Genomic DNA, 55,063 nt, shown 5'->3' on the forward strand with positions numbered 1-55,063 from the left:
ACGCCACCAAGGCCGAGATGAAGAAGGTCCTCGCGGAGATCCAGGACGGCACCTTCGCCAAGAACTGGATGGCCGAGTACCACAACGGTCTGCCCGAGTACAACGAGTACAAGAAGGCCGACAGCGACCACCTCCTGGAGACCACCGGCCGCGAGCTGCGCAAGCTCATGAGCTGGGTCGACGACGACGACGCGTAGCCGCGAGACGGCCGACGGACGTCCGGCCCCCGGTGCGCGAAGGCGCCCGCGGGGACCGGACGCCGCGCTGTTCGGAAGCCAGGGACTCCGCAGCGCCCGAGACCGAACGGCGGCAAGAACACGACCTGTTGCGGATAGCGTAGGAGGAACTCCGGGTGTTCCCGGAGCATCGTGCGGCGACCGTCGCCGAGTACGACGGGTCCCCCGCCGGGCTGCGCGTGGTCGAGACCGAGTACGACGGCGTCGAGGCGGCCAGGAGCTTCGAGCCGTCCGACCGGTCGGCGGAAGCGACTGCGAATGTGCGGCATCGGCGCGATCGGTGCCCGAGGAACAAGGAGAGTCCCGATGGACCGGCACATCGTGTTCGACGGACTGCACAACTTCCGTGATCTGGGCGGCTACCGTGCGGCCGACGGCAGGACCGTCGCCTGGCAGACGCTGTACCGGGCCGACTCGCTCGGCAAGCTGCGGGGGGCCGACTGGGAGCGGTTCCTGGCGCTCGGCGTGCGGACCGTCATCGACCTGCGCTACCCCTGGGAGATCGAGGCCAAGGGCCGCGTGCCGGAGCCGGAGCGGTTCCACTACGTCAACCTGAGCATCGAGCACCAGCCGTACGACCAGGCGGAGATCGACCCCGATACCGACCCGTGGCGCTACCTCGCGGACCGGTTCGCCGAGGTCACCGAGGACGGGGCCGAGGAGATCCGGCAGGTCCTCGAACAGATCGCCGGGGCCCCGGGGCCCGTCGTCTTCCACTGCACATCGGGCAAGGACCGTACCGGGCTGATCGGGGCGTTCGTCCTCACCCTGCTCGGGGTGGACCGGAGGGACGTCCTCGCGGACTTCGCCCTGACGGAGCTGGCCACGGCGCGCCTGCTCGCGGACTGGCACACCGCCAACCCCGACCGGATCATGAAGTGGCCCGGCTACGGACGCGCCCCCGAGACGATCATGGAGCTGGTCCTGACCGACCTCGAATCCCGCTACGGGTCCGTGCACGGCTATCTCAAGGACCGGGTCGAGCTCACCGACGACACGGTCGACAGGCTGCGGTCCAGACTCCTCACCGGCGAGGACGCCTGACGCGTGCCCGGGCGGCGGACGGATCCGTGGGTCGCGGCGTGCCCGCGCCGGATAGCCTGGGCCAATGCTCACCGAAGTCACAGCGACCCGCTATGTCACGCCCCTGCGGGAGGGCGGATCGCTCCCCGGGATCGTCGAGGCCGATGATCTCGGCACCTATGTCATGAAATTCACCGGCGCCGGGCAGGGGCGCAAGACGCTGGTCGCGGAGGTCATCTGCGGGCAGCTCGGCCGCAGGCTCGGGCTGCGGGTCCCCGACCTCGTGCAGATCCAGCTCGATCCGGTCATCGGGCTCGCCGAGCCGGACCAGGAGGTGCAGGAGCTCCTCAAGGCCAGCGGCGGGCTCAATCTCGGGATGGACTTCCTGCCCGGCTCGATCGGCTTCGACTCGCTCGCCTACCAGGTGGACCCGGAGGAGGCCGGACGGGTCGTCTGGTTCGACGCGCTGATCAACAACGTCGACCGGTCCTGGCGCAATCCGAACATGCTGATCTGGCACGGCGACCTGTGGCTCATCGACCACGGCGCCACCATGATCTGGCACCACAACTGGCCCGGCGCCCAGACGTCCGCCGCCAAGCCGTACAACGCCTCCGACCACGCGCTCGCCCCGTTCGCGCCCGACATCGCGGCGGCCGCCGCCGAGCTCGCCCCGCTGGTCACCGAGGAACTGCTCACCGAGGTCGCGGCGGACGTCCCCGACGAGTGGCTGGTGGACGAGCCGGGCTTCGACACCACCGACGAGCTGCGCCGTGCCTACGTCGCGGCACTGCTGCCGCGTGCCGCGACCATCCATGAGCGGATCACGATGGAGGGCCCCACCGCGCCCAAGCCGTCCCAGGCCCCCGGCTGGCTCACCGAGCACCTCACCCCCTGGCCGCACCCCACCAAGAAGAACGACAAGGACGGCCGGCCGTGAGCGAGCGCGATGTCTTCGAGTACGCGTTGCTGCGCGTGGTCCCGCGGGTGCAGCGGGGCGAGTTCTTCAACGCGGGCGTGGTGGTCTACTGCCGCGCACGCGGCTTCGTGGCCGCCCGCACCCATCTCGACGAGACCAAGCTGAAGGTCCTTGACCCGAGCGCCGACGTGGTCGGCGTACGGGCCGCCCTGCACGCCGTCGAGGGAGTGTGCCGCGGTGGTACGGACGCGGGCCAGGCGGGCGGTGACGACGCCGGCCGCCGCTTCCGCTGGCTGATCGCGCCGCGCTCCACCGTCGTCCAGCCGAGCCCCGTGCACAGCGGCCTCACGGCCGACCCGGCGGCCGAGGTCGAGCGGCTGCTCGAACTGCTGGTGCGCTGATCCCCGGGGCCCGCGGCGCCGCCGGCGACCGTCGTGGGAGCGGCGCCGCGGGGTGTGACATGCGCCCCGGCGGCCGTGGGCCGTTGACACCGGGTGCCAGGGCTTCTAGCGTCTCGTCTGCTGAAGGTACTAAGCGGTCGCTCAGCTATCGGGAAGGTTCCGCGCACCGGGTTCCGTGCCGGGGCCGCCCCGACGTCCGCCGAGCGGCGATCCAAGGGCGAGGAGAACCAAGCATGTCCACCACCGAGCAGCGCGTCGCCGTCGTGACCGGAGCGGCGCGGGGCATTGGCGCCGCCACCGCGGTACGCCTGGCGGCCGAGGGCCGAGCCGTCGCCGTTCTCGACCTCGACGAGGCGGCCTGCAAGGACACCGTCGAGAAGATCACCGCCGCCGGGGGCACCGCGCTCGCGGTCGGCTGCGATGTGTCGGACAGCGCCCAGGTGGAAGCCGCGGTCGCGCGGATCGCCGCCGAGCTCGGCGCCCCGACGATCCTCGTCAACAACGCGGGCGTGCTCCGCGACAACCTGCTCTTCAAGATGAGCGAGTCCGACTGGGACACCGTGATGAACGTACACCTCAAGGGCGCGTTCCTGATGGCCAAGGCCGTCCAGAAGCACATGGTGGACGCCAGGTTCGGCCGGATCGTCTCGCTCTCCTCCTCCTCGGCGCTCGGCAACCGCGGCCAGGCCAACTACTCCGCGGTCAAGGCCGGCCTGCAGGGCTTCACCAAGACCCTCGCCAAGGAACTCGGCAAGTTCGGCATCACCGCCAACGCCGTCGCCCCCGGCTTCATCGTCACCGAGATGACCGCGCAGACCGCCGCCCGGGTCGGCATGGGCTTCGAGGAGTTCCAGGCCGCGGCCGCCACCCAGATCCCGGTGCAGCGCGTCGGCCACCCCGAGGACATCGCCAACGCCATCGCCTTCTTCACGGGCGACGAGGCCGGCTTCGTCTCCGGACAGGTCATGTACGTCGCAGGCGGACCGCTCAACTGACCCGAAGGGCTGGGGACATCATGACTGAGCAGGACAGCGGGAAGGTCGCGCTCGTCACGGGCGCGAGCCGGGGCATCGGCTACGGCATCGCCGAGGCACTGGTGGCTCGCGGGGACCGGGTCTGCATCACCGGGCGCGGCGAGGACGCGCTCAAGGAGGCCGTGGAGCGGCTGGGCTCCGACCGGGTGATCGGCGTGGCGGGCAGGGCCCACGACGAGGCGCACCGGGCGGTGGCCGTGGAGCGCACCATGGAGGCGTTCGGACGGGTCGACTTCCTGGTCAACAACGCCGGTACCAATCCGGTCTTCGGGCCCATGGCGGAACTCGACCTCAACGTCGCCCGCAAGGTCTTCGAGACGAATGTGCTCTCGGCGCTCGGCTTCGCCCAACTGACCTGGAAGGCCTGGCAGAAGGAGAACGGCGGGGCGATCGTCAACATCGCCTCGGTCGCCGCCGTCTCCGCCTCGCCCTTCATCGGCGCGTACGGCATGAGCAAGGCCGCGATGGTCAATCTGACCCTTCAGCTGGCGCACGAGTTCGCGCCGGTCGTCCGGGTCAACGCGATCGCTCCGGCGGTCGTGAAGACGAAGTTCGCCCAGGCGCTGTACGAGGGCCGTGAGGAGGAGGCCGCTGCGGCGTATCCGCTCGGCCGGCTGGGAGTTCCCGAGGACATCGGCGGCGCCGCCGCGTTCCTCACCTCGAACCAGGCGGACTGGATCACCGGGCAGACCCTGGTGGTCGACGGCGGAATCTTCCTGAATGCGGGCGTGGGCTGAGACAGCCTGTGCGGATTTGGTCCCGATTGACTCAAGTGCCCTGTCGGGCCTGCGGATTGACCCGACGGGGCACTGCGGTATGGTCTGCCGACCCATGGCTGATCGAGGAGCGTTCACGTGTTCTACCGGGCCAGTCTGCAGGCCGCTGCAGTCCTTGCTTCCCTTTCTCTGCTGGCAGGCTGCGGACTTCTCTCCGACAGCGGATCGGAAGTCGAGCAGAAGATAGTCGTCGGTACGACCAGCGAACCCTCCAGCCTCGATCCGGCGGCGGCGTGGGACAACTCCTGGGAGCTGATGCGGAATGTCTTCCAGACCCTGGTGAGCTTCCCCACCGGCAGTACGACCCCCGAGCCGGATGCGGCGGAATGGTGCAAGTTCACCGACACCACCAGCACTTCCTACCGGTGCAAGCTCCGCGAGGGCCTGAAATTCTCCAACGGTGACAAGCTCGACGCCGATGCGGTGAAGTACTCGATCGACCGGATCTCGGAGATCAAGTTCAAGGGCGGCCCGGTGGGCATGCTCGGCTCGCTCGACCGCGTCGAGACCAAGGGGGACGACATGGTCGTCTTCCACCTCACCAAGCCGGATGCCACGTTCCCCTTCATTCTCGCCACGCCCGCGATGTCGCTGGTGGCGCCCAGCGCGTATTCCCGGCACAAGATACGCAACGACGGGAAGATCACCGGATCCGGTCCGTATCTCCTTGACTCGTACAAGCCGGGAAACCGGGCCGAACTGGTGAAGAACCCGGACTACAAGGGATTCGCCAACCGCAAGAACGACGCCGTGACCATCCGGTACTTCAAGGAGTCCGCCCCCGTGGTCGCGGCACTGCGGAAGAACCGGATCGACGCGATCTACCGCGGCCTCACCGCCGAGGAGGTCGTCAGCCTGGAGGGGAACCAGGACAAGGACAGCAATCTGCAGATCGTCGAGACGGTCGGCGCGGACATCCGCTTCCTGGTCTTCAACCCCGAGGACCCGGCGGCGGGGAACGTGGCCGTTCGGCGGGCCATCGCCCAGCTCGTGGACCGTGACGCCCTCGTGGCCAAGGTCTACCAGGGCACGGCCGAGCCGCTGTACTCCATGGTCCCCAAGGGCATCGCCGGGCACACCACCAGCTTCTTCGACGCCTATGGGGACCCGGACCGGGGCAAGGCGAAGCAGATCCTTGCCAAGGCGGGCATCACCAAGCCGGTCGAGCTGACGTTCTGGTTCACCACCGACCGGTACGGCTCCTCCACCGCCCCCGAGTTCGACGAGCTGAAGCGGCAGCTGGAGAGTTCCGGGCTGTTCAGGATCACACTGAAGAGCAAGCCCTGGAAGACCTTCCAGGAGGGCTTCACCAAGGGCGAGTACCCCGTCTTCGGCCGCGGCTGGTTCCCGGACTTCCCGGACCCGGACAACTTCATCGCCCCGTTCGTCGGCAAGGAGAGCATCACGGGGATGCCGTACCTGAAGGACGAGATCACCAAGGAGCTGCTGCCGCAGACCCGCAAGGAGAGCGACCGGGGCGCGGTCAGCAAGCAGTTCGAACGGGCCCAGAAGATCCTGGTCGACGACGTGCGGGTGCTGCCCCTGTGGCAGGGCAAGCTGTACGTCGCCTCGGGCGAGGACATCGGCGGCGGCGAGCGCGCCCTGGACCCGCAGACGGTCATGCAGATGTGGGAGCTGTACCGCAAGGCCAGCTGGTAGGCCGGGACGGGGCTGGCAGGGCGCGTTGTCAGTGGGCCCCGGTAGGTTCTCGGGTGAAAAGCTGATTGCTTACCGGAGGTTGTTGAAGTGACCGACACCGACCTGCTGCCCGAGTCCTGGCGCGGCGTCCTCGGCGAAGAGCTGCAGAAGCCGTACTTCAAGGAGCTCACCGAGTTCGTCGAGGAGGAGCGGGCCAAGGGGCCGGTCTATCCCCCGCGCGACCAGGTCTTCGCCGCCCTGGACGCCACGCCCTACGACAAGGTGAAGGTCCTCGTCCTCGGCCAGGACCCGTACCACGGAGAGGGCCAGGGGCACGGGCTGTGCTTCTCCGTGCGGCCGGGCGTGAAGACGCCGCCGTCCCTGCGGAACATCTACAAGGAGATGAAGGAGGAGCTCGGCCTGCCGGTCCCGGACAACGGCTATCTGATGCCGTGGGCCGAGCAGGGCGTCCTCCTGCTCAACGCCGTGCTGACGGTGCGCGCGGGCGAGGCCAACTCGCACAAGGGCAAGGGCTGGGAGAAGTTCACCGACGCCGTGATCCGCGTCGTCGCCTCGCGGCCCGACCCGGCGGTCTTCGTCCTCTGGGGCAATTACGCCCAGAAGAAGCTTCCGCTGATCGACGAGGAGCGCCATGTGGTGGTGAAGGGCGCGCACCCGTCGCCGCTGTCGGCCAAGAAGTTCTTCGGTTCCAGCCCGTTCCGGCAGATCAACGCGGCGGTGGCCGCGCAGGGGCACGAGGCCATCGACTGGCGCATCCCCGACCTGGGCTGACGGGCGGTTTCGCCCCGGCCGGCGGCGGGCTTCCGGCGGCCGGCCGGGGACGCCTGCCCGTGCCTCAGCGGGATTGGCCCCCGCTGCGGCTAGCGTCGAACGCGGAACAGGGGGACGAGCGCGCAGGGAGGCAGCGGTGACGGAGCAGCGGGAGGCGTCGACGGACGCCGTCATGACCAGGATCGGCCAGGCGGTCATGCTGCTGCACGGCGGCGACCGGGAAGAGGCCCGCAATCGTTTCGGCGAGCTCTGGTCGGAGATCGGCGAGCACGGCGACGCCCTGCACCGGTGCACCCTCGCCCACTACATGGCCGACACCCAGGACGATCCGGGTGACGAACTGGCCTGGGACCTGCGGGCGTTGACCGCGGCCAACGGGCTGACCGACGAGCGGGCGACGCAGCACCCCGACGCGCCGGCGGTGCGGGCCTTCTACCCCTCGCTGCATCTCAACCTCGCGGCGGACTACGTGAAGCTCCGCCGCCCCGACGCGGCGCGCTTCCATCTGAGCCGGGCCCGTGCCGCCTCCGGCGTGCTCGCGGACGACGGGTCGGACGACGGGTACGGGGGAGGGGTGCGCGCGGCGATCACGCGGCTGGAGCTACGGCTGCGCGAGCTGTGAGAGTGGCCCGTCCGCGGTGGACGGGCCACTGCTCCTCCGGTCCGTTCCGGGCTCAGCGGCCGTAGGTGTCGTCGCAGATCCGGGACTGCGGGCTGCCCGCGGGCCAGTGCCCGTAGCCCCGCCCCAGCGCGCAGACGCCCGTCCCGGCGGCCGGGGCCGGCGGGGCCGGGGCGGGTGCGGTCACGGCGGGCGGGGCACGGTGCGGGCGGGGCCGCGTGCCCCCCGGGCGCCGCTGCTGCGGGGCGCGGGGCGCTGCGCGGCGGGTGTCCGGCGGCGGCGCGGCGTTCACGGGGCGGGGCTCGGGGGCGGACGGCTCGGGGGCCGGCGCTGCTCCCAGGGAGTCGTGGACGGGAGGCAGTACGGCCTGCGGTGACAGGTCCTGGGCGGGACCGCTGGTCCCGGGCCGGGGCGGAACATCCGCTCGCGGCTGAACGGACACACAGCCGGACAGCGCCGTGACGGCCACGCCGACCAGGAGACTCACGGTGATTCTGGTTCGTTGCACCTGATCACTCTGGGGTGCGTACACGGCTCCGGTGCACCGGGCAGCCGGGATTGGCCCGCACGGGTGACGCCGGTCAGCGCGGCCCCGCCCACTCGGGCCCCAGCATCCCGCGCAGGAGTTCGGCGAAGCCGGCCCGCAGCTCCTCCTCGCTCGGGACGGAGCGGCTGTACGACCCCGCGGCGCACGAGAACATCAGCCCCTCGCACCAGGCCACCAGGGACAGGGCGTGCCGTTCGGGATCGGCCGATCCTGCGGCCGTCATCAGCGCGATCAGCGGCTCGCGGAACTGCCGGCCCGTCGCGTCGAAGAACTCCCGCAGTTCCGGGCGCCGGGTGGCCTCCAGCGCGAGCTCGTAGCGGCAGACGAGCAGCTCGGCGTGGCGGGTGAGATAGCGGTGCAGCGCCAGGGCGAGACCGGCGACCAGCGCCTGCGCCCCGCCGGCGGGATCGCCGTCCGGCGCGGCGCCGGGGACCGGGAGTTCACCGGGGGCGAGCACCCGTGTCTCACGTTCGGCCAGCCGCCGTACCGCCACCTCCAGAAGGGACTGCCGGGTGCGCGCGTAGTTGGACGTCGAGCCCTGGGGGAGCCCGGCGCGCTCGTCCACCGCGCGGTGGGTGAGCCCGCGCATCCCGCGTTCGGCGAGGAGCGCGAGGGCGGTGTCGGCGATGAGATCGGCCCGGGAGGTGCCGGCGGTGCGTGTGGCCATGGGGCCAATCTACCTTCGGAACTACATCCGTAGTACGGTGAAGTTGTCACTACGGATGTAGTGCCGGGCTCCGTGCTTCCGGAGTCCGTGGATTCGTGGATCGTGGATGAAGGAGTCGAGGAGTCATGGACAAACCCCATGCCGTCGTCATCGGCAGCGGAATCGGCGGCCTCACCGCGGCGGTGGCCCTGCACGGCCGCGGCTGGCGGGTCAGCGTTCTCGAGCGCGCGGCCTCCCTGGAACCCGTCGGGGCCGGCATCGCCCTCGCCCCCAACTCCCAGCGAGCCCTGGATGTGATCGGCATGGGCGACGAGATCAGGGACCTCGCCGCCTGGCAGGGCGAGGGCGGCATGCGCGTCCCCGACGGCCGCTGGCTCTCCCGTACGGACAGTGCCGCCGCGGCCGAGCGGTTCGGCGGAAACATCGTCCTGCTGCACCGGGCCACCCTCGTCGAGCGGCTCGTGGCCCGGCTGCCCGGGGGCACCGTCCGGACCGGCACCGCCGCGCGGCTGCTGGACCCGGGGACGGCCGGCGGTGCGCCCGCCGTGGTCGGGACGGCGGCCGGGAGCATCGAGGCCGATGTCGTCGTCGGCGCCGACGGCATCAACTCGGCCGTGCGAAGCGGACTCTTCCCGGACCACCCCGGCCCCTCGTACGCCGGTTTCACCACCTGGCGCATCGTCGTCCCCGACATCGATCGGCCGTTCGCCCCGCACGAGACCTGGGGGCGTGGCGCCCTCTGGGGCACCCAGCCGCTCAAGGACGGCCGGATCTATGCCTACGGGGCCGCGGTCGCCCCCGCCGGGGCCCACGCCGCCGACGACGAGAAGGCGGAACTGCTGCGCAGGTTCGGCAGCTGGCACGACCCGATCCCCTCGGTCATCGCCACCGCCGATCCCGGCCAGGTACTCCGCAACGACGTCCACCAGCTGCTCGAACCCCTGCCGTCCTACCACCGGGGCCGCACCGTACTCGTCGGCGACTCCGCGCACGCGATGGCGCCGAGCCTCGGCCAGGGCGGCAACCAGGCCGTCGAGGACGCGATCGTGCTCGCCCACCATCTGGGGCCGGGCGGTGACCTCGGCGCCGGGCTGGCGGCGTACACCGCCGACCGGCTGCCCCGCGCATCGGCCATCGTCCGCAAGGCCGCCCGTACTTCGCGTCTGATGTGCCTGACCAGCGCTCCCGCCGTCGCGATGCGTGACGCGCTGATGTCCGCCGTCTCGCGCTTCGGGCCCGACCTGGTCCTGCGCACCTTCGACGGGATAGCGGACTGGCAGCCACCGCGGCACACGTATGCTGCCCCTCGCCAGGTGAACACCGCGACGGCGGGCACCGAACAGTGAGAGGGAGGCCCCTGTGAAGGTCGGCTGCATCGGGCTCGGCGACATCGCGCGGAAGGCGTATCTGCCGGTTCTGACCGCCCTGCCAGGGGTCGAGCTGCATCTGCAGACCCGTACGCCCGCCACCCTGGCCGCGGTTGCCGAGGCCCATCGGATTCCGGCCGGGCAGTGTCACACCGACCTCGGATCGCTGATCGCCCAGGGGCTGGACGCCGCGTTCGTCCACGCCCCGACGCCCGTGCATCCACAGATCGTGGCCCGGCTGCTGGAGGCGGGCGTCGCCACCTACGTGGACAAGCCGCTGGCCTATGAACTCGCCGATTCCCAGCGGCTGGTGACCCTCGCCGAGGAGCACGCGACGAGCCTCGCCGTCGGCTTCAACCGCAGGGTCGCACCCGGTTACGCCCAGTGCGCCGAGCACCCGCGCGAACTGATCCTCATGCAGAAGAACCGGGTGGGGATGCCGGAGGATCCCCGCACCATGGTGCTCGACGACTTCATCCATGTCGTCGACACCCTCCGCTTCCTGGCACCGGGGCCGGTCGAGCACACCGTCGTGCAGGCCAGGATCCACGACGGCCTGATGCACCATGTGGTGCTGCAGCTGTCCGGTGACGGATTCACCGCCATCGGCATGATGAACCGGCTCAGCGGCTCGACCGAGGAGCGGCTTGAGGTCTCCGGCCAGGACTCCAAGCGCGAGGTCGTCAACCTCGCCGAGGTGATCGACCACAAGGGACAGCCGAGCGTACGGCGGCGCGGCGACTGGGTGTCGGTGGCCCGTCAGCGCGGCATCGAGCAGGCCGTGCTGTCGTTCCTGGACGCCGTACGCGCCGGAAAGGTGCTGAACGCCGGGGACGCCCTGCGGACGCACGAACTCTGCGAACGCATCCTGCGCGACCTGGACTGCGCGTAAGGACGCTCGCCAGGAGGCGTGTCCTCGGGGCGTGTCCGCCTCGGCGGCCCCGCCGGACCCGGCAGGGCCGCCGAGCCTCCGGATGCGTCCGGCCGCGCGCCGATGCAGGCTGGGGTGATGGACCACCGGCCCGTGGAGGTGACCTCGTGAGACCTCACGACGAGCCCAAGGGCTGGGCAGCGCTCCAGCCGCCGCCGGGTTACTACTCGGCCGACGGGCGGCCGCCCGACGAGATGCAGCGCGTCCTGATCCTCGACTGGGCGGTCAACCAGCGGATCGTCGGCGGCTGGCGAGTGGAATCGCGCTCCGGCACGCAGGTCGTCATGGTCCGGGGAAACCCGTTGAACCATGTGCTGCACGCCCTTCTGACGGTGTTCACCTGTTTCCTCTGGGGCGCCGTATGGCTGGTGCTGGCCGTGACCAACAAGGTCGAGCGGGTCTCGCTCACCGTCGACGCCCAGGGCCATATCGTCTCGGTGAACGGCCCCGGATAGGCCTGGCGCACGCCGACTCGGGAGCCGCACGGCTCATGGCCCGGGGCGGGCGACCGGCTCCGTGGTCGCGGCAGCCCCACCCGACCCCCCGGCGGGCCCGACGCGGTCGCGCTTCGTGACCGACCGGACCGCTTCGGAGGCGCAGAAGAGGGCCAGTACCGCCGCCGCCCCCTGAAGCGGCCAGTCACCCAGCCGCACATAGAGCGTGGTGCCCGTCGCCAGCGGTACGTCGTACACGGCGGCCCCGCTCGTGTCCGTACCGAGCGGAGCACCGACCCGCGTGCCCCGGGGCCCGTACGCCGTACTGACGCCGGTGAGCGTGGCATGGACCATCGGGCGGCCGTTCTCGGCGGCTCGCAGTGCCCCGAGCGAGGCATGCTGCAAGGGCGCCCAGCTGTGCTGGAACGAGGAGGTGGAGGACTGGGCGACCAGGATCTGCGCACCGTCCCGGGTGAGCCGGCGGCTCATGTCGGGGAACGCGGTTTCGAAACAGATCAGCGGCCCGATGCGCAGCCCCTTCCCGCCGTCGGCCCCGGGCAGCGACATCGTCACCTGCCGGGTGCCCCGCAACCGGTCCTCGCCCGCCGCCTGGCCCAGGGACGTGGTCCAGCCGAGCACCGAGCGGGCCGGGATGTACTCGCCGAACGGCACCAGCCGCATCTTGTCGTAGCGGTCCCCGGTCAGCCCGTCCGGACCCACCAGCACCGCCGACTTGTAGATGCCCGTCCGGCCCGACGCATCGGTCTGCCTGGCGTCCATATTGACCAGCACATCCGCGCCCACCCGGCGCGAGAGAGCGGCGATCCGTGCGGTGACGTCCGGGTGCTGCGTGAGATCCACCCCCACACTGCTCTCGCCCCACACCACCAGATCGAGATCGCGGCCCGCCAGCGAGCGGGTCAGCTGCTCACCGCGGGCGAGCCGGCGCTCGGCTCCATGGGGGCCCGTGAACACGCCCGGCTGTACGACGGCGATCCTGGCCACCCCCGACTCCTCGGGCTGCGGCGCCCACCTCGCCATCGCACCCACGGCGAGAGCGCACACCGCGATGCCCATCGCGGCCACCACGCGGGCGGTCGCGCTCACGAAGAGCAGGGCGACAGCGGTATTCACCGCCACCACCATGAAGCTCACCAGCCACACCCCGCCCACGGACGCCACACGGAGCGCGGGAGCCACCTGCCACTGGCTCGCGCCGAGCAGCCCCCAGGGACCGCCGAGCGCCTCCCAGGACCGGGCCAGCTCGATCATCAGCCAGCCGCAGGGCACCACGACGACCGCGGTGACGGCCGCGCGGCCGGAGACCGGCCCGCCCAGTATCCGGAAGACCAGCAGCCCCCACGGAGCCCAGAGCAGACCGAGCAGGGCCGCCAGGATCACGATGAAGACATGGAGGCTCGGCATCAGCCAGTGATGCACCGCGAGCATGTAGCCGGTGCCGCCGAGCCAGCCCTCCAGCGCCGCCCGGCGTCCCGTGCCGGCGGACCGGATGAGAAGCAGCCACGGAACCAAACCGACACCCGCGAGCCACCACAGGGAAGGGGCGGGAAACGCGAGAGCGGGCAGTGCCCCCGCGAGCAGTGCGAGACAGCCGCGCCCCGGGCCCGACCGCAGCGTCCGCTCCCACCGCTCGCTCCGACCGGCCGGAATCCGCATGCCGCGCCTCCTCGTCCTGTCCGATGAGCAGTCTCCCCCCTGGTGCCGGGTTCCGCAGTTCTTCCCCGGTGCGGGGGGAGCGGAAGCACCGGAGGGCCGGGTCGGTCCGGGGCCGGCTCGCGGCCGGTCCGGGATCAACCCGCGGGGAAGAGGTCTCCTGTGCCGCGCCACTTCTCGTGGACGGTCACGGTACGGATCCGCCAGCCGCTGTCCGTGCGCGAGAGCGTGAACGCGTACCGACCCGCGGCGACGAAATTCGGTGCGGTGGCCCGTGCCTCCGCACCGCCCGCACCGGCTGCGCCGCTCTCCAGCCGCATCGGGTTGAGGTAGTCGGCCCGCACCTCGGCGCGGTCGCCCGGGTAGCCGCCCAGGTCCTGGAGGTCGATCCGGCGGTTGACGATCAGATGCTGGCGTACGGGGAAGTGCCGCATCGTCTCCTCCAGCCATCGGGCGACCTCAGGCACCGGCCCCTCGACACCACCGGCGCCGCGGTAGTCGGCACGGCCGTCCGTGGTGAACAGGGCCCGGTAGTCGGTCCATTCGCCGTCGTCCACCGCCGTCGCATAGCCGGTGATCACTGCATCGATGGACAGCCGGTCCATCACGGTCGCGAGATCCACGCGCTGCGTCATCGGGTCAGTGTCTGCCCGCCGGCGTGCAAGGCCAAGAGGCATGCACGCACGGCGGGGCGGCACTGCCGTCAGCAGGGCACGACGGCGACCGGGCCGAGCGCGTGCGTGAGCGTGGTCTGGGCGACGGGGGAGAGCCCGAGTCCGAGGGACTCACCGCCCCGGCGACGCCCGACGACGGTCAGCGCCGCGGTCGCCGACGCCGTGACCAGGGTTTGTGAGGCGGAGCCGGCGACGGGCTCCCTGGCGACCTCGACCTGCGGGTACTTCTCCCGCCAACCGGCGGTGAGTTCCGCCAGGGTCCGTTCGGCCGAGTCCGCCACCGCGTCCCGGTCGAAGACGGGGCCGCCGGAGAGGATCGAGGAGAACATCGTCCAGCCGTGCACGATCCGCAGCCGCGCACCGGGCCGGGAAGCAGCGGTCTCGAAGGCGAACTCCAGAACCCCTTCGCTGCTCTCGTCGGCGGCCACCCCCGCGACGATGTCGGTGGGTGCCTCCGCAGCCCCGGCCGTTTCCTCCGTCTTCGCCGCCTGCGTGTCCTCGTCCGACCGCCTGCTGCGGAGCACGACGACGGGGCAGTCGGCCATCGACGCGACCGCCAGGCTGTTGGAGCCGAGCAGCAGGGACCGGAAACCGCCCAGACCGCGCGAGCCGAGGACCACCAAAGAGGCGTCACGGCTGAGAGAGGTGAGCGCCGCCGACGGGAAGTCCAGCGGCGTCACCTTCGACGTCCGCAACTCCGGAGCGATCTCGGACACCCTGCGCACGGACCGGTCGAGCAGTTCCTCCGCCTCGCGCCGCTGCGTTTCCGGTTCGACGCGCCGGTCGGGCGTCCGGGCGTGCACGATCGTCAGCCTGAGACCCCGTCGTACGGCTTCGTGGGCGGCCCATTCGAGTGCCTCGCGGCTGTGTGACGAGCCGTCGACTGCGGCGATCACGGGACGGTCGGTGCTGGTCATGAGTTCCCTCCAGGTTCCGGCGTTGCATGTTCCAGGCTGGTACGCGCGGTTGTCGCGCGGCAGGGACTTTCGACCCTATCTGCCCGGAAGATCCGGGACCTTCTGCCACTCGCTCCGCGCCGCGAGGCCTGTCCGGTCAGCGGTGGGCGGCCGGCACGCCGCGCGCCTGCACGAGGACGGCGACCGTCGGGACGGCTGTGGCGTGGAGAGCGGCGGTGAAGGCCGCGGCGTAGTGCCCGGCCTCTGGGGTTCCACTTCGGAGCGGGCCCCGGCGTTCCGGCGCGGTCCACGAGGTCTGCTGCCCACTGCGAGTGTCAGTGCCGGGTGCGATCCTGCCCCCATGGACGAGCTGATGCGGCAGCGGCGTGTGTACGGCGCCGACCATGACGATCCCGACCCGGGGCCCCGGCCGGGTCACACCTACCGGGAGTTGGTGGGCGGCCCGCTCGACGGCCTGCTTCTCGACGTGACCGGCTGGACGGACCGGGCGCTGCGCGAGGGGGCGGCGCTGAACACCGAGATCGGGCGGTTCGGCCCGGGTGGCAGGGCGGAGTACGGGCCGCGGGACGGCGACCCCGACCGCTGGGACTGGCGGGGCGACACGCCCTGACCTGCCGGATCGGGGTGCGCCCCGGGGCCCGCGGTCGCGGCCGGTGACCGTCGACGGCCCTGGCCCCGGGGCGCGACGAGCCCGTTTCATCAGGACTAATCCGGTGAATCCCTCGATACTGGACGCATGGCACCAAGGACGTCCGGACCGCATGTCCCACCGACCCTGACCGTCAAGGGCCGGAACGTACGCGTGCGCACCATCGGGGCCGTCGTGCTGGCCGGGCTGGCGATCTGGTTCATCGCCGCGAACACCGAGTCGGTCGCGATCCGGCTGTGGATCCCCGCCGTCACCCTGCCGCTCTGGGCGGTGCTGGCCGTGACCCTGGTCGCCGGAATGGTCCTGGGTGGTTACCTGTTCCGCCGCCGCGGCAGGCGCTGACCCGACGGCCGGCCCGCCGCGCCGACGGCATCGGCTAGCCCGCCGACTCGCCCGCGTGCGGGCTCAGCACACCCGCTGCCACCAGCGCGAACAGCAGCACACCGAGCAGCACGCGGTAGATGACGAACGGCATGAAGCTCTTGGTCGTGATGAACTTCATGAACCAGTCCGTCAGCCGAATGTCTCCAACTCGCTGACCTGCTTCTTAATCCACCCGGGAAGATCCACTGGGAGAGGCTTGGGAGAAGTGGGCTTCCAGTCGGCCCCCAGGGTGGGCACGAAGTGCATCCACCGGGCCTGCAGTGAGTCCATGATGGCACGCTCCATGTTCGGCGTGACGTTGCTGTACGTCCCCTCGACGCCCGCGATCTCGTGGCCCATCCGCGACTCCACCGCGACCCTGCTGTGCCCGTCCTCGTCGATCCACTCCTTGTGTCCGTGCCGCAGTAGGTACAGGCGCTTCCCCGCATACGCCTTGACCGCCGGCCAGCCCGGCAGGGGACGCCAGGAGCCCCCCTTGCCGCCGCCCTTGGCTCTTGGCTTCGTCGCGTCCCGGCCGTCGTCGGCCCACCCGGACCGCAGGGCGACCAAGGCGATCAGGGCGCTCCCGGTCCGATCGGCCCGACCGGCTGTCAGCTCTCCGTGGTGCGCGATGTCCCACTGGACCAGTCGGTCGTGCAACTCCTGGAAGCGCGCGGCCAGACGCCAGACTTCACCGCGGCTGACAAAGGTGATCTCGGGGCGTTCCGTTCCGTGTGCACCCTTGAGTGTCAGCCAGGTTTGCGTTTCGGGGTCAAGTTGCCAGCATCCGTGGAAGTAGCGGTTGCGGAGCCGGAACCCCTCCTCGGCAAGGTTGAGGTCTTGCTCCAAGGAGGTACGGCCGGGAGCGGTGGTGTCGGGGTCAGAGACCTGAGTCAACAGCCCTCTGCACTGTTTGACGAGCTGGCCTCCCGTGGCGGTGGGCGTGCCTGGCTTGGTGTACGCCTTGGCGACGCCGGCGAGATGTACGTAGATCCCGTGCAGGACGTACTCAGTCGCCGCTGCCTTCCGCGCGACAAGCCCCAGCCCAACCGTGATCGCCAGTTCTCGTGCATCCATGCCGTCGACGAGTTCTGGGATGGGCGTATCGAACGTCGGCAGGGCGGGGATGCTACTTCAGTCGTGCTTTCGCGCTGCGGGTCCCGCTCGTTCATTCGTGTGTCCGGGGGCTGAGGCTTGTGGTGTGTGGTGGGACTCGTGGCGGCAGTCCACGGTTACCTGCCCGGGGTGCAGACATTCCGGCCTGAGGGCTGTTCAACAATCAGTGGCAGCGGTGTTCTGTCGGCTCGTAGCCGCGGGGTGCCGGGTCAGCGTTTGACGCGGTTACGGACAGCCAGGACTGCCAGGCCGAGAAGGACAGGCTCGGTCACGCGGGACGCCATCTCGATGTAGGTGCCGGCGGTGGTCAGGTCCTGGCCGGAAGAGCGGAACACCACGGAGTTGAGCGTGACGTTCAGAGCATTCTCGAAGCGCTCGCCGGTGACCCGTTCCCTCGTGGGGTTCTGGGGATCAGCCTTGTCGATCTCGAAGGTGACCTTGCCACCGCCGCGCGGCACAGTGCCGGTCGCTTCCTGCTTCGGGGAGTCCTGAGGGAGCCCGAAACCCATCAGCAGCACGATCGTGACGAGCATCGCGGCAGCGAGCCAGCCCAGAGCCCTGGACGCGCGCAGGCCGTATCCCGATAGCATCCAGTACCCACACAGCAGCCCACGCTCGGCGCGGGTGGTGCCAATACGGTCGTGCCGGCGCATCTCCATCTCGCCGTAGTAGAAATCCGCCGCACCCGGCTCGTTCTTGCCATCCTCGAATGCCTTGCGCAGTGCCCGGTACACCGGCGCTAGCCGCGCTGGCCCGACGTGCCCGGCGCCGGACCCTGCCGTGTTCCAGCCCTGGACTGCTGCTGGCTGGCTCGCGCGCCAGTGGTGTTCTTCGGCGAGGGTGCGGCGCTGGGTGAACCGCACCGGGCGCCAGCGCCGCCAGTGCGTGCGGGGCGGGACTTCATTGAAGGAGCAGATGCCCTCCAGTCGCAACTGGTCCAGATGAACGGTCCTGGTGAACAGGCACTCCGACAGGTCGACGTCGGCGAGGACTAGATGAGCCGCGTCCACCCCACGCAGCGAGGCCATCCGTACCGTGGCGTCGAGCACGCTGGCAAGAGCCTGCTCTTCGACCGGCTGACCGTCGGGGAGCACAAAGGGCTCGGCCTCCGCAGCGATCGTGAGCGGGTATTCGAAGACCGCGTGGGCAAAGTCCGCTGTGGCGTAGCGTAGACGCAACTCGGCCGTTGACGACCAGTGAGTTCGCCGGCACTCCAGGCGGCGCGCGGCGAGCGAGAGGGTCGCAGGACCGCTGAACACCGCCCCGGCGAACGTCACCCGCCCGCCACACACCAACGGTCCGAGGTTGACCGACTGCTCGAAGGCCGCATGGTTGAACTGGGCATCGCCTCGGAAGGTCGCCGACCCGAACCAGGGGTCGCGCTTGAAGGTCGCCTTCGTGAACCATGCGTCGCCCTGGAAGGTCGCCGACCTGAACCAGGCGACGTTCTGGAAGGTTGCCGCGCCGAACGAGGCGTGGCCCTGGAAGGTCACCGACCCGAACCAGGCTCCGCCCTGGAAGGTCGCCGACCCGAACGAGGCTCCGCCCTGGAAGGTTGCCGACTCAAACCCGACCTCGCTCTGGAAGGTCGCCTGCCCAAACCCGGCACCTGTCTGGAAGGTCGCGGAGCCTGCTGCGCGCTCTACCTACCCCTGCCATGCCGGCTCTGGCCCCGCCGCATCCCCCGCCAGCGGGGCCACCAAGATCACTTAGAGCAACGTCACTCAGGACACAACGTCCCCCGCAGTGCGGCATTCAACTGCTTGCCCTGCGCGTCCGTGAGCGGCCGGGCGTCGTTCCCGAACCGCTGCGCCGCAAGCCAATCCACATTGGCGAAACCGTCCCCTGCGAGCGAGGCGCACTGGTTCCGGCCGGCATCGATGGCCTTCTGCTCGTCCACGATGATCTGCGGATCCACTGCCGCAATCGCGTCTAGGTACGCGTCGCGGTCGTTACCGGTCGGCGCGTCTGGGATGCCTGCGGCCTTCTCTGCGGTGCTGCTCTTGCCGGAATCAGCTGTGGCGCTGCTACTTGATTCCGCCTTGTTCACATCCGCGTGCCCGGTCGAGCAGGCGGCGAGGGACAGCAGTACGGCGGCAGCGAGCAGGGCAGCAGCGGGTTTCACGATGGCACTCCGAAAGTAGGCGTGCAGGGTCTGACACGTGGGGCACGCGAATGGTTGCGCAGGTGCCGCACGGCGCCCCGGCCCGGTTGTCATACCGCCCCAGTACCGTGGGCTCATCCCATTCGCGCCTATGGCTGGGTGCAGCTACGAGACCACCCCTCACCCGGAACAGCGCCCGGGGGAGGGGTGGACGTGCGCTGGAGCGTGTCTGGCGGGTCGCGTCATGCGGGCCGCCCCAATCCCCAGAGCTGCCATCGCTCCGCCGTCCGTCCCACCTTCCCAGTCGGCCGCGAAGGCCTAGGGCGGGCCGGGTCGGCGGCCCCGCTCCCGGCAGCCATGCCACCTGAATGGCGCAACATGATGTGCCACCCACATGGGTGAAGCTCAAGCTGGCTAGTGCCCCACCGAGACAATCCGTGAAAGGGGAACCAAATGCACATTCGACGAATCCTCGCCGCCGTCATTGCCACGGCAGCCCTCGCCGGACTCGGCCTCACGGGCGCCGCCACCGCCACCGCCGCCACCGAAAAGGGTGCCCCATCCTACGTCACCCCTTCTCAGTGCAAGCAGGGTGGCGGAGAGCCCCGGATCGACTTGCCGGGTAACCCCTGCGTGGGCGGTACGCACGACGGGGAGCCGGTCGACTAACAGGCTCAAAACCCCACAAGGCGTCCCGCAGCCACGCGCCGCGGGGCGCTCCCGCGCGAGCGTAGCCGGGAGAGTCGCAGGGACTGTGCCGACCCGACGGAGCCGCGCAGGTCAGGCCGCCGTGACGACATCCGCCCGGACTGCGGCTTCCCACTCCACCAGCAGCCGCTGATACTCCGCCTCGCCCTCCGGCGACAGCGGGCCGGCCGCCCACAGCGCGCGGATGTCCGCGTTCACCGCGGTGGGGGAGCGCACAGGAGCGGCAGGCGAAGGAGTGATCGACATGGGAACAGGCTACGGGGCGGGACTGACAACGGCCCCGACCGCGTCGAGGGCGAGATGCCAAGGGAAGCCCTCAGGGCGTTGCTCGCCCGGCTGGTTCGGTTCGAATCCACCTGGTCCGTACAGCACGGTCACGCCAGCCCCGCGCAGTGTCTCCACCGATCGATCGAATGCCGGGTGCTGCACGTAGGCCGCGTTCACGCAGGGCATCGTCACGGTCGGGATCCTCTTCCCGATCCCCTCGGCGACCACCCCGACGACGAAGCTCGCCGTCAGACCGAAGGCCCAGGCGTTGACCGTATTGAAGGTGGCCGGTGCGAGCAGGATCGCATCCGCCGGCGGCCACACGTCCGGCTCCCCAGGCAGCTTGTACTCGGAGCGCACCGGGTGCCCGGTCAGCCGCTCCAGCTCCGGGAGCTGCTCACCCAGCCAACGGGCCGCAGTCGGCGTCAGACCGAGACAGACATCCCACCCGCGAGCCTGAGCGTCTCCAATGACCTCGGCGACCTCGAAGACGGGCGGGGCGGCAGATCCGAACAGGTACAGAGTCGTCATGCCGCCATCCGACCACACATGCAACCGCCCCCGAACCGGGTGGAATCGGGGGCGACGCAGGGTCCAGCGCCATGAGGCGCGGGTACCGTTCCGGATGACGAGTCAGGAACGGAGACCAGTATGCCCAGACTGGACGACGACCACACAGGTGCCCGGATCAAAGAGCAGCGGAAACTGGCCCGCCTGACGCAGCGACAACTCGCGGACCGGATCCCGTACTCGTACAGCCTCCTCAACCAAGTCGAGTGCGGCGCCAAGCCGGCGAACCTCGACTTGGTCGCGGCGGTTGCCCAGGCCCTGCGGATCGACGTCACCGTGCTGACGGGACAGCCCTACGTGACCGAACTGCAGCAGGACCGCCTCGCCGCACTCGTGCGCCCCATCCGGGAAGCACTCGACCTGTACGACCTGGGAGCCGACGACACCATCCCCGACAGGCCGGCCGAGCAGCTGATCGCGAGCGCCGAAGACCTCTGTGCCCAAGTGCGGGCCACGCGTCTGCGGAACGCTGCTCGTCTCCTGCCCGCCACGATCGCGGAACTCACCACCGCGGCCTGGCGCGCGCAGTCGACCGAGCTGTGGCAGGCCCTTGCCTCGACGTACCGAACCGCCCACGACATCAGCGTGAAGCTCGGCTACTACGACCTCTCCAGCGTCGCTCTGGATCGCATGGACTGGGCCGCCCACCGCGCCTCCGACCCGTGCCTGGCCGCCATCCGCCAGTACATGCGGGCTCTTGTGTACTTCCGGGAGGGCGAGTACACGATCGGGCAGCGCCTCGTCGCGGCCGGCCACGGCATCGTCCGGGCCGCAGAGCAGACCCGGGAAGCAGTAGCCGTCACCGGGCAGCTTCACCTCGGGGCATCCGTCATCGCCGCCCGCGCGGACCAGCAGGCCACGGTCGACATCCACATCGCCGAGGCAAAGCGGTGTGCCGAACAGACCGGCGATGCGTCCGAAATCCACTGGCTCAGCTTCGGTCCGACAAACGTGGCCTTGCACGAGATGTCGGCCGCCGTCGAGATGCGACAGTACGACGAAGCCCTAGTCCAGGCCCGGCAGATCACCATCCCGTCGGCCCTGGCCACGTCCAGGCGCGCCCATTTCCTCATCGACAGGGCCCGCTCGGAGATGGAGACCGGCCGAACCGAGGCTGCGCTGAGCAGCATCGTCGACGCCCGGCACGCCGCGCCGGAGCAGACCCGGTATCACCCTGGCGCCCGGGAGACCATCAAGGGCTTGGTGCACATCTCGCGCCGCACTCCGGACACCCTCGGGCACATGGCCGCCTGGATCGGCCTGTAGCCGCGCTCACGCCCTGACCTGCCAACGCTCACAGATTCGTGAGCGTTCAGCCCCTTCCCGCACGTCACGCTGGTCTCGTACCTGATCAACAACGAGCCGGGGACGCCATGACCGTGAGGGACTTACCGCCAGTCAGTGACCTGACCGAGCAGCAGCAGCGCGGATGGTCCTGCGTCTGGTGCAGGGCATCTCTCACCGTCGGCGACGACGTGGACCTAGGTGAGAAGCGGGCCCGACCCGAGGGAGGTGCTGCGTACAGCTGGTTCCCGCGAGCCTGCTCGGATTCCGCCGCCTGCGCCGCCCGGGAACGGGGGCAGCCTTCATGAGGGCCGAGGCCGATCGGCGGGCGTCCTGGCCACTGCCCGATCCGGGGCGGTTGACGTGGGCGCAGGCGCAGGGCCGCGCCTGCATCTGGTGCAAGCAGCCACTCACCACTGGTGCGGTCAGCGTCGGCATCATCCGCGACCGGCTCGGTGCCCACAACCTCGACACCGAGGTCTGGGCGGGGTCGTGCTGTCAGGGGAAGGCGACCTGAAGCCGTAGCATCAGATTGATGGGAACTAGAGTTCGAATTAGTTCCTGCATGCCCTTTCGGCATATGCGGATCGCGGGTTGAATGATGGGTGACGCTGGCTGCTGCCGCAGTGCTACGTCAATAGCCCGCCCCTGTTCGGCCGCCCGCTTGCCGCGCACCCCTATGGCGGCGGGCGGGCGGTCATGCCTCTTTCGGTCACGGTCATGCACGTGTCACGTGTCACTGTCATTCGTTGAACAGCCTGACCAGGACGAGGCCGCAGTCCACCCCTCCAGGTGGCGGCCTCGTCCTGGTTCAGTTGCGTGGGAGATCGAATGGGAGACGAGTGGGAGATGATCATGTCGAGCGGGCTCGAATCGCCGCTGATTCTCTCCAGTAATCTCCACCTGGAGCCGTGGGATCGGGCACTGAAAAGTGACCTCTCGGGACGGCTCAGCCCGCCGACTCGCCCGCGTGCGGGCTCAGCACACCCGCGGCCACCAGCGCGAACAGCAGCACACCGAGCAGCACGCGGTAGATGACGAACGGCATGAAGCTCTTGGTCGTGATGAACTTCATGAACCAGGCGATGACCGCGTACCCCACACCGAACGCGATGACCGTCGCGAAGATCGTCGGCCCCCACGACACATGTCCCTCGCCCGCGTCCTTCAGTTCGAAGACCCCCGAGGCGAGCACCGCCGGGACCGCGAGCAGGAAGGAGTACCGGGCCGCAGCCTCACGGGTGTACCCCATCAGCAGACCGCCGCTGATGGTGGCTCCGGAGCGGGAGACGCCCGGGACCAGGGCCATCGCCTGGCAGAAACCGAAGATCAGGCCGTCCTTCACCCCGAGTTCCCTGAGCGTCTTGCGCTCCTTGGCGGCCCGGTGCTTCCCGCCCACCTCGTCACGGGCGGCGAGCCGGTCGGCGATCCCCAGGACGACTCCCATCACGATCAGCGTGGTGGCGATCAGCCGCAGATCGCGGAACGGGCCCTCGATCTGGTCCTTGAACGTCACACCGAGCACGCCGATGGGGATGGAGCCCACGATGACCAGCCAGCCCATCTGGGCGTCGTGATCGCCGCGCATCGACCGGTCGGTCAGCGAACGGAACCAGGCCGAGACGATCCGGACGATGTCCTTGCGGAAGTAGATGAGGACTGCCGCCTCCGTGCCGATCTGGGTGATCGCGGTGAACGCCGCACCCGGGTCGTGCCAGCCGGCGAACGCGGCGGTGAGCCGCAGATGCGCGCTGGAGGAAATCGGCAGGAACTCGGTCAGTCCCTGAACGAGGCCCAGGACGAACGATTCGAACCAGCTCATGGGGCTTTGGCCATCCCGGGGTGCTCGTGCATCGGCCGACGGCAGCGAGGGCCGTCGGCAGCGTGCGCATTGCGGTCGATTGAGGGCAGACCCGTCACGGGCCCGGATATCTTCGGTCGGTCGCGGGCAGGGTACCGCCCTCAGATGAACAGCGTTACGCGTACCCCCGGGCCGCCCGCCGCCCCGGTGAGGGATGCCGTGCGCACCGGCTCACCCGGAGGTCAGGCGGTGGCGCTTGCGCCAGGCGACTACGGCAGCGCCGAGCCCCGTCAGCACGATGAAGCCCATCGCGGCGAGAAACGCCGGAGACGTCGGCGACGAGGCCTCGCTGCCCGCGACGACATACGCCGCGGTGTTGGGGATCGAGCCGAGCCCGGTCGCCACCAGGAACGGCGGATACCCCATCCTCGAAACCGCCGCGCAGTAGTTGGCCGCCGCGAACGGCACACCCGGGAACAGCCGCAGCGCCAGCATCGAACGGAACCCGTGCCTGCTCAGCTGGCCGTCCGCGGCCTTCAGCCACCGCCCGCGCAGCAGCGTGCGGAGCGCGTCCTGCCCCAGCACCCGGCCGAGCGCGAACGAGACGCCCGCGCCGAGGACCGTCCCCGCCAGCGCGGCGGTCAGTCCCGCCTGCGTGCCGAAGAGCGCACCGGCGGCGAGATTGAGCAGCGGCCGCGGAACGAAAGCCACGGTGCACACGCCGTACGCGACACCGAACAGGGCCACCGCGACGGCGCCGCCGCTGAGCTGGGCGGGCCAGCCGGTGGCGAGCAGCCGCTGGGGTTCGAGGAGGAGCATCGTCGCCGCGGCGCCCAGCAGGACGGCCACGAGCAGCGAGAACCGGGACCAGGGCGAGAGCAGTGCCCGCGTGCAGCGCACGGCGAGGCCGGCGGCGGGCCGGGCGGCGGGGGCGGGGTCGAGCATGCGGGGAGAGTAGCCGACGCCGGTGTCCGATCGCCGTAACGTGCGTGGCGGCAGCCGGGCAGCCGAGGTGGTGCCCCGCGCCCACTCCGGTGGCTGGCGTGGGCCGAACTCCCTTGCGGAACCGGGGTGCCCGCCCGAAAACCATTCGACGCGGCCATGGCCGTCCGACATGATCGGACCCATGTTCCGGTACGCCTTCCCCGCAGCGCCGTCCGCAGTCGCGGACGCGCCGAAGGCTGCCGTGAGCCCCATCACCGCAGCACTCTTTGCAGCAGCGTTCACCGCTGCCGCGGCGCCCATCGGCGGCGCCCGAAGCTGACCCTCCCCCGACAGTCCGGCGGATCCCGCAAGGGGAGGGTCGGCCGGGCCCCGGGGTCTTCTCTCCCAGCTTCGAACACCAAGGAATGAACCATGCCCAAGACGGCATACGTGCGCACCAAGCCGCACCTCAACATCGGCACCATGGGCCACGTCGACCACGGGAAGACCACCCTGACCGCCGCCATCACCAAGGTCCTCAGCGACCGCGGGACGGGCACGTTCGTCCCGTTCGACCGGATCGACCGGGCGCCGGAGGAGACACAGCGCGGCATCACCATCAACATCGCGCACGTCGAGTACGAGACCGACACCCGTCACTACGCGCATGTCGACATGCCCGGGCACGCCGACTACATCAAGAACATGGTCACCGGCGCCGCCCAGCTCGACGGGGCGATCCTGGTCGTCTCCGCGCTCGACGGGATCATGCCGCAGACCGCCGAGCACGTGCTGCTCGCCCGCCAGGTGGGTGTCGACCACATCGTCGTCGCCCTCAACAAGGCGGACGCCGTCGACGACGGCGAGGACACGGTGCTGACCGACCTGGTCGAGCTGGAGGTCCGCGAGCTGCTGTCCGCGCACGGCTACGGCGGTGACTCCGTGCCCGTCGTGCGGGTCTCGGGCCTGAAGGCGCTGGAGGGCGACCCGCGCTGGACCGCGGCCGTCGAGGCGCTGCTGGACGCCGTCGACACGTACGTACCGATGCCGGTCCGCTACACCGACGCGCCGTTCCTGCTGTCGGTGGAGAACGTCCTGACCATCACCGGCCGGGGCACCGTCGTCACCGGAGCCGTCGAGCGCGGCACCGTCCGCACCGGCGACCGGGTGTCGGTGCTCGGGCCGGACCCGGACATCGAGACCGTCGTCACCGGGCTGGAGACCTTCGGGAAGCCGATGGAGTCCGCGCAGGCCGGTGACAACGTGGCCCTGCTGCTGCGCGGCGTGGAGCGCGACCGGGTCCGCCGCGGCCATGTGGTCGCGGCGCCGGGCAGTGTGACGCCGAGCCGGCGCTTCACCGCCCAGGTGTACGTCCTGTCGGCGAAGGAGGGCGGCCGGACCACCCCGGTCACCACCGGCTACCGGCCGCAGTTCTACATCCGCACCGCGGACGTCGTCGGCGACGTCGACCTCGGCGAGGTGGCGGTGGCGCGTCCGGGCGACACGGTCGACCTGACCGTCGAGCTGGGACGTGACGTCCCGCTGGAGACCGGACTCGGCTTCGCGATCCGCGAGGGCGGCCGCACGGTCGGCGCCGGCACCGTCACCGGCGTCCTCTGAACGGCGACATCCCAAGGGTCCGCCTCCCGTACCCCACGGGAGGCGGGCCCGGAGCCATGCGCAAGACTGACGCCATGACAGACACGGCACTGGTACTGGGGTCCGGCGGTGTCACCGGCGGCGCCTGGGAGACGGGAATCCTGCACGGGCTCGCTGAGTCGGGCGCCGACCTCTCCGCAGTGGATCTGATCATCGGCAGCTCCGCGGGAGCGATGGTCGGCGCACAGCTGGCCTCCGGACTGCTCGGCCTTCCCGAACTCTACGAACTCCAGCTCGCCGATCCTCGGGACATCACGGGCGGCAAGCTCGGCATGCTCACCCTGCTGCGCTACGCGGGGGCCGTACTGTCCGCCCGCACCCCCGAGGCGTACGGCCGGAAGCTGGGCAGGATCGCGCAGGGCGCCCGGCTCGGCGTCACCGCGCAGGAGCGGCGTGCGGCGATCGAGGGCCGTCTGCTGTCGCCCGAGTGGCCGGGGCGTCACCTGATCGTCACCGCCGTCGACGCCACGACCGGCGAACTCCACACCTTCGACAAGGACGGCGGGGTGTCCCTCGCCGACGCCGTCACCGCGAGCTCCGCGGTCCCCGCCGTATGGCCCGTCGCCCGCATCGACGGGCGGTCCTGGATCGACGGCGGGGTGCACTCCACGGCCAACGCCCAGCTCGCCGCCGGGTACGGACGCGTCGTCGTCATCGCCCCGTCTGCCGGCGGGAACAAGGCCATCGCCTCGCCGGGTTCGCAGGCGGCCGCGCTCGCCGCGAACGGGGCCCGGGTCGAGCTCATCACCCCGGACGCGGCGGCGAAGAAGGCCTTCGGCCGCAACCCCCTCGACCCGAGCTGCCGCGCCGCGGCCGCCCGCGCCGGACTCGCCCAGTCGACGGCACACGCCGAAGCCGTGGTCGCGGTCCTGAGCAACTGATCCGGCACCCCACAATGGGGGAGTGAACGACTCGATACCGGTCATCCGGGACGTGGACCAGGGCACCGCCAGACTTCTCCCCGATGTGGACCGGGACAGGGCCTGGCTGCTCACCGTCGACGGCGCGCCCCAGTCCTACGTCGACCTCGACGCGCCGGACCATCTCGAATTCGAGTACGCGCGACGGCTCGCCCATGTCATCGACTGCGCGGCGGCACCGGGCGCACCGCTGGACGTACTCCACCTCGGTGGCGGTGCGCTCACCCTGCCCCGCTATGTCGCCGCGGCCAGGCCCGGTTCCCGTCAGGATGTCGCCGAGGCCGACCTCGGGCTCCTCGAACTGGTCGCCGAGCAGCTGCCGGTCCCCGACAGCAGCGGGATCACCGTGCACGGCGCGGACGCCCGCGGCCGGCTGGAACAGACCGCACCCGGCTCCCTCGACGTCCTGATCGCGGACGTCTTCGGCGGCTCGCGGGTCCCCGCCCACCTCACCACCGTCGAGTACGCGCAGGCTGCCCGCCGGTCGCTGCGGAACGGCGGAATCTACGCCGCCAACCTCGCCGACGGAGCGCCCTTCGGCTTCCTCCGCTCCCAACTGGCCACCTTCGCAGCCGTCTTCGAGGAACTCGCACTGATCGCCGAACCCGCGGTACTGCGCGGCCGGCGCTTCGGCAACCTCGTCCTCGTCGCCTCCCCGAGCCGCATCGACACCGCGACGCTGACCCGCCGCTGCGCCGCCGACGCCTTCCCCGCCAGGGTCGAGCACGGTCCCGCGCTGGACCGGCTCACCGGTGCCGCCGAGCCGGTCAGGGACGGTGCTGCGGTCGCCTCACCCGAGCCGCCCGACGGAGCCTTCAGCATCGGCTGAGACCGGTCCCCGGTCCTTCGCCACCTCGGCGGTGGCGGGGGCCCGGGTCAGGCCACGCACCTCCGGCACGAACAGCACGGCCCCGGTGACCAGCACGATCAGTGCCGCACAGCCCCACAGGGCCGCGCTCCGCCCGACCAGCGACTCCACCGGACCGGCGAGCGCGGTGGCCAGTGGCATCATCGCCACCGAGCCGAACCAGTCGTACGCCGAGACCCGGGAGAGCTTCTCCTCCGGGATCTCCTGATGCATGGCCGTCATCCACGAGACCCCGAACACCTCGATGGCCACCCCGCTGACGAACATCACCAGACAGAGCGCGCCCACCGGCAACGGCACCGCGAGACCCGCCGCCGGCAGCGCCAGCGGGAAGACGCAGAGCGTTCCGGCCAGCAGCAGCCGCCGGGGCTTCCAGCGCGTCATCAGCATCGCCCCGCCCAGGGTGCCGGCCCCGAACGCGGCGAGCGCGAAGCCCCAGGGGCGGGCGCCACCGAGCTCGTCCCGGGCGACCAGCGGGCCGTACACCGACTCCGCCGCGCCCACCGCGGCGACCACGACCGAGAACTGCGCCACGATGCTCCACAGCCAGGGGCGTCCGACGAACTCCTGCCAGCCGTCACGCATGTCGGCGAGCAGACCGCCGCCCGGCGCACGCGGGGGAATGTGGCTGACGTCCAGGAACGCGCGCAGCGCACCCGCCACCGCGAAGGCCGCGGCATCGACGGCCAGCACCCAGCCCGGGTCCATCGCCGCGATCATGGCGCCGCCGAGCGCCGCACCCCCGATCGACGCGCCCTGCATGGCCATCCGGAACAGCGCGAAGGCGCGACTCGCCTGCTCACGGTCGACGCTGGACATCAGCATGCCCTCGGCCGCCGGGTTGAAGAACGCCTGTCCGGTGCCGCACAGGGCGGTGAGCAGCATCATCTGCCACAGCTGCGGATCACCGGCCAGGACCAGCCAGGCGAACGCGGCCTGCGAAAGGCAGTTGAGGGTGTTCGCCGCGACCATCACCCGATGGCGCGGCAGCCGGTCCGCGAGCGCACCGCCGACCAGCAGGAAGAGCACCAGGGGCGCGGTCCTGGCGGCGGCCACCAGACCGACGTCGCCGCCGTCACCGCCGGCCTTCAGAACGGCGAACGCCGCCGCGATCAGCGCGCCATGGGTACCCAGGCCCGTGATGATCGCGGCGGCGGTCAGCAGACGGTAGTTGCGGCCGGGACGCAGCGGACGGGACACAGGGGCGGAGGCGACAGTCACCAGGGGACTATCGCCTCCGCACCCCTCGCCGTGCCAACTGTTTTCCGGGGAGGGGAAGGGGTCAGTCGGTCTTGACGACGTCCACCAGCCGCACGGTGCTGAGGATCTTCCGGATCGTCGTCTCCGGGAGTTCGTCCTTGACGGAGGCGGCTCCGTACAGGACCCAGGACGCGAACTCACCCTTCTTGTTCTTGAAGGTGAAGGCGATGGACTTGCCGTCGCTGTCGCACTTCTTCCGCTTCGTGACGTTCGGGGCGGTGGCGGTGACGACCTGGCCGGTCAGACCCGACTTGGTGGTGTACTGCTCGGCATCGGTGAACTTGATGGTGCTCTCCGGCATGTGCTGCGCGTAGGCGGCCCACGCCCAGGTGCCGGCCTCGCTGTGGGCGTTCTTGGCGGCGTCGGTGGCGCCCTGGGCGCCCCTGGTGCCGGCGCTCGCGAGGCTCATGTCCTCCTTGACGCCGTCCTTGTCGGAGTCGTCCACGCACCACTGCTTCTGGTAGAACGACGGCGCGGAGAAGCCGATGAGCGGCGAGCCGTCACCCTTCTTGTCGTCCTCGAAGTACGAGAACGTGCCGGGCGTCCCGACCTCCCAGTCGCCGGGCACGTCGAACTGGGTGCCCCACTTGGGGTTGGTGACGACCTTCCAGCCGGGGATGAGGGGCTTGGGGTCCCCGTCGTCGCTGCGCGGGTTCGTCTCGCCGGTGGCCGAGCCGGTCGGCTTGGGGGGCGCCGAGGACTGCTTGTCGTCGGCGACGTCCTTGCCCTTGTCGTCCTTGTTCATCACGACGACACCGGTCACCACGGCGGCCACGACGACAGCGGTGGCCGCGACGATCGCGACGGCGGTGGTCTTCTTCTTGTTGTCGCCGGGCTGCGGCGGACCGGGCGGGCCGGGCACCGCGTACTGCGGCACGGTCGGCTGCTGGTACGGGTTCGGCTGCGGATAGCCGGGCTGCTGTCCCTGCTGCGGATGCCCCGGCTGTCCCTGCTGCTGATATCCCGGCTGCTGATAGGGATTCGGCTGCTGGTACCCCGGCTGCTGGTACGGGTTCTGATTCTGGTCCTGCGGGTTTTGCTCGCCCCCGGGCGGCTGCTGTCCTGGCCACATGGCGAGTAACGATAGAGGGGTGGTGGCCGGTCTGCCACGCCCGCCCCCGTGTGCGGACGGTGAAGGATGTGATCAGGGAGGGGCGCCGGGGGTTCCCGGGGATGGCCAAAGAGTTCTACTCGTGAGTAACATCTGGTCATGAGCGCTGAACAGATGACCGTGGGCGAGATGCTCGTCGCGACGGTCCCGATGGCACGGACCCTCAATCTCGAATTCCTGGAGACGACCGCCGAGCGCGCGGTGGTCCGCCTGCCGGACCAGGCCGAGTACCACAACCACATCGGCGGACCGCACGCCGGAGCGATGTTCACGCTGGCGGAGTCGGCGAGCGGGGCGATCGTCATCGCCGCCTTCGGCGACCAGATGTCGCGCGCCGTGCCGCTGGCGGTGAAGGCGGAGATCGGCTACAAGAAGCTGGCCAAGGGCGTCGTCACCGCGACGGCGACCCTCGGCCGCCCGGTGGCCGAGGTCATCGCCGAACTCGACGCGGGCCGACGGCCGGAGTTCCCGGTGGCCATCGAGATCCGGCGCGCCGACGGCGCGGTGACCGGTGAGATGACGGTCGTCTGGACGCTGCGCCCCAACGCCTGATCCCGGCGGGCTCCGCGAAGAGCCGTCACACACCCCCAACGACCGGGTGCGTGACGGCTCTTCGCCCTGTCCGGGCGGCCGACGGGGCAGGTAGGCTTCCCGCCGTGCGCCGAGGAGTTGCCCGGCGGGCAACGGACATTCGGTTACGGGAGGATCGGCGTTGCACATCCAGGAATGGCTGGAGACCATCCCCGCGGTCAGCGTCTACGCCCTGGTGGGCGTGGTCATCGGGCTGGAGAGCCTCGGCATTCCGCTGCCGGGCGAGATCGTCCTGGTCAGCGCCGCGCTCCTGGCCGCCGGGCACGACGGAATCAACCCGTGGATCCTCGGCGCCTGCGCCTCGGCCGGCGCGGTCATCGGCGACTCGATCGGATACGCCATAGGCCGCAAGGGCGGCCGGCCGATGCTGGCCTGGCTGGGCGGGAAGTTCCCCAAGCACTTCGGTGAGAGCCAGATCGCGATGGCGGAGCGCTCGTTCCAGAAGTGGGGCATGTGGGCGGTGTTCTTCGGCCGCTTCGTGGCGCTGCTGAGGATCTTCGCCGGTCCGCTGGCGGGCGTGCTGCACATGCCGTACTGGAAGTTCCTGATCGCCAATGTGCTCGGCGGCATCGTCTGGGCGGGTGGCACCACGGCCGTCATCTACTCGGTCGGAGTCGTCGCCGAGGCGTGGCTCAAGCGGTTCTCCTATCTCGGCCTCGTGGCCGCGGTGCTGATCGGCATCACCTCGATGCTGATCGTGAAGAACCGGGCCAAGAAGGCGGCGGAGCGGATGTCGGTCACCTCGGCGACGGTACCGGCCGCGGACTGACCCGGCACGGACCCGGCCGGGTGCGACGGTACGGCGCGGGCGCAGCGGACCCGGGGAGCCGCCGGGCGCCCGCTCCCGGCCCTCCCGCTCAGCCCTCGTGGGCCTGGCGGTGCGCCTTGGCCAGTTCCACGTAACCCACCGCGTTGAACTTGATGCCTTCGAGCTCCTCCTCGGTCAGCTGTCGCTTGACCTTGGCGGGGACACCGGCGACCAGCGAGCCCGGGGGCACCTGCATTCCCTGCGGGACCAGTGCCTGCGCCGCGATCAGTGAACCGGCGCCGATGCGGGCACCGTTGAGGACGGTGGATCCCATGCCGACGAGAACGTCGTCCTCGATGGTGCAGCCGTGCAGCACGGCGTTGTGCCCGACCGAGACGCGCTCGCCGACCGTGACGGGGAAGCCGGGGTCGACATGGACGCTGCAGTTGTCCTGGATGTTGCTGTCGGCCCCGATGGCGATCGGGCCGCAGTCGGCGCGCAGCACGGCGTGGTACCAGACGCTGGAGCCCGCGGCCATCGTGATCTCACCGATGACGACCGAGGTCGGTGCCGTGAAGGCATCCGCGTCGATGTCCGGCTCCTTGCCGCCCATTCCCGTGATCAACGCCTGCTCTGCCATCGCCCGTTCCTCCGTGCTCAGGTGTCGTGCGGCCGCGGTTGTCGGGTTCCGGCAGCCGGCCACGGCTGTTCGATCGCGTCGATCGCGCAGGAGAAACGGTATGCGACGGCCGGGGGGCCGCGGCCGAGTGGGGTGAACATCACAGGACGCCCCGGTGATCGGTCCGGACGCCGCCGACTACCGTGAGCGAGTGCCGACGAACAGGAACACGTTCTCTTCCCTTGCCGCCTGGCGGCGGCGTGCCCTGTCCCGGGCCGTCCACCGCGGCTGGCGCTGGGTGCAGGAGACGGGCTCGGTCACCGCGGACCGCCCGGGCGCGCTGCGCTTCCGCCGGATCGGCGCGGGCACCCGGCTGGCCTTCCCGCAGGGCACGGTCTTCGGGGAGCCGTGGATCGAGCTCGGCTCGCACTGTGTGATCGGTGAGCAGGTCACGCTGACGGCCGGACTCATGCCCGACCTGGACCTCGGCCCCGATCCGATCCTGACCCTGGGGGACGGGGTGGTCCTCGGGCGCGGCAGTCATGTGGTCGCCGACACCACGGTGACCATCGGCCCGGACACGTACTGCGGGCCGTACGTCTACATCACGTCGACGAACCACAGTTACGACGATCCGCATGAGCCGGTCGGCCGGCAGTGGCCCCGCATGGAGCCCGTCGCCATCGGGCCCGGCTGCTGGATCGGCACCGGGGCGGTGATCCTTCCGGGGGCCACGCTCGGCCGCAACGTCGTGGTCGCGGCCGGGGCGGTGGTGCGGGGCGAGGTGCCCGACCACGCGGTGGTGGCCGGTGCCCCCGCCCGCGTCGTACGCAGCTGGGACGCCGAGAACGGCTGGCAGCCGCCGCTGCGCACCCCCGCGCCGGTGCCGATTCCTGACGGCGTCACCCCCGAGCAGTTGCTGGCACTGGCGGAGCCTGGCGAGACGGCAGGCCCGTCCGCCGACTGACCCCGGCCTCAGCCGGTCGCCAGCAACACCGTGCCCACCAGGGCGAGACCGGCCCCGGCGGCCTGCACCCCGCGCAGCCGTTCCTTCAGTACGCCGCGTGCGGCCAGCGCCGTGACCACCGGATAGAGCGAGGCGAGGACGGCGGCCACCGTGACCGGCCCATGCTGTGCGGCGACCGAGTAGGTGCCGTTGGCCGCGACATCCGCGAGCCCGATGAGCGCCAGGGTGGGCAGCGCGGCCAGCACCGCGGCGGATCCGCCCTCCTCGGGCAGCGCCCGGGACCCGCCCCGCACCGACGCGTACAGGGCCGCACCACCCACCGCGACATTGGTGAGGCGCTGGACGAAGAGGGCCAGGAACAGCCCGGTCACCGTCGTGGACGCCTCCGCGATCAGGGACATCACCGAACCGAAGCCGAACGCGGCCACCAGGGTCAGCAGCACCGCCCGGCGCCGCACCGGCGCCCCGCGCAGCTGCGGACCGCCCGCCAGCACGACGCCCACCACGGCGATGCCGACCCCCGCGAACTGCAGCAGCCCGGGCCGCTCACCGACGACGATGCCGACGCTCACCGGCACGGCGACGCCCAGCGACCCGAGCGGGGAGACGACCCCCATCGGGCCGAGCGCCAGGGCCTTGTAGAAGCTCAGCATCGCGACCGGCCCGACGACGCCCGCCGCCACCGCGAACCACAGCTGCGGGCCCACCTCGCTCCAGCCTCCGGTCGCGATCACGATGACGCCCAGCACCGCGGCCGCGGCGGTCTGCGAGACGACGACCACGGTCAGCGCGGGCATGCGCCGGGTGAGCACTCCGCCGCCGAAGTCGGCCAGTCCCCAGAGCAGGCTGGTGGCCAGCGCGAACAGTGCTGTCATTGCATGCCTCGCAGTACAGTGCGGTGAACGGGTGGGTGCACCACACCGTAGTGCAGTATTTTTGACCCTGTCATCCAAAATATTGGACGGAATGTGTCTGACCTCGATCAGCTCACTCAGTCGCTGGCACGCAATCTCAAGCGTTGGCGAGGGGAACGCGGCTTCACCCTGGATGTGCTCGCCGCCCGTGCCGGGGTCAGCCGCGGCATGATCATCCAGATCGAACAGGCCCGCACCAACCCGAGCGTCGGCACCACGGTCAAGCTCGCCGACGCGCTGGGTGTCAGCATCACCACGCTGCTCGACTACGAGCAGGGCTCACCGGTCCGGCTGGTGCCCGAGAGCCAGGCGGTGCGCATGTGGTCCACCGAAGCGGGCAGCTCCACCACCCTGCACGTCGGCACGGAGGCGAGGGGACCGCTCGAACTCTGGACCTGGCGCCTGATGCCCGGCGACAGCAGCGCCTCCGATCCGCACCCCGAGGGCACCGTCGAACTGCTCCACGTCACCGCGGGCGAGCTCACGTTGGTCGTCGGCGGCACCGCGTACGCCGTACCGGCCGGTGGCTCCGCCTCGTTCGAGGCGCATCACCCGCACGCCTACCGCAACGACGGCTCCGAACCGGCCGAAGTCACCATGGCCGTCTCCATCCCGCCCGTACGGTGAGACGGAGAGCCGAGGGCCCTCTGGGCGCTGTTAGCGTGGTGCGCATGCGCGCTCCCATCGGCTCCTTCGACAACGCCGGTCCGGCGGCCGACCGCCTCGACCTGCTCACCGCGCCCGTCGCCGCGGCGGTGTCCGCGGGCTGGGGCGGCTTCCCCGCCGAGCAGATCATTCACGTCGGCACGGACCCGGCCATCGCCGACACCGCGGTCTTCGTCGAGCACCACGGCGCGGAGCTGCTCGACCGGTCGGCCAACTGCGTCGTGGTGGCGGGCAAGCGCGGCGGCGAGGTGACGCTGGCGGCCTGCCTCGTGCTGTCCCACTCCCGCGTCGACGTGAACGGCGCGGTCCGCAAGCAGCTGGGCGCCCGCAAGGCGTCCTTCGCCCCGATGGAAACGGCGGTCGGCGAGACCGGCATGGAGTACGGCGGCATCACGCCCGTCGGTCTGCCCGCCGCATGGCCGCTGCTGATCGATCCCGCGGTCGTCGACGAGGACTGGGTCCTGGTCGGCAGCGGCAGCCGCCGGGGCAAACTGATCGTCCCGGGCAAGGCGCTGGCTGCGCTGCCGGGCGCGGTGGTCGTCGAGGGGCTCGGTATCAGGAGCTGAGAGGGCGGCCGCCGACCGCGGGTGCTCTCAGCCCGGCGAGTGGCAGAGGGCCCGCGCCGGCGCCACGGCCCGGTGGGAAGCCAGCCAGCGCGTGGCGTGGTCGACGGCGTCGGTGATGCGGAAGAGACGGCTCCTCGACGAGCCGACCGGACCGGAGCGCACGGCCGCGGCGTCGTGCGCGTGGGCGAAATCCGCGCCCAGGGCCGCGAAGTCGCTGTCGTCCAGGGCGACGTCCTCGTACTCCCACCACCGGCGGCGGCCTCCGGCCGTCACCACGCAGCGGTAGCTCCGGCGGGGCGGGGCGGCCACCCGGTACTCGCCGAGGTGGAACGCGGTGCAGGTGTCGAATCCGGTGCCGAGCAGGAGCACCTGGGCCCGCAGGTCGTAGAGGCGGGCCAAGGGCGAGTCCTCGCCGAGGTGACAGTCGGGGCGGTGACCCGACAGCAGCTTCCGGGCCAGCGGGCCGAGCGCGGCGAAGGACGTCTGCGGATGGTCGCTGCGCGCCGCTCCCTCGCCCAGCCGGACCGCCTCCGCCAGACTGCCCATCGACGGTGCGGCCGAGGTCGCCGGATCGAAGGGCGGCATGCTGTCCCGGACCGCCTCCCGGGCCCGGTCGTCGAGGCCACGCACCCGCTCGAGGTAGTGCGGAGAGGTGTCGGAGTTCTCCGGGGTGAAGGCAGGGACGACGAGCGTGCCCTGTGCCCCGAGGGCGTCCCGCAACGCACCGGCCATCGCGCGGACCCCGCCGCTCACCTGGCCCACCGCCCGCATCGAGGCATGCACCAGGAGGACACCGCCCGGCTCCACGCCGAGCTCGGACAGCTGTCCGGCCAGCCCGCTCCGGCTGTGGGTGACGGACGGCGCAGTCGTAGTAGTCACAGCCCGCCATTCTCCCAGCCGGACGCCGGGCGCGACACCACGCACATCCGGACGAAGGACGCGGGTGCGCCCGTGAGCCCTTCTAGCGCTTCAGTGCCGGGATCTCGATGGCGGGGCAGCGGTCCATGACCATGTCCAGCCCAGCGGCACGCGTGCGGCCGTACGCCTCCGTGTCGACCACGCCGAGCTGGAACCAGACGGCCCTGGCGCCCGCCGCGACCGCCTCGTCGGCCACCGCGCCCGCCAGCTCACTGTTGACGAAGACGTCCACCACATCCACCGGGAACGGTATGTCGGCCAGCGAGGCGTAGCCGTCCTCGCCGTGCACCCGCTCCGCCTTCGGATGCACCGGGACCACCCGCTTGCCGAAGCGCTGGAGCACCTCGGCGACGCCGTAGGCCGCGCGCGACCGGTTGTCGGACAGGCCCACAACAGCCCAGGTGTCGCCGCTGTCCCGGAGGATCCGGTGGATCGTCTCTTCGTCTGCGTACATGATCCGGACAACGGACGGCGGCCCCGGACCATTCCCGTACGGGGCATAGGCTGGCCGGATGCAGGAGCAGTACCGGACAGTCGCCCGAGCGGGCGTGCACGAGACCGAGATCAACCGATCGCGCTTCATCTGCGCGCTCGCCCCCGCCGCCACCGAGGAGGAGGCGCAGGACTTCGTCGCACGCGTCCGCAGGGAACACCCGACCGCCACCCACAACTGCTTCGCCTATGTGATCGGCGCCGACGCCTCCGTGCAGAAGGCGAGCGACGACGGGGAACCCGGCGGGACCGCGGGCGTACCCATGCTCCAGATGCTGACGCGCCGTGAGATGCGCTACGTCGTCGCCGTCGTCACCCGCTACTACGGCGGCGTCAAGCTCGGCGCCGGCGGACTGATCAGGGCCTACGGGGGAGTGGTCGGCGAGGCCCTCGACGAACTCGGCACCGTCACCCGCCGCCGCTTCCGCCTCGCCACGATCACCGTCGGCCACCAGCGCGCCGGCAAGCTGGAGAACGACCTCCGGGCCACCGGCCGCACCGTGCGTGAGGTCCGCTACGCGGAGGCCGTCGTCATCGAGATCGGACTGCCGGACTCCGACGTCGAGTCCTTCCGCGGCTGGCTGGCCGACGCGACGGCCGGCGAGGCCGGGCTGGAGCTGGGCGGCGAGGCGTACGGGGACGCCTGACCGGATCTCCGTGTCACCACCTCTCTCCAGGGCGCGCCGCCATCGGCCGGCCGCACCGGGCAGGGGCCGCGACGGCGAAGGCCCGGACGTGGCCGGCGGTGATGGGACACTGTGAGGGGTGGGAAAAGAGGGGCTCACCACTCGGGGCGGAGGAAGCGAACAATGCGGGTCGGAGCCGGGTCTTGAGAATTCTGCACACATCGGACTGGCACCTGGGGCGCTCGTTCCACCGGGTCTCCCTGCTCGCGGCGCAGGCCGCCTACCTGGACCACTTGGTGGCCACGGTGCGCGAGCACGAGGTGGACGTGGTCCTCGTCGCGGGTGATGTGTACGACAGGGCCGTCCCTCCCCTGTCCGCCGTCGAGCTCTTCGACGACGCGCTGCACCGGCTCGCCGCCGTCGGTGTGCCCACCATGATGATCTCCGGCAACCACGACTCGGCACGCAGGCTGGGCGTCGGCGCGGGACTGATCGGGCGGGCCGGAATCCATCTGCGCACCGACCCCGCGGACTGCGCCACGCCCGTCGTCCTGCGGGACGCGCACGGCGACGTGGCCTTCTACGGACTGCCCTACCTGGAACCGGCCCTGGTGAAGGACGTCTTCAAGGCGGAGCGCGCCGGGCACGAAGCGGTACTGACGGCCGCCATGGAGCGGGTACGCGCGGACCTGGCGGGCCGCCCGGACAGCACCCGGTCCGTGGTGCTCGCCCACGCCTTCGTCGCGGGCGGCGAGCCCAGCGACAGCGAGCGCGACATCACCGTCGGCGGGGTGGCCGCCGTGCCCGCCGGGGTCTTCGACGGAGTCGACTACGTGGCGCTCGGCCATCTCCACGGCTGCCAGAGCGTCACCGAACGCGTCCGCTACTCCGGCTCGCCGCTCGCGTACTCCTTCTCCGAGGCCGGCCACCGCAAGACGATGTGGCTGATCGACCTCGACGCCTCGGGCACGGTCACCGCCGAACGCCTCGACTGCCCGGTGCCCCGCCCCCTCGCCAGGCTCCGCGGCCGCCTCGACGAGCTCGTCGAGGACCCCGCGCTGAAGCGGCACCAGGAGTCCTGGATCGAGGCCACCCTCACCGACCCGGTGCGCCCGGCCGAGCCGATGGCCCGGCTCCTGGAACGCTTCCCGCACGCGCTCAGCCTCGTATTCGAACCCGACCGGGCCCCCGACGACCCGCTCGCCTCCTACGCACAGCGCCTCAGGGGGCGCGACGACCAGCAGATCGCCGAGGACTTCGTGGCACATGTGCGCGGCGGCTCCGCGGCCGACGAACAGGAACGAACGGTGCTGCGCGGCGCCTTCGAGCACGTCCGGGTGGACGACGGCGTGCGCGAGGTGAACCGTTGAGACTCCACCGGCTCACCCTCACCGCCTTCGGACCGTTCGGCACCACCCAGGAGATCGACTTCGACGCCCTCTCCTCGGCCGGGCTCTTCCTGCTGCACGGTCCCACCGGTGCCGGGAAGACCTCGGTCCTCGACGCGGTCTGCTACGGCCTCTACGGCGCGGTGCCCGGCGCCCGCCAGAGCCCCGGCGCCTCCCTGCGCAGCGACCACGCCCCGGTGGACCTCGCCACCGAGGTGACGCTGGAACTGACCGTCGGCGGGCGGCACCTCGAAATCACCCGGAGCCCCGCGCAGCCCCGCCCCAAGAAGAAGGGCCGCGGCTTCACGACGGAGAAGGCCCAGAGCCGGCTGCGCGAGTACGACCCCGACGACGGCTGGCGGGCGCTCAGCCGCTCGCACCAGGAGATCGGCGAGGAGATCACCCAGCTCATCGGGATGAGCCGGGAACAGTTCTGCCAAGTGGTGCTCCTGCCGCAGGGCGACTTCGCACGCTTCCTGCGCTCCGACGCCGAGGCCCGCGGCAGACTCCTCGGCAGACTCTTCGACACCCACCGCTTCGCCGCCGTCGAGGAGCGCCTGGCCGAACTGCGCCGTACTGCCGAAACCAGGGTCAGGGCAGGCGACGAACGCGTCCTCGCGGCAGCCCAGCGGATCGCCCAGGCCGCCGGACCCGCCGCGCGCGAATCGCCGCTCCCCGACCTCCAGCCCGGCGATCCGGGGCTCGCCGAGAGCGTGCTGGAGTGGGCCGCGACGGCCCGCAGCGGCGCCCGCGAACGGCTGGACATCGCCACCTGCGTCCTCGACATGGCCGAAGCCCGGCAGTCGGCCGCCCGCCTGACCCTCGACAGCGAACGCGAACTCGCCGCACTCCAGCAGCGCTACGAGGAGACGCGGCGCCGTGCCGCCGCGCTCGAAGCCCGCCGCCCCGACCGCGACCGGCACCACGAACGCCTCGCACGGGCCCGCAAGGCGGACCTCGTCGCGCCCGCCCTGGACCTGTGCGAGGCGGCCGAACGCGCGTACGGCACGGCCTGCCGGACCCGTGACCGTGCCCGCGGTGTGCTGCCCGGCACCCTCGCCGACGCCGGTGCCGAACAGCTCGCGGAGCTGGAGCGGCGCCTGCGCCAGGAGCTCGGCGGGCTCGACGCCGCGAAGCGCGCCGAGCGGCGCAGCGCCCGGATCGACACCGAGCGGGCCGCACTGGAGCGCCAGGCCAGGGCCGACGACGAGCTGATCCGCGAAGCGGAGGCCTGGCTGGCCGGCTGGGAGTCCACCCGTGACGGCCTGCGGGCACGCATCGAGGCGGCCCAGGAGGCCGCCACCCGTGCCGAGCAGCTCGCCGGCCGGCTGGAGCCCGCCCGTGCGCGGCTGGACGCGGCCCGCCGCCGCGACGCGCTCGCCGCCCAGGTGTCGGCCGCCACGGAACGGCTGGCCACGGCCCGGGAACACGCCGCCACGGCCCATGAGTCGTGGCTGGAGCTCCGCGAACGACGGCTGCGTGACATCGCGGCGGAACTGGCGGCGGAGCTGGTGGACGGCGAGGACTGCAAGGTCTGCGGCTCGCCCGACCACCCCGATCCGGCCCGTGCGGCCGACGGACATGTCGACAAGGCCGCCGAGGACCGTGCCCTCGACGCCCACCGCCGCGCCGAGGAGGCGCGTACCCGCGCGGACCGGGAGCTCGGAGTCGTGCACGAGCAGCACGCGGCGGCCCGAGCGGCCGCCCGGTCGGCGGTGCCGCAGCCGAGGGACGGGGACGGGGCCGACACGGCCGGACCCGACGCCGACCCCACCGTCGCCGAACTCGGCGTGCTCGTCGACCGGTTGACGGGGCTGTATGCCGAGGCCCATCGCACCGCCGCGGGCATGCACGCCGCGCGCGAGGCCCTCGCGGCCGCCGAGCGGGAGCAGGCCGAACGCCTCGACGGCCGCCGGCTCGCCGAACGCCGGGCCGCCGCCCGCACCTCCCTGCGTGAGGGCCTGGACCGCGAACAGGTGGCGCTGGAGGCCGAGCTGGCGACCGCGCGCGGCGACTTCGGCAGCGTGGCCGAACATGCCGCGCTGCTGGAACGCCGGGTCGCCCTGCTCGCCGAGGCCGCCGAGGCGGTACGGGCCGAGGAGACGGCCGCACAGCGCCGCAAGGAGGCCGACGACCGGCTCGCGGACGCCGCGTTCCGGGCCGGGTTCGACACCCCGCAGGCCGCCGCCGAGACCCTCCTCGACGACGCCGCGCAGCGCGAACTCCAGCGGCTCGTCGACGCCTGGCAGTCGGAGGCGGCGGCGGTGGCCGACCGCCTGGCGGAGACGGAGACCCGGGCCGCCGCCGACCGCCCGCAGGCCGCGGTGGAGGCCGCGCGGGCCGCGTACGACACGGCCGAGCGCCTGCTGCGGGACGCCTTGGCGGCGCTCTCCGCCGCGCGCGAACGCTGCGCCGAACTCGGCAGGCTCTCGCGCGGCGCGGCGGACGAGGTACGCCGACTCGGGCCGCTGCGCGAGGAGTACGACCGGGTGGCCCGGCTGGCCGGACTCACCGCGGGTACGTCCGCGGACAACGAACGCAAGATGCGGCTGGAGTCGTACGTGCTCGCCGCCCGGCTCGAACAGGTCGCCGCCGCGGCCACCGCCCGGCTCCAGCGCATGTCGTCCGGCCGCTACACACTGGTCCACTCCGACGCCCGCACCGGAGGCCGCAGATCGGGCCTCGGACTGCATGTCGTCGACGCCTGGACCGGCCGCGAGCGCGACACGGCGACCCTGTCGGGCGGCGAGACGTTCTTCGCCTCGCTGGCCCTCGCGCTCGGCCTCGCCGATGTCGTCACCGACGAAGCGGGCGGTGTCCGGCTGGACACCCTCTTCATCGACGAGGGCTTCGGCAGTCTGGACGACCAGACGCTCGACGAGGTGCTCGACGTACTGGACTCGTTGCGCGAGCGGGACCGCAGCGTCGGCATCGTCAGCCACGTCGGCGACCTGCGCCGCCGCATCCCCGCACAGCTCGAAGTGGTGAAGGAGCGGCAGGGTTCGGCGGTACGGCACCGTGCCGCCGACCAGGGTCTTTCGTCGGGATGAGCCCGGCGCGATCCGAACGGGAGGCCCGGGTCAGCGGCTGATGGCACGGCGGGGGAGCGGCGAGGAGTAGACGACGCTCGTGGTCACCGAACCCAGCGCGCCGATCCTGCCCGAGACCTCCTCCAGGTGCCTCATCGAGCGGGCGGTCACCTTCAGCACGAAGCAGTCGTCACCGGTGACATGGTGGGCCTCCACGATCTCCGGAGTCGTGTCGAGCAGATCGTGGAACGGCTTGTAATGGCCGTTCGGGTAACGCAGCCGTACGAGGGCGAGGATCGGCAGCCCGAGCCGCTCCGGGTCGACCACGGCGGCGTAACCGCTGATCACCCCGGCCTCCTCCAGCCTGCGCACCCGCTCGGTGACGGCACTCGGGGACATCGCCACCGCACGCGCCAGCTCGGCGAACGACGCACGCCCCTCGCGTTGCAGGACATCGAGAATGCGCCAGTCGGTGGCATCCGGGGAATAGTCGGTCATGCTTGGAGGCAACAGGGAAATCCCCGGCGGATCAAGCGTTGTGCCAGGGATCTCATCTTCCGGACGATGGATCACCGGCCGTAGATTTCCGGACATGACATCGCAGCCCATCGCCACTGCCACTGCCACTGCCACCGCCGACCATCCCGTCCTCCGCGTCCCGCCGGCTTCCCCGGCAGCGGCCGCCGCCCACTTCGGAGCCTCGCTCGCCTTCCACGCGGACGTCTCCGATGTCGCCGCCGCGTTCGCGGCCGAGGGCGATCCGGGCTTCGTGCTGCTGGACTCGCGCTCCACCGAGTCCTGGAACCAGGGACACATCCCCGGCGCGGTCCACCTGCCGACCGCGCTCATCACCGAGCAGGCCCAGAACCTTCTGGACCCGGCGGTTGTGGTGGTCACGTACTGCTGGGGTCCCGGCTGCAACGGTGCCACCCGTGCCGCGCTCGCCCTCGCCCGACTCGGCTACCAGGTCAAGGAGATGCTCGGCGGCTTCGAGTACTGGGTGCGCGAGGGCTTCGGGTACGAGACCTGGGAGGGGCCCGAGCGGGGCGACGCCGACCCGCTCACCGCACCGGTCGGCGCCGAGGACTGCGGCTGCTGACCGCACCGACGCCGTCCGGGCCCGCAGCGGCGCTCGGCGGCCGGGCTCATCACGTGGACCGAGCCCGGCCGCCGCGGGACCGCGTCAGAGCTTGGACAGCTCTTCGACGAGATCGTCGAGCCCGAGCGGACCCTGCGACAGGGCGGCCATGTGCCACGCCTTGGCGTCGAAGGCGTCACCGTGCGCCTTGCGGGCGTTCTCCCGGCCCAGCAGCCAGGCGCGCTCGCCCAGCTTGTAGCCGATGGCCTGTCCCGGCATCGAGAGATAGCGCGTCAGTTCGCTCTCCACGAAATCGGCGGGACGGCCGCTGTGGTTGCCGAAGAACTCCTGGGCCAGCTCGGGCGTCCACCGCTCGCCGGGGTGGAACGGGGAGTCCGCCGGGATCTCCATCTCCGCGTGCATGCCGATGTCCACGATCACCCGGCAGGCCCGCATCATCTGCGCGTCCAGATAGCCGAGGCGGCGCTCCGCGTCCGGCAGGAAGCCCAACTCGTCCATGAGCCGCTCCGCGTAGAGCGCCCAGCCCTCGCAGTTGGCGCTGACCCCTCCGATCGACGCCTGGTAGCGGGACAGGCTGTCGGCGACGTGCGTCCACTGCGCGATCTGGAGGTGGTGGCCGGGCACGCCCTCGTGGTACCAGGTGGACACCAGGTCGTACACCGGGAAGCGGGTCTCGCCCATCGTGGGCAGCCAGGTCCGGCCAGGGCGCGAGAAGTCCTCGGAGGGGCCCGTGTAGTACGGGGCCGCGGCGCCGCCGGGCGGGGCGATGCGGGACTCCACCTTCCGTACGCGCTCGGCGAGTTCGAAGTGCGTGCCGTCGAGCGCCTCGATCGCCTCGTCCATCAGGCTCTGCAGCCAGGCCTGCACCTCGTCGACCCCCTCGATGTGCTTGCCGTGCACATCGAGATGGGCCAGCGCCTCCCAGGGGCCGGCGCCGGGCAGCACCTTCTCGGCCTCGGTCTTCATCTCGGCGAGCAGCCGGTGGTACTCGGACCAGCCGTACGCGTACGCCTCGTCGAGGTCCAGATCGGTGCCGTTGAAGTATCGCGACCAGCGGGCGTACCGCTCGCGGCCCACCGTGTCCGGGGCGCCCTCGATCGCGGGGGCGTACACATCGCGCATCCAGTCACGAAGCGCGACGACCGCCTCCGTGGCCAGCCGGGCGCCCTCGTCCAGTTCGGCACGCAGCCCCTCGGGTCCGGCGGCGACGAACTCCTGGAAGAAGCCCGGACCGCCGTCGCCCGCCCAGTCGTCGAGCTGGCCGACGAAGGTGGCGGTGGCGCGCGGACCGCCGTACAGCTTGCGCTCCAGACCGAGTGCGAGGGACTGGCGGTAGCCCTCCAGCGAGGCGGGAACCGCGTGCAGCCGGTCCGCGATCGCCGCCCAGTCCTCGTCGGTCTCGGTCGGTGTCACCGTGAACACCTCGCGGACGTTGTGCGGCGGGGAGAACAGATTGGAGACCTTGCGCAGCCCCTCGTCGGCCTCGTGAACGGCGAGTTCGGCCATGAGACGCTCGCGCAGAAGCCGGCCGCAGCGGCGCTCGGCATCGCTGTCCGCGCCGGGCAGTTGTTCGGCAGCATCGAGCTTCGCCAGGGTGGTGCGGGCCAGCTCGGCAAGAGCGTCCTGGCCGGCGGGGGAGAGGTCGGGAAGGCGGCGCGCGCTCTCCGCGACACCGAGATAGGTGCCGGCGATCGGGTCGAGTTCGATGAATGCGTCGACATAGGCGTCGGCGACCTGGCGGGGCAGCGCGTTACTGGAAGTGTGTGACATGCGGACATCCTTGTACGCCGGAGGCCTCCGCGTCATCATCATTCGGTCTCAGTGGCCTGACTCCGCCGATTCTGCGGGCGGCGGCAGCAGCGGACCGCACTCCCACTGCTGGAATATCAGCCTGGTCTCGACCCGGGCCACCTCGCGGCGCGAGGTGAATTCGTCCAGTACCAGGCGTTGCAGATCGGCTGTGCCCGTGACCGCGACATGGACCAGATAGTCGTCCGGGCCGGTCAGATGGAACAGCGCGCGGGACTCCGGCAAGGTCCTGATGCGTTCGACGAACGGGCCGATGAGCTCTCTGCGGTGCGGCCGGACCTGCACGGAGAGCAGTGCCTCCAGGCCACGGCCGAGCCGGGCCGGGTCCAGACGCAGCTGGTGGCCGAGAATGACGCCTGACCGGCGCAGCCTGGTGACCCGGTCCAGACAGGTGGACGCTGCGACGCCGACCTCGGCGGCGAGCTCGCGGTAGGTGGTCCGGGCATCGTTCTGCAGCAGTCGCAGAATGTGCAGATCCACCGGATCAAGAGCGACGGATTCGGCCATCTGTCGAACGTAACACGGGCGATGTCCCCATGGATCCGGCGCTTGTTCAGAGTGATGGCATGGACACCGAATCCTCGATGGCGCCCTCGATGACAATCCGGTCCAGGGCGCTGGCCACCGAAGCCGTGCACGCGGGCCGCGACGATCTCGCGGCCCTCGGACTGCACGCCCCGCCGATCGATCTGTCCACCACCTACCCCTCGTACGACTCCAGGGGCGAGGCGGAGCGGATCGACACCTTCGCCGCCACCGGCGCCAGACTCGAAGGGCCGCCGGTCTACTCGCGGCTGGACAACCCCACGACGGCCCGGTTCGAGACCGCCCTCGCCCGGCTCGAAGGCACCGCGAGCGCCGTGTCGTTCGCCAGCGGAATGGCGGCGCTCACCGCCGTGCTGCTGGCCCGCGCGAGCATGGGACTGCGCCATGTGGTCGCCGTCCGGCCGCTCTACGGCTGTAGCGACCATCTGCTCGGCGCGGGACTGCTGGGCACGGAGGTGACCTGGACCGACCCGGCGGGCATCGCGGAAGCGATCCGTCCGGACACCGGTCTGGTGATGGTGGAGACGCCCGCCAACCCGACACTCGCCGAGGTCGACATCCATGCCGTCGCGCACTCCTGCGGCTCCGTACCGCTGCTCGTCGACAACACCTTCGCCACCCCGGTGCTCCAGCGGCCCGTCGAACACGGTGCCCGGATCGTCCTGCACAGTGCCACCAAGTACCTCGGCGGGCACGGCGATGTGATGGGCGGGGTCGTCGCCTGCGACGAGGAGTTCGCCTCCCGCCTGCGACAGATACGTTTCGCCACCGGCGGGGTGCTGCACCCGATGGCCGGATATCTGCTGCTGCGAGGCCTGGCCACGCTTCCGGTACGGGTGCGGGCGGCGTCCGCGAGCGCCGCCGAACTGTCCCGCAGACTGACCGCCGATCCCCGCATCGCCAGGGTCCACTACCCGAAGGCGGGCGGAGCGATGGTCTCCTTCGAGGTCTACGGGGATCCGCACCGGGTGATCTCGTCCGTGCGGCTCATCACGCCCGCGGTGAGCCTGGGCAGTGTGGACACCCTGATCCAGCATCCGGCCTCCATCAGCCACCGCATCGTGGATGAGGGAGACCGGCGTTCCTCCGGCGTCGGGGACCGGTTGCTGCGTATGTCGGTCGGCCTGGAGGACGTCGAGGACCTGTGGGCCGATCTGTGCCGGGCGCTGAGTTCGCAGGAGGCCGGACGGGAATCCTCCGCGTCCGGGGAGTCAGCGGCCCGCCTGCTCGTACGGGGGCAGTGAGCGGACCGGCGTCGCGTCCAGCCGGGCGGTGATGACCAGGGTGCCCTCCTCGATCTGGTAGTCCAGCGGCAGGGACAGGGCGCGCATGGCCGCGACCATGCCGGTGTTGGACGACTGGGTGACGGCGTACACGTTCTCGCAGCCCGCCTCGATGGCGAGTGCCACCAGGCGGCCGAGGAGCTCCGAGCCGATGCCGCGGCGCTGCCAGTCGTCCTCGACGAGGAGGGCGACCTCGGTCTCGTCGCCGTCCCAGAGGAGGTGGCCGAGCGCGACCAGCCGGCCCGAGGCCGTCTGCGCGGCGAGTGTGCGGCCGAAGCGGGGACTCAGCAGGTGGTTCAGGTAGCGGTCGGCGTCGTGGACCGGTCCGTGATACCGCAGCCGCAGCGTCTGCTCGGAGCAGCGGTCGTGCATCGCACGCGCTGCGCGGAGGTCGCCCTGGTCCGCGCGGCGCACCGTGATCTCGTTGCCCTCGGGCAGCGTGAGCACATGCTCGCCGCGCGGGACGCGGGGGCCGAGCCGGGCGTCGAGCTCGACCAGGGCGCGGGCCCGGGCGAACTCGGTCGGTGTGAACGGAAGATAGGGCCGTTCGATCGTGATGGCACCCCCGGACGGGTCGCGCAGCCGCATCACCGTCTCCTCCAGCACTCCTTCGACAGGGGCGGTCTCACCGGTCTCGCGGCCGGTGACCGAGACGGCGGGCAGCGAGTGGATGGTGCAACGGCCGAGCAGCTGCCGCAGGGCGAGGGGGAGTTCGGCCGCGTCCAGGGCGGTTCGGGTCGCCAGGCCGAGGACACGCGTCGGGGCGTCGACCAGATCGTGCGTGTCGGCCCGCTCGATCCAGGTCGAGCTGCCCCCGGCGGCCGAGACCGCCCGGCTCAGCTGCTGGGCCGGGAGCGAAGCGGGAGCGCGCAGCAGGAACTCGTCGACCGTGCCCTGCGACAGCGGGTGCGTCTGCAGCGTGAGGATGTCGACCCGGAGCCGGGCGAGGGCGCCGCACAGCACCGCCAGGCTGCCGGGGGCGTCCCGCACCGTGGTCCGCATCCGCCACAGCACCGTGCCCTCGGCGGCCGGGGCCGGGGCGGAGGCCTGGGGCTGGGGCGGGGGCGAGCCCGTGTGGCTGCCGCCGTCGGCGTCGTCCGCGGCGAGGAGGCCGGTGCCGGCCGGCGGCGGGGCGTGGCTGTGCCGCCGTGCCCACCAGGTGTGGAACCCGGCCGTGACCGCCAGAGCGACGGCCGAGGCGATCAGCAGGTACGGCCCGTCCGGCTGGTGCCCGATCAGGTTCGCGATGGCGTCGGCCACCGCGACCGCGGTGAACAGCGCGGCCAGCTCCGTCACGTCTCGCCGCCAGTGGTGGGAGCGGTGGGCAGTCTTCGCGGATGTCACATCAGTCATGGAGTCACTCTGACCGAGCGTTGTTGCCTCATCGCGAACGCTCTGTGACTGATGGGTTAAGTGTGGATCTAGTGGATCTGGTCCCTTGTCTCTCACTTTCGGTCGATTTGGCATGCCTGGCGGAGGTGGATCGTCACGCCCGTCCCGAGCCCTGCTCCCAGGCGGCTTTCAAGCGTGCGGCCTGACGTACCAGCTGCGACGATCCGCCCCGCGCGGCCGCTTCGGCGAGCCCGGGTATCGGTTCGGCACCACCTACCGCACCGCAGTGCTCGGCGCACTCGGCCGCCACGGAGAGCAGGTCGCTCAGCCCACGCGCCGTTGCCTTCCTGTCGGCCAGGAGCCCCGGCAGAACGGGGGCCAGTACGGAAAGCACCGTCCGGTACGCGCCCGTGGCGGCCGCGGTACGGGCGGAGTCGGAGAGGCGGTTGAGCTTCACCAGCCTGTGACCGAGAAGGAGCGCCAGCTGCTCGCCGAGCAAGGTCGTGTCCAGCCGCTGCTGGGCAGCGAGCGTCAGCAGGGCGTCCACCCCCGACAGCCGGTCCTCCGGATACCGGGCGCCCAGTGCGTACCCCACGGCCAGATGGATGGCTTCGCCGGCCGGCCCGTCCAGTTCGACGAGCCCGGGAAGCGGCTGTGCCGCGTCCTTCATCTCATCGGTGACACAGGTCGCGATGGCCGGCAGCAACCATGCGGCCAGCGTCTCGCTGTCCTCGGGCAGTGTGGTGATCCAGGAGCCGGAGTGGTCGTTCCAGTGGTCGCAGGTGCGGTGACGCGGGGTGTGCGCGCTGCCCAGCCAGTGGAAGGAGCGCGGGAACTCCTGCTGAATGAGCGGGTTCTCCTCGCTCGCCATCAGGGCGCGCCGGGTCCAGTCGGCCGGCTGCCGCTCCACCCAGCCGCGGGCGGTGGACTCCTGCCTGTCCAGGTCGAACCGGTGGACGGTGGCGAGTGGACGGTCGATCCGCAGCCAGGCGGCCAGCCGGTCGCCCTCCGGGGTGCCCAGCCCGGCGGCTGCCCCGGCCGCCGCTGCGGCCTCCTGACCGCCGCGCCGCACACGCAGCAGGGCCTGCGCGAAGTCGGCTTCCCCGGGCCGGGCTCCGAGCTGCTGATACGTGCGCAGCCGCTCGACCAGGACGGCAGCGTCGATCGAGCCGGTGTGCCAGGTCGGCAGGGCCAGCAGGAATGGTGCGCTGCCGGTCAGGACGGCGTCGGCGGCTTCCCACAGCCGGGCCTTCATCACTCCCTTGAGCGCTGCGTGGACGCAGACGCTGCTGCCCGCCCAGGCCGCACGCCCCTCCTGCACCGACTTCATCGGCACCCGGCCGAGCAGCACGGCCAGGACCAGGGTGATTCCCGCCTCCGAGCGGAGCCGCTGCTCGACCCTCGACTGCGGTTCGTCGACGAGCCACCAACTGCCGGCCAGGGCGCCCCGCAACGCCTCGGTCAACGCGGGCCGGTCGGTGCGGGCCCGGCGGACCAGCCCGTCCAGCGCCCGCTCGAAAGCGGTGGTATCCCATGACGCCGTTCTCGCCAGGGCCACCAGCTCCTCCACGAGCTCGGCCGGCGTCGCAGGTGCCGGTTCGACACGTCGCGGAACGGGGGCGGAGGGCAGGAGCTCCACGTACGGCTCCGCCGCCGGCGGACCGTCCATCAGGTCACCGAACACCTCGGCCGCCGCGGTACGGAGCGCCGGGCCCAACAGCGGTGCGGACAGGGCGGTTTCCTCCCGCACCGTCGCATCGACGGAAGGCAGGTGGCGTGCGACGAGCTTGAGGGCCCGCTCCTGGATGTCGATGTCGGCGTGCCCGAAGACCTCGGCGACGACGGGCAGGAGTTCCCCGGCCGCCGATGGATCGCGGCGCAGCTTCTTGCCGATCAGCACCAGTTGGGCGCGGACGAGCTTCTTCTCCGGTCGGAACAGAAGGGAACCCGAGACGTCCACCAGGGACCGCACGGACAGTTCGCCCTGCTCGTCCAGCCGGGTGAGCACCTCCTGGGCATGGCCGACCACGGTGGAGATCCCGTCCGCCGCCATGGCGGCCCAGTCCGCCACCCGCTCCGCCTCCTCCTCGCGGGTGAGCGCGAGCCGACGCAACAGGGCGAGGAAGAAACGCAGTTCGCCCGGCTTTCCGCCACGGATCAGCCGGGCCGCACAGGCGTCGACGAGAGAAGCCCGCTCCAGCAGACCCTCGTCCGCGAGGAGGGCGAGCGCCACATGCCATCGGCTCGGGTCGTCCGGTTCGTCGAACCAGAGCGTCGACGAGGGCAGTTCCGCGACCTCGAAGAGACGGGGCACGAGCGCGGTGAGATACGGGTCCGTCCGCAGGGCGTCGGCCAGCGGTCGTCGGTTCTGCTGCCACTGCGAGGCGGAGAGCGCGTCGGCCCAGCCCCGTACGAAGCCGTCCGTGGTGGGCACGGCGCACCGCGAGGCCTTCACCAGCCGGGTGATCAGCTCATAGAGGGTCTCCGCCGTCGCAGGACGGTCCGCCAGCCGGTGCGCGACGTCACCGAGCCACTCGCGGTCACGGTCCGAGAGGACATCGAGAAGCATCGAGTAGGGAGGCCGTGACCAGACCTGCAGATCCCGGCCGCCGATCCAGGCGGCGCAGCCGGCGGCTCCCGTGTGACAGCCGGCGCCCGCGACCAGCAGGGCCTTGCGGAGCCTGTCCTGCTTGTCCCAGGGCCAGCTCCGTGCCTCCTTGCGCAGCGCCTTCAGCTCCGCCAGCGCCGACCTGCGTCCCGCCCGGTCCAGCTCGGAGAGCAGGGCCGGCACGTCCCCGGTGCGTGCTTCCCGGACGGCGGTGATCAGTTCCTTCATGCCGCACCCCCGGCGGCCGGCGCACCGCGACGGACCATGCGGACGGCCAGGGCGTGCTTGCACGGGCCCCGCCTCCCGCGGTAGTCCGCCCACCACTGACAGGTACAGCTGAGCATTCCGTCCTTCTCCCTCACTTGATAGCGGCGTTCCCCCGAGGCCACGGCAGCCGTGTCTCCGTCGAGCAGGACCGCGCCCGAACCGGCCAGTTGACGGGCCGCCACCAGACGCGGATTGTGCCGCTCGGCCCGGTCGGCGTCGTACGGCAGCTCGCGGTGGAAGTACGAGGCGTCGGCGAGGTCGTAACCGACCCGGCCCGCAGTCCCCAGCCGGGTGAGCGCCGCCCGTACCCGCTCCACCGTGAGACCCGACTGCTCCGCCAGATCGGCGAGGTCGATCCGTGGTTCCCAGGCCAGCAGCACGGACACCAGCTCGGCGTCGGCCGCGGCGTCGTCGGTGGCCAGCGCGTCGAGCACACCACCCTCGCCGGAGAAACCGCGCGAGGCTTCGGGCGAGAGGGTCAGGGTGAGGCGCATTCCCGGCAGCACCACCTCCCATGCGCTCGCGGTCGTCGCCCCGTCGGCCACCGGCCCGTACACCCGCAGCGAGGTGGCATGGCGCAGCACCCGCTGCAGGGCCACCAGCCGCTCGGGACCCGGCAGACACACCGCACCCGCCACCGGACGCGTCGTCGGACGGAGAGTCTTCCCCGCCGGGATCACCCACTGGGCGCCCCGCGAGGCGTTCCCGGACGAACGCGGCAGCGAACGCAGGAACCGGACGGCCTCGGCCGCCGGCAGCTCGGCCCGCAGATCGAAACCCGCGGACACCACCTGCGCCTCCGCGAAGCCACGCAGCCAGCGGTCGGGCAGGGGCACCTTCTTCTCCACGACCGGACCGTCCAGTGTGGTGACCGCCAGCTCGTCCGGGCCGACCCGCAGGTGCAGCGGATCGTCGCCCGCTATCCGCGAGAGCGCCTCCCGCAGCGGATTGTTGACATCCACATTCGTGGTGCCGTGGTCCGTACGCGCACCGTCCAGACCCTCCTGGAGCACATCGAGGCGTGCGTACACCCCGCAACAGCCGGAGAACGACTCGAAGCGCAACCGGTCGCCGTTGCCCGTCACCACCGGGTCGAGGGACGAAGGCCGAGCCGTACGGTAATAGCGCGCGGACGCCACGTCAGCCACGGCCAGCAGGCCTCGGGCGGCGATCCTCGGCGAGGTGAGAAAACCGGAGAAGAACCGGGGATGCGATTCAACGCCCCGCGGAGTGAGACCGCCGGAGGTCTCCAGGCCGAGGAGCTGCCCCGTCTGCGAGGAACCCAGGGCGGACGCGCGTGAGTAGGCCAATGCCTGAACGGATCGGGTCATGGAAAAAACCGTAGATCCCGCCACTGACAATCGGCCCCCGGTCATCGCCCGGGGGCCGATCGCCGGGCGCCCTCACTGCCCGACGCGCCCCGGCTGCAGCACCTTGCTGAACAGTACGGACCCGCCCTGCGCCCGCAGCCGCACGGTCAACTCGCCGCTGTCGCCGTCGATGTCGACCTCCCCGAAGTACTGCGGCGACTCCATCGGCGACACGTTCGCCCGGTCGGGCGCCCGCACGAAGACCCGGTCGGGACCGAACGTCGCGTCCAGCTCGTTCGCCTGGAACTGACCCGCGGCCAGCGGCCCCGACACGAACTCCCAGAACGGCGCGAAGTCCTTGAACACCGCACGCCCGGGCTCGTAGTGCTGCGCCGATGTGTAGTGCACGTCCGCCGTCAGCCAGACCGTTCCGGTGATCCGGTGGTGCTTGATGAACCGCAGGAGTTCCGCGATCTGCAGCTCACGGCCGAGCGGAGCCCCGGGATCGCCCTGCGCGACCGCCTCGAAGTCCGTCGCGCCGTCGGTCACCACCAGTCCCAACGGCATGTCCGCGGCGATCACCTTCCACACCGCGCGGGACCGGGACAGCTCGTGCTTGAGCCACCTGAGCTGCTCCGCGCCGAGGATGCCCGTCGTGTCGTCGGGTTGCCGGCCGGGGGAGTTGGCGTTGCGGAAGGACCGCATGTCGAGGACGAAGACATCGAGCAGCGGACCGTGTCGCACCACCCGGTGCATCCGGCCCTCCCCGGACCGGCCATGCAGTGTGGACACCGGGAAGTACTCGCGGAAGGCCCGCATCGAACGGGCCGCGAGCACATCCACGTTCTTCTCGGTGTACCGGGCGTCGTCGAGGATCTGCCCGGGGTACCAGTTGTTGCGCACTTCGTGGTCGTCCCACTGAACGATCGAAGGCACCTGGGCGTTGAACGCGCGGACGTTGTGATCGAGCAGGTTGTAGCGGAAGTTCCCGCGGTACTCGGCGAGGGTCTCGGCGACCTTCGACTTCTCCTCGGTGGTGACATTGCGCCAGATCCGGCCGTCGGGCAGGGTCACGCTCGGCTCGATCACTCCGTCCGCGTAGATGTTGTCGCCGCTGCACAGGAAGAAGTCCGGATCGAGGCGGCGCATCTCGTCGTACACCGCATAGCCGCCGATGTCCGGGTTGATGCCCCAGCCCTGCCCCGCGATGTCGCCGGACCACAGGAAGCGCACCCCGTCGCGGCGTCGCGCCGGCGCCGTCCGGAACGTCCCGTGGACCGGTTCCCCGGTGCGGCGGGGGTCCTGCGGATCGGCGAGTGTCACCCGGTAGTGCACCTGCTCGCCCGGCGGCAGCCCGTACAGCGGCGTCGTCCCCGTGAAGTCGGTGCCGGAACCGACGAGCGGACCGTGCCAGGTGCGGGCCCGCCGGAAGGACTCCGTCGCCGATGTCTCCACGATCATCCGGGCCGGCCGGTCCGACCGTACCCAGACCAGTGCGGAGGACGAGGTGACATCGCCCACCTGCACGCCCCATGCCGCGCGCGGCCGGCCGGACAGCGCGAAGGCGGGGGCCGTGGCACCCACCGCCGGGAGCGTGAGCGCGGCCGACACGGCGAGCGAACCGCGCAGGACGCTGCGGCGGTCGGGGGACGGAATTCGCGGACGGTTCGACATCGAGGCGCCTCCGGGGCAGGGATCAGCGGGACGAACGGGTGGCTGGTCGACCGACCCCACCCTTGTTCCCGTCGGCGGCGCGCACACCAACCTCAGATGAACACCCGGCACCGGCCCCCGCCACCACCCGGGCCGTCCGCGTCCCGTTGACCCGCCGCCAGCAGCCGTACGCCCCGTTCGATGTCGGGCGGTGTCAGGTGCGCGTAGCCGATGACCAGGCGCACCGCCCGGTCCCCACTCGGCACGGTGCCGCAGGCACCGAGCGGCCGCAGGGCGACTCCGGACCCGGCCGCGCGTGCCATGAACACCGCCTCCGGACCGTACCGTTCGGGCAGTGCGGCGATGACGTGGAGACCTGCGGCGATCCCACTCACCTCGGTTCCGGGAAAGTACTCGGCCAGCATCGACGTGAGCGTGTCGCGGCGCTCGCGGTAGGCACGCTGACAGCGGCGCAACTGCCGGTCGTAACCGCCCCGGGTGATGAAGTCGGCGAGGACCGCCTGGTCGATGGCCGGATTGCCCAGATCCATCGTGCGCTTGCGGGCGACGATCTCGTCGGTCATGGCCGCCGGTGCGAGGAGCCAGCCCAGCCGGAGTCCGGGAGCCAGCGACTTGCTCACCGAGCCGGTGTACGCGACGTGCTCCGGGTCGAGGCCCTGCAGTGCCCCGACGGGGGCGCGGTCGTAGCGGAAGTCGCCGTCGTAGTCGTCCTCCACGATCAGCCCGTCCATGGCGCGCGCCCAGTCCAGAAGCCGGCTGCGGCGGGCGGCGGAGTAGGCGATCCCGGTGGGGAACTGGTGCGCCGGAGTGGTGACGACCGCGCGCACGCCGGAGCGTACGAGGGGCTCGGCCGCCAGCCCTTCGTCGTCCAGCGGCAGGCCGACGGTGGTGATTCCCGCGGATGCGAACAGGGCGGAGTGTTCGGGACTACCGGGGTCCTCGACACCGACGGTCCCAATGCCCCGTCCGTGCAGCACGAACCCGAGCAGCGTCGTCGCCTGCGCCACGCCGGAGCACACCACCAGGCGCTCCGGATCGGCCACCACCCCACGGCGCCTGGACAGCAGGCCGGCGAGGGCGTCCCGCAACACGGGCAGCCCGCGCGGATCGGGATAGCCGAGCGCGCTGTGCGGCATCCGGCCGAGCACCGAGCGGTGTGCGGCGGCCCAGGCACCGCGCGGGAACAGCGACAGATCGGGCGTGCCGGGCCGGAAGTCCACGCGTACACCGACGGCGCGCGGAGCGAGATCACGCGCCCCCGGCACCGGCGCCCGAACCGCTTCGCTCACCCAGGTACCCGCACCACGTCCGCTGCGCAGATAGCCCTCGGCCGTGAGCTGCTCGTACGCCTCGGTGAC

General features: G+C 71.3%; 54 protein-coding genes and 3 pseudogenes (1 of these 57 cut by a window edge). 30 read left to right on the plus strand and 27 right to left on the minus strand.

Annotation, left to right across the window (positions count from 1 at the left end; genetic code table 11):
- The 9 genes and pseudogenes from ACWCPY_RS30660 to ACWCPY_RS30700 all read left to right on the plus strand — a co-directional run.
- Positions 1–197: pseudogene (locus ACWCPY_RS30660) on the plus strand (ketol-acid reductoisomerase); the annotation flags it as partial.
- A gap of 345 nt (positions 198–542) precedes the next feature.
- Positions 543–1,280: a tyrosine-protein phosphatase gene (locus ACWCPY_RS30665; protein ID WP_451270375.1), complete on the plus strand. Its 738-nt coding sequence runs from the start codon at positions 543–545 to the stop codon at positions 1,278–1,280.
- 64 nt (positions 1,281–1,344) lie between these two features.
- Positions 1,345–2,199, plus strand: coding sequence for a HipA family kinase (locus ACWCPY_RS30670; protein ID WP_451270377.1), 855 nt, complete (start codon positions 1,345–1,347; stop codon positions 2,197–2,199).
- Positions 2,196–2,579 (plus strand): DUF3037 domain-containing protein, encoded by a 384-nt coding sequence (locus tag ACWCPY_RS30675; protein WP_451270379.1) that lies wholly within the window; start codon positions 2,196–2,198, stop codon positions 2,577–2,579. Before ACWCPY_RS30670 ends, ACWCPY_RS30675 begins: the two co-directional genes overlap by 4 nt.
- Positions 2,580–2,812: 233 nt before the next feature.
- A complete protein-coding gene (gene fabG, locus ACWCPY_RS30680; protein ID WP_451270381.1) occupies positions 2,813–3,574 on the plus strand; it encodes a 3-oxoacyl-ACP reductase FabG in 762 nt (253 codons plus the stop codon).
- 20 nt (positions 3,575–3,594) lie between these two features.
- Positions 3,595–4,350 (plus strand): SDR family oxidoreductase, encoded by a 756-nt coding sequence (locus ACWCPY_RS30685; protein ID WP_451270383.1) that lies wholly within the window; start codon positions 3,595–3,597, stop codon positions 4,348–4,350.
- Between the two features lie 117 nt (positions 4,351–4,467).
- A complete protein-coding gene (locus ACWCPY_RS30690; protein WP_451270385.1) occupies positions 4,468–6,048 on the plus strand; it encodes an ABC transporter substrate-binding protein in 1,581 nt (526 codons plus the stop codon).
- Positions 6,049–6,135: 87 nt separating this feature from the next.
- The gene (locus ACWCPY_RS30695) at positions 6,136–6,819 is read left to right on the plus strand and encodes a uracil-DNA glycosylase (protein ID WP_451270387.1); all 684 of its coding nucleotides are present in this window, start codon (positions 6,136–6,138) and stop codon (positions 6,817–6,819) included.
- A gap of 136 nt (positions 6,820–6,955) precedes the next feature.
- Entirely contained in the window at positions 6,956–7,441 is a 486-nt protein-coding gene (locus ACWCPY_RS30700) for a hypothetical protein (RefSeq protein ID WP_451270389.1), read from the plus strand.
- A gap of 52 nt (positions 7,442–7,493) precedes the next feature.
- Here the strand turns inward: ACWCPY_RS30700 and ACWCPY_RS30705 are convergent, their stop codons facing one another.
- A complete protein-coding gene (locus tag ACWCPY_RS30705; protein ID WP_451270391.1) occupies positions 7,494–7,946 on the minus strand; it encodes a hypothetical protein in 453 nt (150 codons plus the stop codon).
- Between the two features lie 73 nt (positions 7,947–8,019).
- On the minus strand, positions 8,020–8,652 hold the full coding sequence (locus tag ACWCPY_RS30710) for a TetR/AcrR family transcriptional regulator (protein ID WP_451270393.1): 633 nt from the start codon (positions 8,650–8,652) through the stop codon (positions 8,020–8,022).
- A 125-nt stretch (positions 8,653–8,777) separates the two neighbouring features.
- Here ACWCPY_RS30710 and ACWCPY_RS30715 point away from each other — a divergent pair, with 125 nt between their 5' ends.
- The 3 genes from ACWCPY_RS30715 (at position 8,778) to ACWCPY_RS30725 (ending at position 11,405) form a co-directional block, all read left to right on the plus strand.
- Positions 8,778–9,998 carry an FAD-dependent monooxygenase gene (locus ACWCPY_RS30715; protein WP_451270395.1) on the plus strand — a complete coding sequence of 407 codons (1,221 nt, stop codon included), beginning with the start codon at positions 8,778–8,780 and terminating at the stop codon, positions 9,996–9,998.
- A gap of 13 nt (positions 9,999–10,011) precedes the next feature.
- Positions 10,012–10,911 carry a Gfo/Idh/MocA family protein gene (locus ACWCPY_RS30720; RefSeq protein WP_451270397.1) on the plus strand — a complete coding sequence of 300 codons (900 nt, stop codon included), beginning with the start codon at positions 10,012–10,014 and terminating at the stop codon, positions 10,909–10,911.
- Between the two features lie 146 nt (positions 10,912–11,057).
- Positions 11,058–11,405, plus strand: coding sequence for a hypothetical protein (locus ACWCPY_RS30725; protein ID WP_451270399.1), 348 nt, complete (start codon positions 11,058–11,060; stop codon positions 11,403–11,405).
- Positions 11,406–11,438: 33 nt separating this feature from the next.
- Here the strand turns inward: ACWCPY_RS30725 and lnt are convergent, their stop codons facing one another.
- The 3 genes from lnt to ACWCPY_RS30740 form a co-directional block, all read right to left on the minus strand.
- Complete coding sequence (gene lnt / locus ACWCPY_RS30730; protein WP_451270401.1) at positions 11,439–13,061, minus strand: apolipoprotein N-acyltransferase; 1,623 nt, start codon at positions 13,059–13,061, stop codon at positions 11,439–11,441.
- A gap of 134 nt (positions 13,062–13,195) precedes the next feature.
- A complete protein-coding gene (locus tag ACWCPY_RS30735) occupies positions 13,196–13,693 on the minus strand; it encodes a nuclear transport factor 2 family protein (RefSeq protein ID WP_451270403.1) in 498 nt (165 codons plus the stop codon).
- A 68-nt stretch (positions 13,694–13,761) separates the two neighbouring features.
- Complete coding sequence (locus ACWCPY_RS30740) at positions 13,762–14,649, minus strand: universal stress protein (protein WP_451270405.1); 888 nt, start codon at positions 14,647–14,649, stop codon at positions 13,762–13,764.
- A gap of 340 nt (positions 14,650–14,989) precedes the next feature.
- On the opposite strand from ACWCPY_RS30740, the gene ACWCPY_RS30745 reads away from it, so the two are divergent.
- A complete protein-coding gene (locus ACWCPY_RS30745; protein WP_450312677.1) occupies positions 14,990–15,259 on the plus strand; it encodes a hypothetical protein in 270 nt (89 codons plus the stop codon).
- Between the two features lie 126 nt (positions 15,260–15,385).
- On the plus strand, positions 15,386–15,640 hold the full coding sequence (locus ACWCPY_RS30750) for a LapA family protein (RefSeq protein ID WP_451270407.1): 255 nt from the start codon (positions 15,386–15,388) through the stop codon (positions 15,638–15,640).
- A 34-nt stretch (positions 15,641–15,674) separates the two neighbouring features.
- On the opposite strand, the pseudogene ACWCPY_RS30755 reads toward ACWCPY_RS30750, so the two are convergent.
- From ACWCPY_RS30755 to ACWCPY_RS30770, 4 genes and pseudogenes are all read right to left on the minus strand, one after another.
- Positions 15,675–15,806 (minus strand): annotated as a pseudogene (locus ACWCPY_RS30755) (undecaprenyl-diphosphatase); the annotation flags it as partial.
- A gap of 5 nt (positions 15,807–15,811) precedes the next feature.
- Positions 15,812–16,738, minus strand: a complete 927-nt coding sequence (locus ACWCPY_RS30760) for a hypothetical protein (protein ID WP_451270409.1) — start codon at positions 16,736–16,738, stop codon at positions 15,812–15,814.
- A gap of 248 nt (positions 16,739–16,986) precedes the next feature.
- Positions 16,987–18,393: pseudogene (locus ACWCPY_RS30765) on the minus strand (pentapeptide repeat-containing protein); the annotation flags it as partial.
- A gap of 104 nt (positions 18,394–18,497) precedes the next feature.
- Positions 18,498–18,902 (minus strand): hypothetical protein, encoded by a 405-nt coding sequence (locus ACWCPY_RS30770; protein ID WP_451270411.1) that lies wholly within the window; start codon positions 18,900–18,902, stop codon positions 18,498–18,500.
- Positions 18,903–19,334: 432 nt separating this feature from the next.
- Here ACWCPY_RS30770 and ACWCPY_RS30775 point away from each other — a divergent pair, with 432 nt between their 5' ends.
- The gene (locus ACWCPY_RS30775; RefSeq protein ID WP_451270413.1) at positions 19,335–19,550 is read left to right on the plus strand and encodes a hypothetical protein; all 216 of its coding nucleotides are present in this window, start codon (positions 19,335–19,337) and stop codon (positions 19,548–19,550) included.
- 111 nt (positions 19,551–19,661) lie between these two features.
- Here ACWCPY_RS30775 and ACWCPY_RS30780 read toward each other — a convergent pair whose 3' ends face one another.
- Positions 19,662–19,835 (minus strand): hypothetical protein, encoded by a 174-nt coding sequence (locus tag ACWCPY_RS30780; RefSeq protein WP_451270415.1) that lies wholly within the window; start codon positions 19,833–19,835, stop codon positions 19,662–19,664.
- A gap of 9 nt (positions 19,836–19,844) precedes the next feature.
- A complete protein-coding gene (locus tag ACWCPY_RS30785) occupies positions 19,845–20,387 on the minus strand; it encodes a flavoprotein (RefSeq protein WP_451270417.1) in 543 nt (180 codons plus the stop codon).
- A gap of 120 nt (positions 20,388–20,507) precedes the next feature.
- Here ACWCPY_RS30785 and ACWCPY_RS30790 point away from each other — a divergent pair, with 120 nt between their 5' ends.
- Entirely contained in the window at positions 20,508–21,692 is a 1,185-nt protein-coding gene (locus tag ACWCPY_RS30790) for a helix-turn-helix domain-containing protein (RefSeq protein WP_451270419.1), read from the plus strand.
- Between the two features lie 322 nt (positions 21,693–22,014).
- Entirely contained in the window at positions 22,015–22,227 is a 213-nt protein-coding gene (locus ACWCPY_RS30795) for a hypothetical protein (protein WP_451270421.1), read from the plus strand.
- Between the two features lie 432 nt (positions 22,228–22,659).
- Here the strand turns inward: ACWCPY_RS30795 and ACWCPY_RS30800 are convergent, their stop codons facing one another.
- Positions 22,660–23,532: an undecaprenyl-diphosphate phosphatase gene (locus ACWCPY_RS30800; protein WP_451270423.1), complete on the minus strand. Its 873-nt coding sequence runs from the start codon at positions 23,530–23,532 to the stop codon at positions 22,660–22,662.
- A 210-nt stretch (positions 23,533–23,742) separates the two neighbouring features.
- Complete coding sequence (locus ACWCPY_RS30805) at positions 23,743–24,456, minus strand: TVP38/TMEM64 family protein (protein ID WP_451270425.1); 714 nt, start codon at positions 24,454–24,456, stop codon at positions 23,743–23,745.
- Between the two features lie 411 nt (positions 24,457–24,867).
- Between ACWCPY_RS30805 and tuf the strand changes: the two genes are divergently transcribed.
- The 3 genes from tuf to ACWCPY_RS30820 all read left to right on the plus strand — a co-directional run bounded on the left by tuf (position 24,868) and on the right by ACWCPY_RS30820 (position 27,843).
- Entirely contained in the window at positions 24,868–26,055 is a 1,188-nt protein-coding gene (gene tuf / locus ACWCPY_RS30810; protein WP_451270427.1) for an elongation factor Tu, read from the plus strand.
- A 74-nt stretch (positions 26,056–26,129) separates the two neighbouring features.
- The gene (locus ACWCPY_RS30815; protein WP_451270429.1) at positions 26,130–26,975 is read left to right on the plus strand and encodes a patatin-like phospholipase family protein; all 846 of its coding nucleotides are present in this window, start codon (positions 26,130–26,132) and stop codon (positions 26,973–26,975) included.
- A gap of 22 nt (positions 26,976–26,997) precedes the next feature.
- Positions 26,998–27,843, plus strand: a complete 846-nt coding sequence (locus ACWCPY_RS30820; protein ID WP_451270431.1) for a spermidine synthase — start codon at positions 26,998–27,000, stop codon at positions 27,841–27,843.
- Here ACWCPY_RS30820 and ACWCPY_RS30825 read toward each other — a convergent pair.
- Both ACWCPY_RS30825 and ACWCPY_RS30830 read right to left on the minus strand, forming a co-directional pair.
- Positions 27,805–29,103, minus strand: a complete 1,299-nt coding sequence (locus ACWCPY_RS30825) for an MFS transporter (protein ID WP_451270433.1) — start codon at positions 29,101–29,103, stop codon at positions 27,805–27,807. The genes ACWCPY_RS30820 and ACWCPY_RS30825 overlap by 39 nt on opposite strands.
- 61 nt (positions 29,104–29,164) lie before the next feature.
- Complete coding sequence (locus ACWCPY_RS30830; RefSeq protein WP_451270435.1) at positions 29,165–30,214, minus strand: hypothetical protein; 1,050 nt, start codon at positions 30,212–30,214, stop codon at positions 29,165–29,167.
- Between the two features lie 153 nt (positions 30,215–30,367).
- Between ACWCPY_RS30830 and ACWCPY_RS30835 the strand changes: the two genes are divergently transcribed.
- On the plus strand, positions 30,368–30,805 hold the full coding sequence (locus ACWCPY_RS30835; RefSeq protein WP_329814767.1) for a DUF4442 domain-containing protein: 438 nt from the start codon (positions 30,368–30,370) through the stop codon (positions 30,803–30,805).
- A gap of 160 nt (positions 30,806–30,965) precedes the next feature.
- Complete coding sequence (locus ACWCPY_RS30840) at positions 30,966–31,613, plus strand: DedA family protein (protein ID WP_451270437.1); 648 nt, start codon at positions 30,966–30,968, stop codon at positions 31,611–31,613.
- An 88-nt stretch (positions 31,614–31,701) separates the two neighbouring features.
- On the opposite strand, the gene ACWCPY_RS30845 is transcribed toward ACWCPY_RS30840, so the two are convergent.
- Positions 31,702–32,232 carry a gamma carbonic anhydrase family protein gene (locus ACWCPY_RS30845; protein ID WP_451270439.1) on the minus strand — a complete coding sequence of 177 codons (531 nt, stop codon included), beginning with the start codon at positions 32,230–32,232 and terminating at the stop codon, positions 31,702–31,704.
- A 190-nt stretch (positions 32,233–32,422) separates the two neighbouring features.
- Between ACWCPY_RS30845 and ACWCPY_RS30850 the strand changes: the two genes are divergently transcribed.
- Entirely contained in the window at positions 32,423–33,178 is a 756-nt protein-coding gene (locus ACWCPY_RS30850) for an acyltransferase (protein ID WP_451270441.1), read from the plus strand.
- An 8-nt stretch (positions 33,179–33,186) separates the two neighbouring features.
- Here the strand turns inward: ACWCPY_RS30850 and ACWCPY_RS30855 are convergent, their stop codons facing one another.
- Positions 33,187–34,053: an EamA family transporter gene (locus ACWCPY_RS30855; RefSeq protein WP_451270443.1), complete on the minus strand. Its 867-nt coding sequence runs from the start codon at positions 34,051–34,053 to the stop codon at positions 33,187–33,189.
- A 93-nt stretch (positions 34,054–34,146) separates the two neighbouring features.
- Here ACWCPY_RS30855 and ACWCPY_RS30860 point away from each other — a divergent pair, with 93 nt between their 5' ends.
- Complete coding sequence (locus ACWCPY_RS30860; RefSeq protein WP_451270445.1) at positions 34,147–34,719, plus strand: helix-turn-helix domain-containing protein; 573 nt, start codon at positions 34,147–34,149, stop codon at positions 34,717–34,719.
- A gap of 44 nt (positions 34,720–34,763) precedes the next feature.
- On the plus strand, positions 34,764–35,324 hold the full coding sequence (locus tag ACWCPY_RS30865; protein WP_451270447.1) for a YbaK/EbsC family protein: 561 nt from the start codon (positions 34,764–34,766) through the stop codon (positions 35,322–35,324).
- A gap of 27 nt (positions 35,325–35,351) precedes the next feature.
- Here ACWCPY_RS30865 and ACWCPY_RS30870 read toward each other — a convergent pair whose 3' ends face one another.
- Together ACWCPY_RS30870 and ACWCPY_RS30875 are read right to left on the minus strand one after the other, a co-directional pair.
- Complete coding sequence (locus ACWCPY_RS30870) at positions 35,352–36,203, minus strand: aminoglycoside N(3)-acetyltransferase (RefSeq protein ID WP_451270449.1); 852 nt, start codon at positions 36,201–36,203, stop codon at positions 35,352–35,354.
- Between the two features lie 82 nt (positions 36,204–36,285).
- Entirely contained in the window at positions 36,286–36,696 is a 411-nt protein-coding gene (locus tag ACWCPY_RS30875) for a CoA-binding protein (RefSeq protein WP_329814731.1), read from the minus strand.
- 58 nt (positions 36,697–36,754) lie between these two features.
- Between ACWCPY_RS30875 and ACWCPY_RS30880 the strand changes: the two genes are divergently transcribed.
- The 3 genes from ACWCPY_RS30880 to ACWCPY_RS30890 all read left to right on the plus strand — a co-directional run bounded on the left by ACWCPY_RS30880 (position 36,755) and on the right by ACWCPY_RS30890 (position 41,798).
- Positions 36,755–37,381 (plus strand): YigZ family protein, encoded by a 627-nt coding sequence (locus ACWCPY_RS30880; RefSeq protein WP_451270451.1) that lies wholly within the window; start codon positions 36,755–36,757, stop codon positions 37,379–37,381.
- A gap of 182 nt (positions 37,382–37,563) precedes the next feature.
- Positions 37,564–38,730 carry an exonuclease SbcCD subunit D gene (locus tag ACWCPY_RS30885; protein ID WP_451270453.1) on the plus strand — a complete coding sequence of 389 codons (1,167 nt, stop codon included), beginning with the start codon at positions 37,564–37,566 and terminating at the stop codon, positions 38,728–38,730.
- A complete protein-coding gene (locus ACWCPY_RS30890) occupies positions 38,727–41,798 on the plus strand; it encodes an AAA family ATPase (RefSeq protein WP_451270455.1) in 3,072 nt (1,023 codons plus the stop codon). Before ACWCPY_RS30885 ends, ACWCPY_RS30890 begins: the two co-directional genes overlap by 4 nt.
- Positions 41,799–41,828: 30 nt before the next feature.
- On the opposite strand, the gene ACWCPY_RS30895 is transcribed toward ACWCPY_RS30890, so the two are convergent.
- Positions 41,829–42,275 carry an Lrp/AsnC family transcriptional regulator gene (locus tag ACWCPY_RS30895; RefSeq protein WP_329200940.1) on the minus strand — a complete coding sequence of 149 codons (447 nt, stop codon included), beginning with the start codon at positions 42,273–42,275 and terminating at the stop codon, positions 41,829–41,831.
- Between the two features lie 94 nt (positions 42,276–42,369).
- Here ACWCPY_RS30895 and ACWCPY_RS30900 point away from each other — a divergent pair, with 94 nt between their 5' ends.
- Entirely contained in the window at positions 42,370–42,876 is a 507-nt protein-coding gene (locus ACWCPY_RS30900) for a rhodanese-like domain-containing protein (RefSeq protein ID WP_451270458.1), read from the plus strand.
- A gap of 84 nt (positions 42,877–42,960) precedes the next feature.
- Here ACWCPY_RS30900 and ACWCPY_RS30905 read toward each other — a convergent pair whose 3' ends face one another.
- The gene (locus ACWCPY_RS30905) at positions 42,961–44,646 is read right to left on the minus strand and encodes a DUF885 domain-containing protein (protein WP_451270460.1); all 1,686 of its coding nucleotides are present in this window, start codon (positions 44,644–44,646) and stop codon (positions 42,961–42,963) included.
- A 48-nt stretch (positions 44,647–44,694) separates the two neighbouring features.
- A complete protein-coding gene (locus ACWCPY_RS30910) occupies positions 44,695–45,192 on the minus strand; it encodes an Lrp/AsnC family transcriptional regulator (RefSeq protein ID WP_451270462.1) in 498 nt (165 codons plus the stop codon).
- Between the two features lie 59 nt (positions 45,193–45,251).
- On the opposite strand from ACWCPY_RS30910, the gene ACWCPY_RS30915 reads away from it, so the two are divergent.
- Positions 45,252–46,475 (plus strand): trans-sulfuration enzyme family protein, encoded by a 1,224-nt coding sequence (locus tag ACWCPY_RS30915; protein ID WP_451270464.1) that lies wholly within the window; start codon positions 45,252–45,254, stop codon positions 46,473–46,475.
- Here the strand turns inward: ACWCPY_RS30915 and ACWCPY_RS30920 are convergent.
- The 5 genes from ACWCPY_RS30920 to pdxR form a co-directional block, all read right to left on the minus strand.
- A complete protein-coding gene (locus tag ACWCPY_RS30920; protein WP_451270466.1) occupies positions 46,443–47,867 on the minus strand; it encodes an N-acetyltransferase family protein in 1,425 nt (474 codons plus the stop codon). The genes ACWCPY_RS30915 and ACWCPY_RS30920 overlap by 33 nt on opposite strands.
- A gap of 133 nt (positions 47,868–48,000) precedes the next feature.
- Positions 48,001–50,682: a DUF7824 domain-containing protein gene (locus tag ACWCPY_RS30925; RefSeq protein ID WP_451270468.1), complete on the minus strand. Its 2,682-nt coding sequence runs from the start codon at positions 50,680–50,682 to the stop codon at positions 48,001–48,003.
- The gene (locus ACWCPY_RS30930; RefSeq protein ID WP_451270470.1) at positions 50,679–52,052 is read right to left on the minus strand and encodes an SWIM zinc finger family protein; all 1,374 of its coding nucleotides are present in this window, start codon (positions 52,050–52,052) and stop codon (positions 50,679–50,681) included. The genes ACWCPY_RS30925 and ACWCPY_RS30930 overlap by 4 nt, the downstream gene beginning before the upstream one ends.
- A 72-nt stretch (positions 52,053–52,124) precedes the next feature.
- Complete coding sequence (locus tag ACWCPY_RS30935) at positions 52,125–53,705, minus strand: alkaline phosphatase D family protein (RefSeq protein WP_451270472.1); 1,581 nt, start codon at positions 53,703–53,705, stop codon at positions 52,125–52,127.
- A 92-nt stretch (positions 53,706–53,797) separates the two neighbouring features.
- A protein-coding gene (gene pdxR, locus ACWCPY_RS30940; protein ID WP_451270474.1) for a MocR-like pyridoxine biosynthesis transcription factor PdxR crosses the window boundary here: on the minus strand, positions 53,798–55,063 show its 3' portion. Its footprint extends 228 nt past the window's final position; 1,266 of the gene's 1,494 nt are visible here — the last part of the coding sequence; its start codon lies beyond the right edge, outside the window; the stop codon is at positions 53,798–53,800.

The organism is Streptomyces sp. NPDC002403 (assembly GCF_053593015.1).

Bases quoted from the DNA above. Each gene is read 5' to 3' on its own strand.
- ACWCPY_RS30665 (WP_451270375.1), top strand. From the start codon at position 543: ATGGACCGGCACATCGTGTTCGACGGACTGCACAACTTCCGTGATCTG.
- ACWCPY_RS30670 (WP_451270377.1), top strand. From the start codon at position 1,345: ATGCTCACCGAAGTCACAGCGACCCGCTATGTCACGCCCCTGCGGGAG.
- fabG (WP_451270381.1), top strand. From the start codon at position 2,813: ATGTCCACCACCGAGCAGCGCGTCGCCGTCGTGACCGGAGCGGCGCGG.
- ACWCPY_RS30685 (WP_451270383.1), top strand. From the start codon at position 3,595: ATGACTGAGCAGGACAGCGGGAAGGTCGCGCTCGTCACGGGCGCGAGC.
- ACWCPY_RS30710 (WP_451270393.1), bottom strand. From the start codon at position 8,652: ATGGCCACACGCACCGCCGGCACCTCCCGGGCCGATCTCATCGCCGAC.
- ACWCPY_RS30715 (WP_451270395.1), top strand. From the start codon at position 8,778: ATGGACAAACCCCATGCCGTCGTCATCGGCAGCGGAATCGGCGGCCTC.
- lnt (WP_451270401.1), bottom strand. From the start codon at position 13,061: ATGCGGATTCCGGCCGGTCGGAGCGAGCGGTGGGAGCGGACGCTGCGG.
- ACWCPY_RS30735 (WP_451270403.1), bottom strand. From the start codon at position 13,693: ATGACGCAGCGCGTGGATCTCGCGACCGTGATGGACCGGCTGTCCATC.
- ACWCPY_RS30740 (WP_451270405.1), bottom strand. From the start codon at position 14,649: ATGACCAGCACCGACCGTCCCGTGATCGCCGCAGTCGACGGCTCGTCA.
- ACWCPY_RS30745 (WP_450312677.1), top strand. From the start codon at position 14,990: ATGGACGAGCTGATGCGGCAGCGGCGTGTGTACGGCGCCGACCATGAC.
- ACWCPY_RS30750 (WP_451270407.1), top strand. From the start codon at position 15,386: ATGGCACCAAGGACGTCCGGACCGCATGTCCCACCGACCCTGACCGTC.
- ACWCPY_RS30760 (WP_451270409.1), bottom strand. From the start codon at position 16,738: ATGGATGCACGAGAACTGGCGATCACGGTTGGGCTGGGGCTTGTCGCG.
- ACWCPY_RS30775 (WP_451270413.1), top strand. From the start codon at position 19,335: ATGCACATTCGACGAATCCTCGCCGCCGTCATTGCCACGGCAGCCCTC.
- ACWCPY_RS30780 (WP_451270415.1), bottom strand. From the start codon at position 19,835: ATGTCGATCACTCCTTCGCCTGCCGCTCCTGTGCGCTCCCCCACCGCG.
- ACWCPY_RS30785 (WP_451270417.1), bottom strand. From the start codon at position 20,387: ATGACGACTCTGTACCTGTTCGGATCTGCCGCCCCGCCCGTCTTCGAG.
- ACWCPY_RS30790 (WP_451270419.1), top strand. From the start codon at position 20,508: ATGCCCAGACTGGACGACGACCACACAGGTGCCCGGATCAAAGAGCAG.
- ACWCPY_RS30795 (WP_451270421.1), top strand. From the start codon at position 22,015: ATGAGGGCCGAGGCCGATCGGCGGGCGTCCTGGCCACTGCCCGATCCG.
- ACWCPY_RS30800 (WP_451270423.1), bottom strand. From the start codon at position 23,532: ATGAGCTGGTTCGAATCGTTCGTCCTGGGCCTCGTTCAGGGACTGACC.
- ACWCPY_RS30805 (WP_451270425.1), bottom strand. From the start codon at position 24,456: ATGCTCGACCCCGCCCCCGCCGCCCGGCCCGCCGCCGGCCTCGCCGTG.
- tuf (WP_451270427.1), top strand. From the start codon at position 24,868: ATGCCCAAGACGGCATACGTGCGCACCAAGCCGCACCTCAACATCGGC.
- ACWCPY_RS30815 (WP_451270429.1), top strand. From the start codon at position 26,130: ATGACAGACACGGCACTGGTACTGGGGTCCGGCGGTGTCACCGGCGGC.
- ACWCPY_RS30830 (WP_451270435.1), bottom strand. From the start codon at position 30,214: ATGTGGCCAGGACAGCAGCCGCCCGGGGGCGAGCAAAACCCGCAGGAC.
- ACWCPY_RS30835 (WP_329814767.1), top strand. From the start codon at position 30,368: ATGACCGTGGGCGAGATGCTCGTCGCGACGGTCCCGATGGCACGGACC.
- ACWCPY_RS30845 (WP_451270439.1), bottom strand. From the start codon at position 32,232: ATGGCAGAGCAGGCGTTGATCACGGGAATGGGCGGCAAGGAGCCGGAC.
- ACWCPY_RS30855 (WP_451270443.1), bottom strand. From the start codon at position 34,053: ATGACAGCACTGTTCGCGCTGGCCACCAGCCTGCTCTGGGGACTGGCC.
- ACWCPY_RS30865 (WP_451270447.1), top strand. From the start codon at position 34,764: ATGCGCGCTCCCATCGGCTCCTTCGACAACGCCGGTCCGGCGGCCGAC.
- ACWCPY_RS30875 (WP_329814731.1), bottom strand. From the start codon at position 36,696: ATGTACGCAGACGAAGAGACGATCCACCGGATCCTCCGGGACAGCGGC.
- ACWCPY_RS30880 (WP_451270451.1), top strand. From the start codon at position 36,755: ATGCAGGAGCAGTACCGGACAGTCGCCCGAGCGGGCGTGCACGAGACC.
- ACWCPY_RS30895 (WP_329200940.1), bottom strand. From the start codon at position 42,275: ATGACCGACTATTCCCCGGATGCCACCGACTGGCGCATTCTCGATGTC.
- ACWCPY_RS30900 (WP_451270458.1), top strand. From the start codon at position 42,370: ATGACATCGCAGCCCATCGCCACTGCCACTGCCACTGCCACCGCCGAC.
- ACWCPY_RS30905 (WP_451270460.1), bottom strand. From the start codon at position 44,646: ATGTCACACACTTCCAGTAACGCGCTGCCCCGCCAGGTCGCCGACGCC.
- ACWCPY_RS30910 (WP_451270462.1), bottom strand. From the start codon at position 45,192: ATGGCCGAATCCGTCGCTCTTGATCCGGTGGATCTGCACATTCTGCGA.
- ACWCPY_RS30915 (WP_451270464.1), top strand. From the start codon at position 45,252: ATGGACACCGAATCCTCGATGGCGCCCTCGATGACAATCCGGTCCAGG.
- ACWCPY_RS30920 (WP_451270466.1), bottom strand. From the start codon at position 47,867: ATGACTGATGTGACATCCGCGAAGACTGCCCACCGCTCCCACCACTGG.
- ACWCPY_RS30925 (WP_451270468.1), bottom strand. From the start codon at position 50,682: ATGAAGGAACTGATCACCGCCGTCCGGGAAGCACGCACCGGGGACGTG.
- ACWCPY_RS30930 (WP_451270470.1), bottom strand. From the start codon at position 52,052: ATGACCCGATCCGTTCAGGCATTGGCCTACTCACGCGCGTCCGCCCTG.
- ACWCPY_RS30935 (WP_451270472.1), bottom strand. From the start codon at position 53,705: ATGTCGAACCGTCCGCGAATTCCGTCCCCCGACCGCCGCAGCGTCCTG.